Here is a 57,671-nt window from a genome sequence, read left to right as displayed (position 1 = left end):
CGAAAAACTCGTGGAAAGCGCAGTAGAGACGGACGACGAGATAATGGAGCGCTACTTAAACGGTGAAGATATATCGGAAGAAGAGATAGAGAAGTGCCTGAAGGAAGGCATATGGACCATGAAGATCGCTCCTGTTATCTGCGGCTCAGCCTCAAAAAACATCGGCATCCCCATGCTCCTTGACACGGTGGCGAAGTACTTCCCGCCGCCTGCTTACAAGGCCGAGGCGGAAGGAATTGATCCTAAAACCGGGGAAACCATAAAAAGAACGGTTGTAGCCGATCAGCCTTTCAGCGCTTATGTATTCAAGACAATTACCGATCCTTTTGCAGGTAAACTGACCCTCTTCAGGGTATATTCGGGTGAAGTCCATCCTGATATGACCATTCTCAACACCACGACGGACGAGAAGGAAAGGATCGGACAGATATTTTACCTCGTGGGCAAGAAGCAAAAGCCCGCCGGATTCGCTTCTGCAGGCGACATTGCGGTAGTGGCGAAGCTTAAAAGCACAGGCACGGGCGATACGCTCTGCGACGAGAAGACTCCCATAAAATACCCGGGCGTCGTAAGTCCTCCTCCGCTCATCTCCTTTTCCCTACAGCCAAAGGCAAAGGGCGACGAGGACAAACTCAACACCTCTCTCTCCAGATTGATGGAAGAGGATCAGACCGTCAAATACACGAGGGACGAGCAGACGAAGGAATTCATATTGTCTGGCATGGGACAGGTTCATATAGAAGTAATCGTCGAAAGAATGAAGAGAAAATTCGGCGTGGAAGTGGAACTCAAGGAACCGAAAGTACCTTACAAAGAGACCATCAGAGGGACCACGAAGGTCCAGGGAAAATATAAGAAGCAGTCGGGAGGGAAGGGACAGTACGGCGACACCTGGCTTGAGCTTGCGCCTCTCCAGAGGGGGTCGGGATTCGAGTTTGTTGACAAAATAGTGGGCGGCGCGATCCCAAGGCAGTACATACCGGCCGTGGAGAAGGGTGTTGTGGAAGCCATGAACCAGGGTATCCTTGCGGGTTACCCTGTTACTGATTTCAAGATTATCCTTTACGATGGATCATATCACGATGTCGATTCTTCGGAAATGGCGTTCAAGATCGCCGCGTCCATGGGTTTCAAAAAGGGGCTGGAAATGTGCAGTCCGACCCTTCTTGAGCCGATCACGAAAATAGAAGTAATTGTCCCAGACGAGCACATGGGCGATATCATGGGCGATCTTAACTCAAGGAGAGGTAAAATCATCGGCGTTGAATCAAAGGGGAACAACCAGGTGGTAAAAGCGGCGGTTCCCATGGCGGAGATCCTGAAATATGCACCGGACCTGAAATCCATGACCGGAGGCAGAGGCACCTTCACCATGGAATTCTCTCACTACGAAGAAGTTCCGGCCCACATTCTGCCCAAAATAGTCGAGGCGGCGAAGAAGGAAAAGGAACAGGAGAAGTAAGGAAGGCGCTCAAACAGTGATATGGCCGGCAGTCCTGTCCGGCAGCATTTGATCTGAAATTAAGGAGGTTGAGAGACGGCGGATATCTCTCAACCTCCTTTAGTATAGTCGGTATAGCCGGGGCGCCTAAATGGCCGTGAGTCGTGACTTGTATGGCCGTTGCGCGCGCTGCCCGGAAAGAAAGGGGGCTTTATACATGAGGGCGGTTCTGCAGCGCGTCAAAAGTGCGTCCGTTTCCGTGGGCGGAGAAATTGTAGGGAAGATCGGGCCGGGGATACTCGCGCTAATCGGTATACATAAAGACGACGCTCTCAGGGATATGGAGTGGATGGCTGATAAGATCGTCAACTTAAGGATCTTCGAAACCGATGAAGGCAGGCTCGACAAGTCTCTTCTCGACACCGGCGGAGAACTCCTTCTTGTGTCCCAGTTTACCCTTTACGGGAACTGTTCGAAAGGCAGGAGGCCATCCTTTTCAGACGCTATGGATGCGGCTCAGGCAAAGAAGTTTTTTGAGCTTTTCGTTGACAAGGTCCGCGGGAAAGTCGGGAGGGTGGAGACGGGTATCTTCCAGGCCTCCATGGAGATTGCCCTCGTCAATGATGGTCCAGTCACGCTGATTATAGACTCGCGGTTATAGATAGAGACGGCCTTAAACATGAGACGCCGGTCTTAAAAAAGACGACGGAGCGAACAGCTTAGGGCAGGCCGGAAAATGCCGGCATAGGCCGGACGTATCAGGTCATCTTTTCGATGAACTCATAAATGGGGATCGCGGCATGAGTTTCAACCTCTATGGTTCCCCTGGACCCGAGTTCGACGGATACTTTAGCGATTGCCTCGTTATTAGGCGCTTCAAGGATGGTCACAAAATCATAGGCCCCTATGACAGCATACTGGGCAATGATCTTGGCGCCCATTTTCTCCACTTCCTTGTCGACCTCTTTTATCCTTTCGGGGTTATTCTTAGTCGTTTTTCTGCCTTCATCAGTCAGGGTTGTAAACATTACATAAAGACCCATGGCATTACCCCCTTGTTCATCAATATCATATCTGTCAACCTTTTATATCATCAGGCGCTGATTGTCAACACTTATTCGCCGCACATCCTTCCTGCTGAACCGTTTCGATCACCCCGCCGGCAACCACTATGTCGTCTTGATAAAGCACGACGGACTGTCCGGGCGTGATCGCGTGTATGGGTTTATCGAATTCGACTTCCATGGCGCTGCCTGAGATGCGGTAAGCGCACGGCACATCCTCCTGTCTGTACCGGACCTTGCCGAAAGATTGCCCTGACTCGGGCCCGAACAGGTTTATCTCCCCGGCGACAAGCCGTCTCCCATTGAGATGCCCTTTTGTGCCCAGAATCAACGTGTTTTCCTCGCTCCTGATCTCCACGACGTATAGGGGTTCTCGAAACGGAATCCCTAATCCCTTCCGCTGCCCCAGGGTGTAGAGATGAGTGCCCTCATGATACCCAAGGAGCGTACCGTCTGTGAAATAGGCGGGTCCTTTCCTGAGCGGGATAAACCTATTCAAGAACTCCCTGTAGTCGTTCCCGGAGACGAAGCAGATATCCTGGCTTTCTTTTACCTTCCGGTAATCGGTGTGTACGAGGTGTGATTTTTCCTTCAGTTCGCCCTTAATCTCCTCTCCAAGGGGAAAGAGGACCGCTCTTAAGACATCCCTTTCAATGGGGTAAAGAAAATATGACTGGTCTTTGAGCCTGTCCCTGCTTTTCTTTAGAACCGGACCATCCGGCGTATCCTCAATGACGGCATAGTGCCCTGTGGCCACCTTTTCGCCTCCCATCGACATCGCCTTGCGGAAGAAGGAGGAAAATTTGATATACTTGTTACAGAGAACGCACGGGTTAGGCGTCCGGCCCGCCTTGTACTCCTCAATGAACCGCTCAATCACATATCGCTCGAAATCTTCCCTTAAGTCCATGACGAAGTGACGGATAGAAAGGTCTGCGGCCACCTTTCTCGCACGGTTGACCGTCTCCATGGCGCAGCACGCCTTTTGGCCGTTCGCGTCTTTCATGAAGTCCGGCAGGAGCTGATAGGTGATACCCACCACATCGTACCCCTTCTGCTTCAGGATATAGGCCGCAAAGGAGCTGTCCATCCCCCCGCTCATTGCCACAAATACCGTCTCCATAACCTGATATAAAGATACCACAGAGGTGAATGGATTGAAAGTTAGCGTCGTTTGTTGTACTCTTAATAAGAGTAGTCAGGAGGAAAATGAATGAATAAAAAGACCAAGGCATTTTTGAGTCTGGTATTTGTCTGTATTTTTATCCTTGGATTCTATTTTGGGGCCCAGGGAAGAAAGATCGCCATGGAAGGCGATGACGACAAGGAAATGTACGAGTATCTGAAGACATTCTCCGACGTCATTGATCTTATCAAAAAGAGTTACGTGGAACCGGTAAAAGACAAAGAAATGATCTATTCCGCGATAAAGGGTATTCTCGAATCCTTAGACCCCCATTCCTCTTTCCTGCCTCCGGACATGTACAAAGACATGCAGACGGAGACAAAAGGTGAATTCGGGGGCATTGGCATTGAGATCACCGTCAAGGACGGTTTCCCCACGGTTATTACGCCAATCGAAGACACCCCGGCGTACAAGGCGGGCCTGAAGGCGGGAGACCAGATCATCAGGATCGACAATAAGCCGGCCAAGAACATGAGTATAATGGATGTCGTCAAGATCATTAGAGGACAGAAAGGCAAACCGGTGGTGCTCACCATATTCAGGGAGGGTTTTCAGGCGCCTAAGGAATTTACCGTGGTGAGAGACGTGATCCAGGTGAAAAGCGTAAAATACCGGATGCTGGAAGATAACTACGGGTACATCAGAATTGTCCAGTTTCAGGAGAAGACCTCAAAAGACCTTGATGGGGCATTGAAGGATCTTGAGAAACAGGCAAAGACCCCCCTAAAAGGGATTGTGCTTGATCTAAGAAACGATCCCGGCGGCCTCCTTGAGCAGGCCGTAGAGGTTACGGACAGGTTCCTTGAGGACGGGCTGATTGTCTACATTGAGGGGAGGAAGAAAGAAGAGAACAAATTGAAATTCTTTGCCCATAAGACAAATACGGACTACAAGGGCGCTATGGTGATCCTCGTAAACGAGGGAAGCGCAAGCGCATCCGAAATTGTCGCCGCCGCCCTACAGGACTACAAGAGGGCCATTATCGTAGGAAAAAAGACCTTTGGAAAAGGCTCGGTTCAGACGATTTTCCCCTTTGCGGACGGCTCGGCGGTACGGCTCACCACAGCAAAGTACTACACGCCCAAGGGCAGGTCAATCCAAGGTGAGGGTGTGACCCCTGATATATTGGTTGACGCCAACATAACGAGGGGAAAGGACAAAATAACCCCTATTACTGAAAAGGATCTCTTCGAAAAAGCCGCTACGCCCGACAAGAATCTGAAGAAGAACCAGGAAGAGAAAGAAGGGAACGACAACGTGAAGCTGAACGATATCAAAAATTCAGATGAAGATGACTTCCAGCTTCATATGGGCCTTCAGATACTGAAGGGATGGGAGGCGCTCCGGGGAAAATAAGAGAGCGCAGAACGGATAGGGAGAAGGATGGGGCGGATTACGGCTGGCAATAGCGGCAGCGGCTCATCCTCTTGATAAGGTGTGATTTATATATGACCGGAAGGCCGGCTGATTTGTCCAAAGAACCTGCAACAGGCCGGTCAATTAATTTAATCTCTACGGGTATAATTTGGAGTCCCTTAAAACGCGCGCTTAGGCCCAATAGTCAGTCGTAAACCCCTTGATACCCCGCGCCGCTTGCGGTTGGGAGATTCATTTATAGATTCATTTATAAGTGCGGGACTGGGTTGATCGGCGAATTATCCGGCGATGGGGCGGGGGCGCTGCCAAGTGGAGGAGGTTCTTGAGAATCCGTGGTCTCTGTTTCCGGCATGGTTATTCCGAAATCGTCCGGGGCCCACCGTCTAAGGGCGGAACCCATAAAGTGCATCCATATGGGCAGGCAGACGCGCGCTCCGCTCTCTCCTTTACCCAGTGATGTCCTTGAGTCGAAACCAACCCACACGCCCGTGGCGATGTGTGGCGAGTAGCCTACGAACAGTGCGTCATAATAGTTGGTCGTGGTTCCCGTCTTTCCGGCTAAGGGGTAGCCGAGCCTTGACGCCACGCCTTTAGCGGTCCCGTACTCCACAGGCCCTTTCAGCAGCATGTTCATCTTAAGGGCGATCTCCTCAGATATCACCCGCTCCTTAACGACCCAGTTCTCTTCAAGCGCATTGCCTTTAGAATCCTCCACCCGTATTACAAAAAGAGGCTTTACCCTGCGGCCGCCGTTCGCAAAAACCGAAAAACCCTTCACAAGGTCAAGGAGCGTCAAGTTTGATGATCCCAAGGCCACGGAAAGGTTATTCGGCACATCCTCGTTTATACCTAAAGCCTTCAGGTTTTCCTTGAGCGCGCCTATCCCTACCTCCTCAAGGAGTCTCACCGTGGCCGCATTCTTGGAATAAGCCACTGCATCCCTGACCGTGATCTGCCCATCGTATCTGCCGTCGTAGTTTCGCGGCGTCCACGTTTTTCCGGCCCTTAAGGTGTATGCCTTGGGCGTATCCGGGATTATTGAGTCAAGCTCGTAGCCTTTTTTAAGAGCGGTAAGGTAGATGAATGGTTTGAAGGCGCTTCCCGCCTGAATTTTTGCCGAAATAGCCCTGTTGTAAGGACTCCTGTCGAAGTCTCTCCCCCCCACCATAGCCCGCACATAACCTGTCTCCACATCCATACAGAGAAGGGCCGCTTCCACATTCAGGCTCTTCACGGGTTGAAACGTATGACCCTTATGTTTGTCCGGTCCGGCATATACGCCCCTTATTATGTCTCCGGGCTTGAAAGGAAAGACATCTATGAACATGACGCCTTTGCTCCGGCCTGCGAAGACTGCGTAGCCGTCCTTTATCTTTTCCGACACGAGAATGTTGTAGGTTTTGCCCGTCTGAAGTCCTTCGAGTTTAAGGTCTCTGTCGCTCACCTTTTGGAAATCATCCCATTTTCTCTTAGCGAGGTGGTACTGGATTGCATAGTCGCCCTTTCTCTGTTCATACAGGTTGAGACCGCGCTTTACCGCCTCTTCGCCGAGTTTTTGAAGGCTGCCATCCACTGTGGTGTATATTTTGAGCTGCTTTCGGGACAATATACCTCTCCCGTATTTGTCTTCCAGATATTTATAGATATAATCCTTGAAATAGCTCTCACCGAAGACGCCATGGTCTTCTCTGATATGTATTTTCTCGGAGAGCATCTCATTCTTCCTTTTCTCATCAATGAAGCCTTTTGCGTACATCTGGCCGATCACGTATTCCTGCCTGATCCTCGCGCCTCCCGGGTGTTTCTTGGGCGAATATCTGGATGGTGCTGCCACCAAACCTGCCAGGAGCGCCGCCTCCGATTTTGTGAGGTTTCCCGCGTGTTTCCCGAAATATACCTGAGAGGCCGCTTCTATGCCATAAACCCCATGGCCCATGTAGATGTTGTTCAGATAAAGATTAAGAATTTCCTTTTTTGTACAATAATGCTCAAGCCGATGTGCCAGAATGGCTTCCCTGATCTTCCTGAATATGCTCTTCTCGGGGCCAAGAACGAGAGATTTGATGACCTGCTGAGTGATTGTGCTCCCGCCTTGGGCCATTCGCCCATATATGATGTCCTTTGCAAGGGCCCTCAATATCCCCTGGGGGTAAATTCCTCCGTGGCTGAAGAACTCGGCGTCTTCCGCCGCGAGAAAAGCGTCCTTCACGTATTTCGGCATTTTTTCATATTTTACGAATATCCTGTTATCGGGAACAAGAAGGTAGACGACCTCGTTGTTTGTTCCATAGACGGTACTTACGGGCCTGTTTCGGAGGTCCTTGAGCGCGGCGACCGTCGGGATGTCGTTTATGAGATAAAGATACGAGCCTACTATAAGGAAGAGAACGGAAAAGGCCAGAAGAAAGACAAGATAATGTAGCACCTTTCTTGTCTTATTCTTATTCTTCCTCTTTTTTTGGTTTTTCTTTTTCAAAATACGATTCTGCCTTTCCTTACGTCATAGATGCCAGAGACGGTAAGCCTGAGATCGATAATAGAGGGTGAAGTAATGTAGCTCATAGTGAGAAGCGGGTCGGCAAGAAGGCTTCCAAGGCGCGCCATCATCCTTTTCACTTTGGTCAGCTCCCGTGCAAGTTCTCCCACCTTCAAAGACGACATTGTGGCCCCTATAGGCAGAGACAGACTGCAGAGTATCTTTCCCTTGTCGGCAAGGACTATACCTCCGCCCATTGCAAGGGCCGTGTTTCCCGCAAGAGCCATATCGTCGTCGTCGAAACCGAGGATGAGGAGTCCATGGGTCTCATGGGCGACGGTGAGCGCAATCCCGCCGATGTCTGCCCCGATGCCCCTCACAAACCCCTTCCCCCAGTGTTTCTTGTCTCTCCTTGAGTAAAGGGCCTTTCTTATATCTTCCTCTCTGTGGGAAAGCAGAGAGTCCCCATCCCTGCGCATGACGTGATCAAACCTTCTCGTGACCGTCTTATCGACTAAATCTATTACAGGGACCAGTTCTTTGCCTCCGCCGGACTCTATCCTGAGCTCGTCTTTGTCCACACTGTCAAATACGTATGGGTTGTGTCTGTTCCCTGTGATGGGAAAGGGCGCTGATTCGACGACGAGCTTTCCCTCTTCGGAGACGACCCTGCCCCTCTCTATCACCTTAACCGGCGTGGGGCGGCTTATATCTTCAAGGAGCAGGATGTCGGCAATCCTTCCGGGGGCAATGCTCCCTATATCTGCCTCCTGTTTGAGGTAGCGAGCCGGATTCAACGTGGTCATCTTTATGGCGTCCACAGGATCAAGACCAAACCCTATTGCCTCTCGTATCACGAAGTCAAGGTAACCTTTTTCACACAGGTCGTCAGGTAAGATGCCATCCGATACTAACATGAGGGAATCTTTAGGCAGCGTACATGCGGCCCTTACCAGTTCCTCAAGGTCGCTCCTTATGGAACTGTGCCGGATCATGGCATAGAGGCCAAGCCTTACCCTGTTTCTCAAGTCGTCCCCTGTTACCGACTCGTGGCATGAGGTAATGCCAGCCGCCGCAAGGGCATTCAATTTGTCATAGGAGGCGCCCAGGGTATGGCCTTCGATATTTTTGCCGTAAAATTTCGCTAAGAGCATCTTTTCCAAGATACTGTCGTCACTCTTCAGTATCCTTGCGTATGAGGACACCTCGCTTATGGCGATACATTCCCTGTAGTCCGAAAAAAATTTGCATATATCGTCTATCGAATAGAGTTCCCCGCCTTCCACTTCCGGGTAGGAAGGATAGACAGCCGGAAAACTCCACAGGTATTTAAGGGCAAACCCGTCATTTGCCTTTAAGACCTCGACGAAACCGGAGACGCCTATGGAATTGACCATATCCACGGCATCGGAAAAGACGGTAGTGCCTCCCCTTGTTACGGCTGCATCCGCAAAGGCCGACGGATTATAGAAAAGGTCCGTATGTCCATGAGCATCCACATACCCCGGTACCGCTGTCTTTCCCCTTCCGTCCACAACGACCGTTTTGTCTCCCGTATATGGGGCCTTATCTCCCACAAAGGCTATCCAGCTTTTATAGACCTCAATGTGTCCCCTGAAAAATGTCCCGCTGAAGACGTCGAGTATACTCGCGTCTCTTATCACCAAATCAGGTGGACTTTCCCCCAGAGAGACTTGTATCAGCCCTTTCAAATCTTTGAGGTTCTTCTTTATCATTAAGACCAGTCAGTCCTTCGGTCCATGCCTCGCTCCCGTTGAATATCTTCGCTGCCCGCCCGTCTACTGGCAATTCAGCAATTCTATTGTACGCACACCTGTTGTTTTGAAATGGCTATTACGGGTTGCGGACAGACTAAATAAAATCTATCGTAACAGGAAGATTTAATCAAGAAAGATGAGGAGGGGCAGCGCAGCATAGCGCGAAACATACAAAGATATGGTGAAAAAGAGGACAGACAAAGGGCATGGCAGAGGGGCAGGGCAAAGAGGAAGGGGAGCGCACCTCTTCCTTTCTCTTTGCCCTGCCCCATACTTTACCCGTCTTTATTATCTTGTTTTACCTGTCCTTAAATTCCGGCTTTCTTTTTTCCTGGAACGCTTTGAATCCTTCCCTGCCGTCTTCCGACACGTAGCTGATGACGAAGCAGTCATTCTCGTAGGTGAGCGCTGAATGAAGGTCCATGTTTATGCCGGTATTCATGGCGTCTTTGAGCACGGCCATGGCGACTTTAGGTTTGGAGGCGAGCTTCTTTGCCCACGCCTTGGCTTCGCTTAGCAGCGCTTCCTTGGGTACCGCCTTGTTTACAAGGCCGATGCGGGCAGCTTCCTCGCCGCTTACCGTATCGCCCATCATGAGGAGTTCCTTGGCCTTCGCCATGCCCAGGAGTCTGGGAAGTCTCTGAGTTCCTCCGGAACCTGGTATGATGCCCAGATTGATCTCAGGGCAGCCTATGGACGCGTCGCTTGCCGCGATCCTTAAATCGCAGGCAAGGGCAAGCTCGCAACCGCCGCCGAAGGCAAACCCAAGAATGGCGGCAATTGTCGGTTTTTCAACGTCTGCGATTTTGTCGAGACACATTCTGCTGATTCTGCCGAAGGCAAAATAGTCCGGTATCGTTTTGCCCGCTACTTCTTTAACATCAAGGCCTGCGGCAAAGGCCTTGTCGCCCGCGCCGGTAAGGACGATGGCCTTTACCGACCCATCTTTTTCGAGCTCGCAGAACGCATCATAGATATCACCGTACGCCTTCACATTCAGGGAATTGACAGGGGGCCTGTTCAACTTCACTACTGCAATGTTTTCCTCTTTTTCCACCAACAGTGTTTCGTAACTCATGCGTACCTCCCAATGCGTTGATTTAAATCGGAATAGCCCTTTTGCCACGTAGTTATAATGTATATTATATGAAAATTATAACATAGTTTCAGGGACATATAAGTGTGAATTACAAAGAATTTCAAAATTATTCCTGACAGAAGAAAAAGCAATAAAATATTTCATCGTAACTTGGTTTTATGCTATTAACTTGTTTTTGAACTCTAAAAAGGTATTTCGAGTTATCTTCTTGAACAAGAAGTCTGCGTTACGCATAAAACAGCACGGGGAATGTTGCATAAAATTTGTGAAGCTATGGGTAATGCAGAGAATAAAGAATTTTATGCCATAATAGAAATGGGTGAAACATATTAGACGGAAAGCCTTGCAAGGGTAATGATACGCAATAGGGATGATGATCATGACAACCAGCCTGCTCCATCGGTAAATAAAAGAGGCAGAGGAACAAAAAATCCAGCAGCAGGAAGGAATTTGCTTATGGAGATAATAAACAGATGTATGCTATAGTTATGCCTCCTGTGACAAAGACGGTAAAGCATTGACTGGAAAACAATTGCCGGATGTTCTTGAACAAGCCTGTAAGATTGAAAGCATTATTATTGCAGATGAATTTATAAGGTTATAGTATTTTGAAACGTACTAATCATACACATTTTAAGGCAGACTGCTCTAATGTTTTTGCAGAGGATGATGTCCATACGAATAATATTGAAAGTTTATGGGCGGCCTTAAAAAGTATTCTTGTTATATACTATCAAGGCTCCATTAAGTACTTACAGGAAAAAGGAAGGACTCTCAGGCCAGAGTAGCAACAGCGCCTGCGATGCCGTGAGAGCGCATAAAGATATGCAGTGAACAAAAAAACCAATTTGCAGTGAACCTGAAAAGCCTCACGCAAGCGTCACAATCGGCACCAGTCGCCCTTGCCGCTGCCCAGGCAGGGAAAATCACTATCATAGGGAATGACGATCCAAATAGCTTATGCGCCTGCATGAGATCGTCGCCGCGAGCAATAGGGCGCAGACATCGTACTTTGCAGCGGAAGCGCAGAGGAGAGCGATGGCGGAAGCCAATATGAAAAGACAGTTTGACTTTGGCCCCCCGAGAAGACCCCTTGACGGTCCGGGGAAGGGTCCGGGAATACAACATTTTTAGGAGAATAAAATCATGAAAAAACTATTGCTTCTTGTTGCCATCGCTATGTTACTTCCGGCCTGCGGATCAAAAACCGCTGAATACTATGAAAAACACCCCGAAGAGATGAGAGCGAAGATAGAAGCATGCGGCAGGATGTCTCAAGCGGAAATAATGGCTGACAGGGAGTGCATGGCAGTCAGCCGTGCCAATATGAAAAGACAGTTTGACTTTGGCCCCCCGAGAAGACCCCTTGACGGTCCGGGCAAGGGTCCGGGAATAAAACATTTTTAGGATAGAAAAATGACACCCGATGCCGGTATACTTACCACACTCTTAAAAAGTTTTGGTAGTGCCTTTACAAACGGCATCGGTTTTATCCACGGTTGGCTATCTTTGGGTGAGCGCTATCAACAGGAATATGTAAAAGAGTTTTGTTTCAGATCTAATATATAGACAGGCGAATATGTTTGATAAGATGTTATGGCAGGCAATAGTTACCTGACGGAAGTTAAGGGACCGGCAGAGCAATGCTTAATACAAATGATTTCGAACCACTTTTTTTAGCAGGTGATTCGCATGAAGTTTTAGAATCTCTCCTTGGCAACTGTATAGATATGGTTATGACCAGCCCTCCCTGATTGGGGAAAAGGGAATATGAAAATACAGATAGTATAGGTTTAGAAAAAGGCTACAAAGATTATATTGACAACATGTTGAAAATATTAGAGAAATCATACAGGTGCTCAAATCGTCCGGGAGTTTTTTGGCTTACTCTCTCGGGTCTAATTTCTCGTCCCTTGAGGCACGCGCTTGCCTGATAGTAAGTCGTAAACCCCGGGATACCCCCCCGCTTGCGGCGGGGAGGTTCATTCCCATAATTACGATATTGGACCAGAAAGCAATTTGGCTGCGTGTTAAGAGGCTATTCCGTTCTATTTTACAGGCTTGTTGAGTATATGAGGGATGCCCAGGCCGCCTCATTTTTTTACAGGCGAGCTATTCGCTGCCTTTCCCTATAAGACTAATCCGCTGTACCATTGAGTTCGAACATGAAAGAGAAGTGCTTTCACAGCATCAAGGCTTTGCTTCACGAGGAAGGAAGCGGAGCCCTTTATTTGTCTGTCACTTAAGCATCTGATGCGAAATCAGGGGCATTTGAATCAGATTCTTTTCCGGTCCAGCATGGGTGGAGGACTTGAATGCCAGCCCTGGTATGTGTAAAATACTGTTTGTGCGTTATCCCCACACACTACTTATAAAGAAGTTATCAGGAGAACAATATGCAGAAACGAGATGGCATGGAGCTTTTAGACGAGATCACCCTGTCTGCCAATATGGATTCCATTCCGGCGCTGGTCGAATTTGTGAGGACGCGGGCCTGGGAGGGAGGATTTGAGGATGAAAGAGTAACAAACATAGAGCTTGCCGTGGCTGAAGCCCTTGAAAATATAGTACGGTTTGCCTGCCCTGGCGGTTCGGAAGAGATTACCATAAGATGCACGTTCTACGATGCGCCAGCCCTCGTGATTGATATTATCGATTCGGGCGAACAGTTCAACATGCTCATTTCCGATGCGTTTCCCGAGACTGAGGATTTTCTGAAGCCGGGGCCGAAGCCATCCCTCAAAATGCTGAAAAAAGGAGTAAAAAATATAGAGTATCGGCGGGATGCGAAGAATAAGAAGAATGTCCTCGCACTGGTAATACCGAAATAGCCGCGTAAGGTCAAGTTAGAAAGCCCATGTCAGGCTTCGGAGGGAGAGCGGCCGCCTTTGCGCTCTGCCGCGTCTAAAGCCGTTGCAATGGTTTCCGTTTTAAGTATATTCTATTCCTACTCAATGAAAGTTACTGCACATTGCTATGACTGCTTAAAAGGACTCGCGGAGAATACGGTTGCCCTGTCAGGCGGGGACAATACGGTTCTCTCCGATGCTGTCGGCTTGCTTGACCGCCTCTGGACAGGGCAAGGCTCGCCGCCTGCCATTGCAAACGCGCTCCTTGCCCGCATCAGAGAAGTGACGGGCGCTTATGACCCTTTCCGGCATATGAAGAAACTGGAGCTTGAACGGGCACGGGAGACGGCGGAGAAGTTGGAGGGGCTTTTCGGACCCACCCTTCAAGGAGCAATCATGTTCTCGGCTCTCGGGAATTCCACCGACTTCTTTGTGAAAGGAGACTTCAGCCCTGAGCCGTTCCCCTTTTTCGGTCCACTGGATAAAATAACCGGGGAGATTTATAATAATAAAGGAAACGAGATCCTCATACTGGGGGACAATGTGGGCGACTTCATCTTCGATGTCAGACTCATAAGGTTCCTTGAAGGGATTGGTAAACGCGTATCCTATGCGGTACGGGAGCATCCCGTACAAAATGATCTGTCGATGCAAGAGGTTGTAGCCTATGGTTTTCATGAGCTGTGCCGCAATATCATCTCCACCGGTTCGGACGAGGTGGGTCTGCGGGAGGCTCATATCCGGGGGGCGATCAGAGATTTCTGGGAGGGCGGCGCGGTGATCATTGCAAAGGGCATGGGTAATTACGAGACGATCTCTGAATTCAACACAAAGCGGCCCGTCATACATATAATGAAAGTAAAGTGCCCCGTTGTGGCGGACAACGTCAATCGCGCGGTTGGTACCTATATTGCTATTTCGGGTGGTGAGACAAATGCCAAATAAAAAGGATTATTACGATATTCTGGGAGTGGCAAAGGGTGCGTCGGATGACGATCTAAAGAAGGCATACAGAAAACTCGCCCTGAAATATCATCCGGACAAGAATCCGGGCGATAAGAGCGCCGAAGAAAAGTTCAAGGAGATAAGCGAGGCCTATGCGGTCCTCTCGGATAAAGAAAAAAGGGCCCAGTACGATCAGTTCGGCATGGGCGGTTTCCAGCAGAGATATTCGGAAGAGGATATCTTCAAAGGGTTCTCCATGGGCGACCTTTTCAAGGACCTCGGGTTTGGCGGCGGAGACATGTTCAACGTAATCTTCGGAGGGCGCGGCAGGGGTGCAGGCAGGCAGAGACATCAGCGCCAGCAGCCCGGATTTGACTTCCGCGATTTTATCACGAGAGAGCAGCCCGAAGGACCGGGCATGGGTCTGGATATTCACTATGAGCTGGAGATACCTTTTATGGACGCCGTGAAGGGGAGCCAGAAACAGGTATCCTTTACCACCCACTACGGGACCGAAGAGATGAGCGTGAAGATCCCCGCAGGCATCTCCACGGGCAAGAAACTCAGGCTAAATGGAAAAGGGAACGCGGATCCCGGCACAGGCCGGAGAGGCGACTTTTATATCACCGTGAAGGTGGGCGAACACCCCGTCTTCAGAAGGGTGGACAACGATCTCTACGTGACAAAGGAGATAAGATTGACCGATATGCTTTTAGGGGCCGAGGTGGAGGTTCCTTCCGCCGACGGCGCGAAACGGGTCAGGATTCCGGCGGGAATGAAGAGCCACGGGAAAGTGCGTCTCAAGGGTTTAGGCGTACCAGGCCTCGGAAAGGCGGCCCAGGGCGACCTCTATGTGGAAGTAGTGCCGGAAATACCTAAGAAATTGACGGACAAACAAAAAGAGCTGATTGAAGAGCTTAAAAGAGAAGGTCTCTGATGCTGCCCCGAAGGCATATCCTGGATGTATGCGAGTTCGTAAAAAACAAAGATGACCTCATCCCCATGTGCACGGTGATCCTCGCTATCGATGCGGTCAAGCACCTTGATCCGGAGTACAAGAATGACCATCTTGTGGGGGCCGTGGAACTCAACGAGTTCATATGCTACCTGTACCCGATACTAAGACCAAGGAACCGATCCCTTCTCATGCACGTCGTCTCGGACGTTCTTAGCCTTCTCCTGTATGGAGCGCCAGTAAGCACGCGGCCGTCCATCAAAAATCTGGAGATTATCGACTATTCCAAAAAGAACATGGAGATATATCCTGTCATTGAAGTCTGGAATACCCTGAAAGAAAAAGTGCCTGTGAAGAAGCACGACCCTCAGGCAATCATTAATGGGTTTATACAGAAAATCAGAGTCGAGATGGATGTGCTTGAGCGTTACCCGGCAGTGGAAAATATATTTGACCAGTCGAAGGCCCATCTCAAGGCTTGGCTCCCGTGCCTCGCCAACTATTATGACAAGCCCTCGAAAACCATAAAAAATTTGTACGGAGAATGGTGGAGTCTCTGGCATTGCGGCAAAGAGAAGGACAAGATCCTTGGCGCCATGCTTGACCGGCTCTCCGTCCAGGCGGAAACGGATTATAACATAGCGCTTAATAAGGACGAGATCTTCAACTTGATCATGAATGACAGGAAAAGCAACATGGCCGAAAACAGGCTATTTTCCCTGTGGTACAAGCAAGGCGTAAATTTGCTTATGAAAATTTAGCTTGTGGGGCTTGACAACAAGCCCCACTCGTTCGTATATTATTTTAGCAATCAATATATCCTATTGCCAACAAACAAAAATTTTTGGAAGGAGTGTGATACGATGAAAGTAAAACCGTTACAGGACAGAATCCTTGTCAAGAGGATTCAGGAGGAAGAAAAGACAAAGGGTGGCATTATCATTCCGGATGCAGCAAAAGAGAAGCCGCAGGAAGGCGTCGTCGTCGCAGTGGGGGACGGTAAGATCCTCGACAACGGCACGAAGGTTACCCTGTCTGTAAAAGCGGGAGACAAGATCCTTTTTGGAAAGTACTCCGGCACGGAGATCAAGGTTGACGGCGAGGAGCACCTCATCTTGAGAGAAGATGATATCCTCGGGATCGTAGAAGATTAAAAAAGGAGGAACACAGGATGGCTAAAGATATCATATATGATCAGAAGGTGCGGGAGGCCCTGCTCAAAGGCGTGAATACGCTCGCCGATGCAGTCAAGGTGACTCTTGGACCTAAAGGAAGAAACGTAATTCTTGAGAAGACTTTCGGTTCTCCGAACGTGACGAAAGACGGTGTTACCGTTGCAAAAGAAGTGGAACTTGAAGATAAGTTTGAGAACATGGGCGCCCAGATGGTAAAAGAAGTGGCAAGCAAGACGAGCGATGTTGCCGGTGATGGCACCACCACCGCTACAGTCCTTGCCCAGTCTATTTACAGGGAAGGCGCAAAGCTCGTTGCGGCAGGCCACAACCCCATGGAGCTCAAGAGGGGTATTGACAAGGCAGTAGAGGCCGTAATCTCCGAGCTCAAGAAGATTTCCAAGCCGACCAAGGATCAGAAAGAGATCGCCCAGGTAGGCACCATCTCCGCAAACAACGACGAGACCATTGGCAATATCATTGCCGAAGCCATGGCAAAAGTCGGTAAAGAAGGCGTCATCACCGTGGAAGAAGCGAAGAGCATGGAGACCACCCTTGAGATCGTCGAAGGTATGCAGTTCGACAAAGGATACATCTCACCTTACTTCGTGACCAATCCGGAGAAGATGGAAGCAGTCCTCGATGAGCCGGTGATTCTCATCAACGAGAAGAAAATAAGCAACATGAAAGATCTTCTGCCCGTCCTCGAGCAGGTTGCAAAGATGGGAAGGACCCTTCTTATCATATCCGAAGATGTTGAGGGCGAAGCCCTTGCCACCCTCGTGGTCAACAAACTGCGCGGCACGTTGAAGGTTGCGGCTGTGAAAGCCCCTGGCTTCGGCGACAGAAGGAAAGCAATGCTTGAAGATATCGCCATCCTCACCGGCGGCCAGATGATCTCCGAGGAACTCGGGATCAAACTCGAAAGCATTACCCTCACAGACCTCGGTTCTGCCAAGCGAGTCGTAATCGACAAAGACAATACGACACTTGTCGACGGCGCAGGAGACAAGAAAGAGATTGAGGCGAGAGTAAGACAGATCAGGACCCAGATTGATGAGACCACATCCGATTACGACCGCGAGAAACTCCAGGAAAGACTCGCAAAACTGGTCGGTGGCGTCGCTGTGATCAATGTAGGCGCCGCGACTGAGTCTGAGATGAAAGAAAAGAAAGCCCGCGTAGAAGACGCGCTCAACGCGACAAAGGCGGCAGTAGAAGAAGGTATAATCCCCGGCGGCGGCGTGGCCCTGATAAGATGTCTTGCCGCTCTTGATGCATTGAAACTTGAAGGCGAAAGAGGTTTTGGCGTTCAGATCGTGAAGAAGTCTCTTGAAGAGCCTCTGAGATGGATTACCCAGAATGCAGGCCATGACGGTTCCATCATTATTGAGAAGGTAAAGAACGGAAAGGGCGGTTTTGGTTTCGACGCCGCCAAGGAAGTATATGTGGACGATATGCAGAATGCAGGCATCATCGACCCGACGAAGGTCGCAAGGACTGCACTCCAGAATGCAGCGTCGGTCGCAGGTCTTCTCCTCACCACCGACTGTATGATCGCCGAGAAGCCGAAAGAGAAAGGCGCCGGCGGTATGCCCGGTATGCCTCCTGGCGGAATGGGCGGTATGGACGGTATGTACTAATACCCGGTATCAGTGTTCGGGGGGGTTGAAAACCCCTCCGAATTTTTTTGAGCAAAATGATTCATACCCTTACTTTCCTGACACTGGTTTAGGCTTGCGGCAAGGGTACCTGCGGCAAGATATTATGAACGGGATGGGAATAAGCGCGTGCCTCAAGGTGCGTGGAATTAGACCCGTAGAGTTAAATGCCTAGGACGGGAATCGAACCCGTACAGCCGCGAGGACCGAGGGATTTTAAGTCCCTTGCGTCTACCTGTTCCGCCACCCAGGCATTAGGGTTTGTTATAATCGTAAAATCGTATATTGTCAATGAAAATGCTCCCCCACCCAAGCGCTTGGACCCTATTTGGACCATATATAATAACTTGACTTCGCGCTCTCTGTATGCTATATGACTATTATTATGCTCAACGGAACAATTATCTCCAAATCAAACTGGTGGTGGTGGCAGAGAATATTATAGGTGTGAAACCGCGATCTCTGGCCATGGACGGTTTCACACCGTTCATGGCCGATTTTGTTTAAAGGCCATGATGTGTGACTCATGGCCTTTTCTATTTCGTGATAAGGAGGAAGATAATGGAGAAGAAGATCTTTTTGACTGAGAAGGATATGCCGAGGGCTTGGTACAATATTCAGGCGGATCTGCCCAACCCCCTTCCGCCGCCCCTCAACCCCGCAACCGGAGAACCAATCACTCCCGACATGCTCGCGCCCATTCTCCCCATGAACCTGATTGAGCAGGAGGTGAGTACCGAGAGATGGATCGACATTCCGGATGAAGTGATGGAAAGACTCCTCATGTACAGGCCCTCACCTCTTTGCCGCGCCTATGCTCTGGAACAGTTCCTGGGAACGCCCGCGCACATTTATTATAAGAACGAGGGGGTAAGCCCTGCCGGGAGCCATAAGCCGAATACGGCCATCGCACAAGCTTATTACAACAAGATTGCCGGCATCAAGAGACTCACGACCGAAACCGGCGCCGGCCAATGGGGGAGCGCCATCTCTTTCGCATGCAACCAGTTCGGCCTTGACATTAAGGTATACATGGTGCGGGTCAGCTACAACCAGAAGCCATACCGGAGGATCATGATGGAGACATGGGGAGGCAGGTGCGTGCCCAGTCCGAGTCCCGACACGAGCGTAGGAAGGAAATTCTTAGCCGAGAATCCCGAGCATTCAGGAAGCCTTGGCATTGCCATCAGCGAAGCTATCGAGGACTGCGTCACATCCAAAGATACGAAGTATTCGTTAGGGAGCGTACTCAACCACGTCATCATGCATCAGACCATCATCGGCCTTGAGGCAGAGAAACAATTAGCCATCGCGGGCGAGTATCCTGATGTGGTGATAGGATGTGCGGGCGGAGGCAGCAATTTTGGAGGTCTCACGTTCCCCTTCGTAAGGGACAAGATCCACGGAAAAGAAGTGAGAATCATCGCCTCCGAGCCCACTTCGTGCCCAACGCTTACCAAAGGGCCTTATACCTATGACTTCGGTGATACAGCGGGAACCACGCCGCTTCTGCCCATGCACTCCATCGGTCATGGATTCGTACCTGCCCCGATCCACGCGGGAGGACTCCGGTACCACGGCATGGCGCCCCTTGTGAGCAGGGTCCTCATGGACGGTCTCATTGAGGCCAAAGCCTACAACCAGGTTGAGACCTTCAGCGCGGGTCTTATTTTTGCGCGGACCGAGGGATTCATTCCAGCCCCCGAGACGAACCACGCCATCGCATGCGCCATTGAAGAAGCAAAACGGGCAAAGGAAGAGGGAAAAGAAAAGGTAATACTAATGAACTTCAGCGGCCACGGGATCATTGATCTGCCTTCCTACGACGCCTTTATGAGCGGAAAACTCGAAGATTACTCGCTCCCTGATGAAGATATCGCGGAACTGATAAAGGACTTGGAAAAATTTCCCAAACCGTGAAGATTGTATAACGGGAGATTTTATGGAAATATATTGTACCCAACTGGGTATGGTCACTGATTTTTCTTATTGTCTCTCCGCGAACGGGGAGGCGCCATGCCGGAGCATGATTGGTTGCTGGAGGGAAAGAGTCGATATTGTGAAGCTTCTCAGGCGGGTCTTTACGGAAGAAGAGCTACGGGAATGCTTCGGCGGGTTGCCCAAAACCCGTATTGAACGGATAATTGAATCGCTTAAAAGCGTACATAACGCTGATCCGTAATAAATCTGCCCGGGTAGCATGCTGCGGAGCGCATACTTCTTACCCATATCAACCATCGCTTGGGTGGAGGCGCCTCGCCTCTTACTCCTCCGGTAGAGACGGCAGAGGTATGGGTTCCCTGTAGCGGACTTAAGCGGGGAGAATGTGTTCAAGACGGATCGGTGAAGGAGGATTTTTGTGTTTCTCTCAGACAGAGTGAGTAGCGTAAGACCGTCTGGGGTGAGGAAGATATTCGACCTTGCAAACAAGGTGAAGGATCCCATTAACTTAAGCATTGGCGAGCCCCATTTCGACATACCTGATGAAATCAAGGAAGAGGGCATCAAATGGATCAGGGCAGGATTCAATAAATATACGCCGTCGGGTGGTATCCCGGAGTTGAGGGAGAAGGTCCTCCTTTACCTTAAAGGGAAGAATATTATCTGCGACGACGTGATCATTACTGCAGGGGTGACAGGCGGGCTCCTTCTTGCCCTCATGGTCACATTGAACCCGGGCGACGAAGTGATCATCCCTGATCCCTACTTCGTTCTTTATGAGTACCAGGTCCAGCTTCTTGGCGGCAAACCAGTTTTCATTGATACCTATCCCGATTTTACACTAAAGGAAGACGTGCTTAGGGCGGCCATTACGGATAAGACCAGGATAATCCTTGTAAACAGCCCGAATAACCCCACGGGAAAAGTAAATTCCAGGCAGGAGTTGGAAATGGTGGCCCGCGTCGCCAGGGAGAAGAATTTGTTGGTCTATTCGGATGACATCTACGACCGGTTCGTTTATGACAATGGATTCACGAAGGACTACTTGGGCCAGCTTTATGAGAATACCATCACTTTCGGCGGGTTTTCAAAGACGTGGGCCATGACCGGCTGGCGAGTCGGATTTGCGGCAGGCCCTGAGCAGATCATTCAGTGCATGGTCACCATGCAGCAGTACGTGTTCAGCAGCATTAATTCTTTTGCTCAGAAGGCGGCAATAGTCGCCCTTGATTACAATACAGACCCCCTTATCGAGGGTTACAGGCGGCGCAGAGACCTCATCTACGAAGGACTAAGGGATAAATTCCGGGTCGTGAAGCCGAACGGGGCTTACTTTATCTTTCCGGAAGTGCCGGACGGCGACGGCGATGCTTTCGTGGAGAGGGCATTGGATAAGAACCTGTTTATAATTCCGGGCAGTGTTTTTTCCGGAAAGAAGTCCAACGTCAGGATCTCCTTTGCTGCGAACGAAGAGAATCTCCTGAAGGGGATCGAGATACTAAGGAGCATGGTGTAAGAGTATGTACGAATTCGTTGTGAAGCTGCTCCTTGATGAAGGGGCGCGCCTTATCCATACCACCAACAGGATGCTCGGAAAGACCCTTAAAAGCCTTGAAGGGGATTATCCGTTCATGCACTCCGAAGTCTCCCTTGACGGGAAGACTGCCTTTGAGCTTGCCCTTACAGGGAGTTGTACGGCCAAGAGAGGGGCGTGTATCTTCTCCACTGAAGGCCTCTACGATGCCCTGGACCCTGTGATGAGCTCTGCATATATTGGCATTACGGGAGGTTTTCTCGTACTCTGTATGAGGGAGATAGAGGAAGAAGCCACGCCTGTCGGGCTGTTCTCCAAACTACCCGTCCTGGTAGCAGAAGGGGCAGAGGAGCTTGCGCGGGCCGTCCGTTTCGGATATGCCATATCGGAGAAGTATGAAATCCCCGTAGTGATTCAGTCCGCCATCCATCCTGGCGAGAGTATACGGGGCGTAGGCGGGCCGGACCGGAAGACGGGGACCCGTTCACACGAGATCCGTGAGGCGAATTTTATCAAGAACCCGGACCGGTGGGCGGCAACGCCGAAATTCAGATACGACCTGCACAGGCAGCTCAATGAAAAAATTGAAAAAATCAGGGAAGAGTTTGAGGCTTACGAAGGCAATGTGATCACGAAGAAAGGTGGGACCGGCATTATTACGTACACCAGGTCTGCGGCTGAATTTTTTGACGATGATGCGAGCATGCTCTGTCTCTCCACCGTATTTCCCCTCCCTTTGAAGCTTATAGAGGCGTTCTTGGCGGACATGGACGAGGTTTTCATAGCCGAGGGGTCTTACCCTATTATTGAGCTCCAGATAAGCGACCGCTCGAAGATAATACGGGGACCCGCCTTCGGTGCTAAGACAAAAACGAAGCCGGAGGAGATCATGTACGGTTTCAAAGTGATCCGGGACACGCTGGGAGCGGCGTCTTCGATCAATATGGCCCACGGGGTAAAGAAGAAAGAGCCTGGTATAAAGATACTCGCCGTTACCTTTGAGGACTATTTTTTTCAGGCCGGCATGCCTGCCCTCGTGAACACCATGTATAATGGCTCAGCTTACGTGCTCCTCATACTCGCTGCCACCAGAGAAAACGAGATGCAGCGCATTATGGAGGCGTGCGGGTGCAGGGTGTTTTTCCATATTGACAATCCGGCGGAGATAGAGCGTTTTAAAGACAGCAATGAAATGACCGTGCTCTTTTACAAGGGCATTGTGTAGGCTTAAAAGGGAGCAGGGGGTTTATGAATCTTGAAATCGTATGTGCGGGAATAGGAGGAAGGGGCGTGCTCATGGCTTCAACGATCCTCATGGAGACTGCCATAAAAGCAGGCCTAAGCGCCATGGCGTCGGATGAGTACGGCATGAGCCAGAGAGGCGGCTCGGTCGTTTCCCTTGTAAAGATCGGTAATTTCAGAAGTCCCCTCATAGGTGCGGAAAATGCCGGTATACTCCTTGCTTTTGAAGAGAGTGAATTTTACAGGAACCTCCGTTTCCTCGGGAAAGGAGCGCTTGTCGTTATCAACACGGATAAGAAAAAACTCCCTGATGCGGTTACCGAATTGCTCATGGGCCGGAAAACAATCTCGTACCTCATTGATGCCGACGCCCTGGCAAAACAGTTGGGAATGATCCAGGCCTCCAACATGGCGGTTCTCGGATTTTTCTCCCGTCTTGCAATAGCGCCCTATACAGAAGAGAACATCATGAAGACCATCGGAGAAAAGGTTCATAAGAGGGTGGCGGAAAAGAACCTGGAGGTATTCCGTGAGGGATGCGCCTGGGGTGACAACCTGAGACAATACCGGAAAACATAAGGAGCAGACCTTAAGTCATCTGCAAATCTTTATGTACTCCGCCTTTGAGCTCCGCATATCATAAGCATATCAAGCATGATGCTTTTTTTCTATCATAAAAACTGAAAATCCTATTTCAGGATAGAATACTATTCTTCAGGGCATCAAGATATCAAGACATCACCAAAATCATTTGCCGCAAAGATAAGGAACTTTAATCTCTACGGGTCTAATTCCCCGCCCCTTGAAAGAGCGCGCTGTCTGATAGTCAGTCGTAAACCCTGGGATACCCCGCTTGCGGCGGGAGGTTCATTTTTCTTTAGACTTGGCTTTAGAGACCTGATGCCGGTCGTATACACAAATGACACTAATTCTACACATTGGCCGCCAAATGTTGTATACTATGCAAATAGTCCCTGCAGAGGGGATATGCGAATGTTTAAGGGGGTTGTGCCGAAATGAGAAAGGAGAATGCCAAAGGCAGAAGTTGTGACGAAAAAGAAAAGAAGGAGGTTAACTACAGGAAAGAAGAAATTCCGAAAGTGGCCGAGTCAGTCAGAAAGCGGTCCACCGGAGAAATGATTTTCGACGCCCTCAAGAGCGCAATTGTCAGTGGACAGCTTAAACCTGGCGAGAGGGTCATTGAACAGGAACTGTCAGAGCAGTTCAAGACAAGCAGGATACCCGTAAGAGAGGCGATGATGACGCTGGAACATAGGGGCTTCCTGGAGAGACTTCCCTTGCGGGGATTCAGAGTCAGCATGACGTCCGGGGAGGAGGTGAGGGAGACCTTCGGGATCAGAGCCGCACTTGAAAGCTATGCTGTCTCAATGGCAACGGAATATGTCACACCTGAGTTTATCGCGGACATGGAGAAAAATGTGGAGTTATCCTACCAGGCGCTGGCGGAAAAAGATCTGGAAAGGTTTACCGAATTAAATGCGGAATTTCACGAGATGGTCTACAAGGCTACCCGTAGTCCGAAGCTCTGCAACATGATAGGTGCCCTCAGAGACTATATGGCGAGATACGGTAGACCGCTCTTCCACGCGAAAGGCAGACTCACATACATCCAAGACCACGGGAGAATGCTTGATGCGATAAAAAAAGGAGATAAAGGGCGGGCCGAAAAAATCGCAAAGAAGCATATTTTAAGGGGTTGCAACTACGTTGTCAAGACGATGGGGCCGAAAAAGAGGGCCGCGAAGTCTAATTAGAGTCTTTTCCATGAGAGATGCCTTGGCGGGGTGAGAAGCCCCAAGCTCCATGGAAAACTGCGTGTTGACAATCAGACGGGATGCTGTTATAAAATAGCCACTGGGGCTGTAGCTCAACTGGGAGAGCGCTTGACTGGCAGTCAAGAGGTTCGTGGGTTCGATCCCCATCAGCTCCACCATTTCAATGAGTTACGGGACAGGGGGTTTGATAGTTGTAACAACATGTCACAACATCAGCCCCTTTTCAACAACTTCTCTCTCGTGATCCTCCGATAATTGGGTATAGATTTTTTTTAATCTGAAGTTGGCATGTCCCATTGTTTCTCACAGGGCGTTTAAGTCGCCTGTCTCGTTGTAAATATGTGTGGCAAAAAAATGTCTCAAAAGATGCGGGCATATTCTTGCGGATAATTTCTGAAGCAGGCGAAGCCACCGAGCCGCTCTTGGATATTATCCCATTTCGCGGCAAATATCTGAAACTATTTGGTTTGTATCAAGGAGAAGGCCGGGCAGATAGTCGGCCAATAGGGCATGATCACAGGCGGACCGAAACAGGGTACGAAATATGATTGTAAAGCTTATAAGATACATAGTGCGGGATTGACAAAAGCAATCCCATAAAATCTAAGAATTCCTCCGTGGAATATGGTTTATCCTTTTCCCCCCCCTCCATTGCTTGCGTTTTGGTTGTTCATGTCAGTTTCAGGTCGTCTTAAATCCAATTCTTTGTTACAATAAAACGACAAGTCCGAGATCCTGTGCACCAGCAATCAATTTCCTTCGCCGTCCATTTTTCTTTTGTGAAGCAATCAAAGAGCGCGGATATAAATCCCTCGTCGTAAAGACATGCTTCGTAGTCAAGTTCAGGCAAACCAGAACAATCAAGGTCCTCATCCACGGTGAGTATGATTCTGCTTACGTTTACGTCCACTTCCTCAATACGTAAAACGCCGATCTTCTTTTCTATTAAAGCACTTTGAACCTTTGAGATAAATTCATCCAATGTTTCGGCGGGATGGACTAAATTTTTATAAAATTCATTTCCGGCAAGCCTCCCCGCGCCTCTGAACACTTCATCCGCTGCGTCGGAGCCGTATCTTTCTTCCAGAATATCGCGCAGGGTAAACTGCATCAATCGGTAAATTTCCACATCAATCTGAACGCCAAGATTAGGTCTGCCTAAGTTCACGTCGCCGATAAGTTCCCCTCTGAATTGGTACTTTCTCATAAAATCATCTCCTTTTTTGTGCGGTTGGTATCCATATGGCAGAGTGGTTTATGTATCCGTTATCTATAGATAACTCGAACTCTTTTACTATATTTTATGCTTAGCAGTCAATATGTAACGATGAAAAATTTGTAGAAAATTTGACATTTTATCAAAAAAGTTCGATAGAATTTAAAATATTATGAAACTCATTCCGTCAGGAAGCTGCGGGGTTGCAAAAGCAATCCCAGAAAAGCCAAGAATTCCTCCGTCGATACTATCTCCAGATTAAGAAAATTTTCATATTTTCTTAATCTGCCGCAAGCTGCCTGCCCTGGTCCTGAGCGTGTACATCTTTTATTTACCCGTTCTTGCTCATGCCGCCGCATAAAGGGCCGGAACGTTGCCGAGGATGACGAGGCGGCTTATATACTTAGACTGACAGGTTTGGATGCTTTCGTCAGCTCTGCCGGCAATGTGCGGCATGTTTCCCTCTATAATGTCAGGGGGCAGGGTTTGACTGGAATGGAACCATTATTCTGGTATATAGGGATACGGAAGCCCGGCGAATAAGTCCTATAATAATACTCTGCCGCTATGCCTGCAATTTTCTCCTGCAGTTTATCGAAAAGAGACTTAAGGTATAAATGAATCCATGCGTTCTGTTGTTCTTCCGCTGCCTTGAGGGTGGTTCTGCTGGGGGCCTATAGTCCTCAAAGCCCATCTGACTGTCAGCCGAAAACCGGATCTGTCCATGTTTTCTTCTTGAGCCTTAGGGAAATTTTTGTATATGATATGGATAGGAGGCGGAATATGAGACTTAGCGGCAAGGTAGCGCTGGTCACGGCAGCGGCGGGTGCGGGTATAGGTCAGGCTGTTGCCCGTGTATTGGCAAAAGAAGGGGCGCACGTGGTTATAACAGACGTCCATGAAGAGCGGTCCGTCAGCGTGGCCGAGGCCATTCTGGCGGAATACGGTGTGTCCACTTTGGGGCTTAAGTGCGACGTAACCAAAAAAGAGGAAGTGGAGGAGGCGGTCGTGAGAACTCTCGAAAGATTCGGCCGCGTGGATATACTTATAAATAACGCCGGAACCAACCGTCCGTCGCAGGTGGTGGATATGACGGACGAGATGTGGGATACGGTGATTAATACTTCCCTCAGAGGGACTTTTTATTTCTGCAGGGCGGTGATACCCTCCATGATCACGCAAAATGGGGGCCGTATAGTGAACATTACTTCCGTTGCGGGGTTCATGGGGCTCAAGGCTGGTCACGCCCATTATGCTGCGGCGAAGGCGGGAGTGATGGCCTTTACAAGGTGCCTCGCCATGGAGGCTGCGCCCAATTGTGTGACGGTGAACTCCATTGCGCCCAGCTTCATTTATAACGAATTCATCCCCCGCATCTATCCCGAGGAGGAAATCGAAAGGATGTACGAGAATATACCCTATCCCAGGAAAGGGACCCCGGAGGACGTGGCAAACACGGTCGTTTTTCTCGTATCCGATGAAGGCGAATATATAACTGGTCAGACGATCTGTGTTACCGGCGGGAGCTGGATGAGATAAGGAGTTTAAAAAGCGGATTCTTTACTCGAAAGATTTGGCTGCAGCGGGACAAGGTATTAAAACGAACCTCCCGCCCCCCCCTAAGCGGCTGGGTATCCCGCGGGGCTTACGACTGACTTTAGGCAAACGCATGCCTCACGGGGCGGGGAATTAGACCAGTAGAGATTAAATGAGGGACGCAAAGTGCTCGCACCTTAAATCGTATCTTAGCGCGGGACATGAAATAAGGAGACCTGTCAAATGATCACGAAACTTAATTCTAAAGATATATATCGGAAGTGCGACCCTGAGTTTTTTAAATTCAACACTACGCAGGATATTGTTGACTTCAGCGGTATGATCGGCCAGGAAAAGGCGTTGAAAGCCCTTGATTTCGGCCTCGGCATAAACAGTGACGGATTCAACATTTTTGCTCTGGGAGAGAGCGGCACAGGGAAGATGACCACCATTACCACGCTCCTCACCGAAAAGGCGGCAAGAGAAGCTACGCCTGAGGACTGGTGTTACGTCTATAATTTCAAGACTCCTGATGCCTCCAGTGCCATTTCTCTGGATCCGGGACATGGCGTTATTTTTCAGAAGGAGATGAGCGACTTCATAGGCGCTCTGAGGATCGAGATTCCCAAGGCATTTGAATCAAAAGAATTCGAGATACAAAGAAGCAAGATCGTTGATGATTTCCAGCAAAAGCAAAATGAGTACCTGTCGAGGCTCGACGAGGAGGCCAAATCAAGAGGCTTCAGCGTGAAGCGGGGGCCGAGCGGTGTCCTTATTACCCCCATCAGGGAAAACGGCGAAGCCCTCACAAAAGAAGAGTTTGATGTCCTGGATGAGCTGACCAGAAAGAAGATGGAAGAAACGGGGAAAATGTTCCAGGAGAAACTCAACGATGTGGTGAGAATCCTTCGGGACGCAGAAAAACTCGTGAGAGATATGCTTATCAGCCTTGAAAGAATGATCGGCCTTGAACTGGTGGGTCCCTTCATCGAAACCCTCAAGCTGAAATATAAAGACCGGCCGAAAATAGCCTCCTATCTTGAGGACGTAAAAGAGGAAATCATCTCCCACCTCGACGAGTTCAAGACGACTGAGGAGCAACCTTCGGCCCTCCCTCTTCTCAATATACCGAAACAGGAACCTTCGTTCATGAAATACTCGGTGAACGTCATGGTCAATAACGGCGAGAATAAAGGCGCTCCCGTGGTCTTTGAGAGCAATCCCACGTACCTCAATCTTTTCGGAAGGATTGAGCATAAAGTGACTTACGGGATGGCATCTACCGATTTTACCATGATCAAAGCCGGTTCGGTTCACAGGGCGAATGGCGGCTATCTCGTCGTCGACGCCACGGAGCTTTTCAAGAATGCTTTTTCATATGATGCCCTGAAGCGGGCCCTCAAGAACCGGGAAATCAAAATCGAGGATGTCCTGGAACAATATAGACTGATAAGCACCACCTCGCTGAAACCGGAATCGATCCCCCTCAATGTCAAGGTCATTCTCACCGGAAATCAGTACGTTTATTACCTCCTATATACATATGACGAGGAATCCAGGGAATTATTCAAAGTAAAGGCTGATTTTGACAGCCGAATGGACCGTACCTCTGAAAATATGGAGAAATACGCGGTTTTTGTCGCCCAATGCCAGAAGAAGGAAAATCTCCTGCCCGTCGACAGGAGCGGTGTCGCCAGGATCATAGAGGTGAGCTCGCGGTATGCGGACAGTCAAGACAAGCTTTCGACCAAAATGAGCGCCATCCGTGACCTTATACGTGAGTCGCACTATTGGGCAAAGAAAGCGGATTCGGATGTGATAAGCGCTTTGCACGTGACGAAGGCAATCGACGAAAAGGTATTCCGCGTGAACAGGGTGGAAGAGAGAATCAGAGAGATGATCCTTGAAGATACGCTGATAATCGACACGACAGATAAGAAAGTGGGCCAGATCAACGGCCTTGCTGTTCTCGATATGGGTGATTACAGTTTCGGGAAACCATCGCGGATAACGGCTCGGACTTATATCGGAAAGGCCGGAATTGTCAACATTGAGCGCGAGACCAAAATGAGCGGCAAGATCCACGAGAAGGCGATATTCATTATTTCGAGCTACCTTGGAGCCAAGTATGCGATAAAAGGGCCTATCAGTCTCTCCGCGTTTATTACTTTTGAACAGCTTTATGAAATGATTGAAGGCGACAGCGCCACATGCGCCGAGTTGTACGCGCTCCTCTCCAGCATCTCCGGCGTGCCTGTGAAGCAAGGTTTTGCGGTAACAGGCTCCATGGACCAGAATGGGGATGTCCAACCCATAGGCGGGGTGAATCAGAAGATAGAGGGTTTTTTCGATCTTTGCAAGATGCGGGGGCTTGACGGGAGCAATGGTGTGATCATACCGAAGCGAAACGTGAAGAATCTCATGCTTCGGGGAGACATATGTGAGGCGGTAGAAACCGGACGGTTCTCCGTATATGCCATTGATGAGATGGAAGAAGGTCTGGAGATACTGACCGGCATGTCTGCGGGGGAATTGAGGGAAGACGGTACGTATCCCGAAGGAACGATCAATAACCTTGTAATGAAGAGGCTTGCTGAAATTTCGGCGGCCCTTGAGAGAAAGAAAGAGAAGAAGGGTAAGGGCCTTGTCTCCAAACCGCCCGCCGAGGATCAAAAATCATGATGTTAAAATTTGACAAGCCTCTTCATGGTGATATTTTTCTAACGCGGCAGCCGGTCAAATGATGACACGAGACATATCCGCAGATGGATATGTCTTGGCGCTGTGATTATTTTTATGCGTCTTATATTAACGTTTCCCTGCCATATACAAGCGCATTGAATTTGCTAATCATTGGTTCCTTCAAGAAACAGGATGTCTTTGCTCAGTTTTTCAGTGCCCTTAAGAACTCAATTAAAAAGGCCTGGGATGTAATCACGGCAGTTTTTCCAAGCGGATTCATGTGATTATGTTCATAACGATTATAATTCCTATATTTAAAAACATTCAGATAAAGTGATATCGAAAGATGAAATGAACCTCCCCGCCCCCAAGCGGCGGGGTATCCCGGGGTTTTTACGACTGACTATTAGGTAAGCGCGTGCGCTTTAAAGGGCGGGGAATTAGACCAGCAGAGATTAAAGGGCAGACATTTTCGCAATTGTCATTTCAACCAATTCCAGAAATGTTCAATATGATTGAGAGCTGTGGAGAATAGGGCGATAGGAGGGCGCTATGCGCCGTGCCTTTTCCGCACAAGTGGCGTTATCAATCATAATGAGGGGTGATTCGGGGGCAGGAGGAGCGGTATTGCCTCAAAGTTCCATCATGCTGCAATGGAGCAAGTTTCTATTTGTGATACCCGCGTCGCTGGTCACTCCGAGAGTCTTAAGGAGAGCTTACAAGAGAAGGCGGAATTTTTGTCCGCCCCTGTTTTTTACTTGACAAGACGCAAAGCGTCTGTATAAAATAAAAACATCCTTTTGTTGTTGTTGTGTGTTGTGTGTTTTGTTTAGAGGGAGGCCCAAAGCCTCCCTCTTTTTTAGTTGCGCTTGGGTCCCTTCTTGGCCCTGTCATATCCGCGATATAGATATTGATCTATGTCAGTTTCATCATTTGGTACACAGGAATGCAGGCTTTAAAAACGTTTCGTCTTTTTTACCCGTGACGCCCGGCGCTTTCCGAATAGCGACTCTCCGCAGGAAAACCTGTCTGCCGTTTAGATAGATATATGTCTCTTGGAGGTCTATTTTCTTATAGCGGCGGGGCAGCTTTGTTTTTCAAAACTGCCAATCTCTTATAGTGCAGCTCCTGTCATTATCGCCTATCGCTTCCATGGACGCCTGCAAATCTGGCTGGTATTCTTCAAGTGCGGTCCTGACTCGCCATACTCCGCACCATCCTTTGGCGGGTATTGATCATTGTAACTTATCTTTTTAGTTTGCACTCCCTTATATTGATGTGATTGTCATGTGCCATGACTATACATATCAGGCTTGATTGAAGGGCCAAGGCCGATAGGTCGCACCGCCACGGTGAATGAATCTCCTCGCTCTGCGGAAAACCGATGCACTTGCAAAAAGAAAAAAGACCAGAAAAGGTTAGAGAAAACGACCGTGAACGATATGGGACAGAAAAACAGGTGAGACAGCAATGAGTGGTACGTTTCCATCACTCATGACCTTATAACCTCGCCTGTTTTCAGGGATTGGGAGCCTGAGGCGGCGGAGCCGGTGTTTGCGCTTCGGGAGCACTTTCCGGCATCCGAGGCGTTTCGTTTTCCCCGGTCCTCTCCGGTTCGTTGAGAGGTATGAATACATCGGGTATGAATAAGTCAGTCTGGTAGGGCATTTCCGTTGCTACCGCATCTCCAAGCCCACTCCTGAGTTGGACGCCGCCCTTAAGCATCTCTTCTTTATGCAGTCCACCCTTTACCGATGTGCCTGTTATATTATCGATATAATCATTCGTGACGCCTCTTGCTTCCCTCTGATCTCTGACCACGCGCGGGGTAAGGAGGATAATAAGCTCCGTCCGATCCGCCATCCTGTGCTTGTTGCCGAACAGATACCCAAGAATCGGTATGTTTTTAAGAAAAGGGATGCCGAGTCCATCTCTCGTATTATTTTCCTGGATGAGGCCGCCTATGATTATGGTCTGACCGTCCTGGACCACCAAGTTTGAAACCGCCTCCGTCTTGTTGATAATGATCTGGGTCTCATTGGCATAAAGGGCGAGCGTCTCGAAAGTCGAAACCTCTTGAGACACTTCCATAGCTACCAGACCGCTTGCGTTGATCTGTGGTTTTACCTTTAAGATGATACCGATGTCCTTATACTGGATAGTCCTTTGGGACGAGACCATCGTGGAACCGTAAGTCTCCCCCGTGATGACGGGGACCTGCTTACCCACCTGAATACGCGCTTCCCGGTTGTCGGAAACGAGTATGTGGGGGGATGCGAGCAGCTTTGCCTTGGAGTCCGTGGCCAGGGCGTTGAGGTAAGCCCTCACAATGCCTTTGTCGTCCGTGCCCACAAAAGTGAAACCTGAGTTCGAATCCCCCGGCTTGATAATCTCACCGTCCGAATTTTTAGAAGACAGGAGTTGTGCGCTGTTAAGGGTCATTGGGCCGCCAAGGTTGAGATTCCCCGAATTGATCTGCAGATTCAATGAATAGGCAAGGCCCAAGTTCAGCTCATCCTTCATAATAACTTGCGCGATCATCCCCTCAATTACCACCTGCCTTGGGGTAATATCAATCTTGGTGATACTCTCTTTTATAGTCTCATAATCTTCCGGGGTAGCGAGGACTATCACGGAATTTATAGTTTCGTCCGCGAATATTCTCGTGATGGGTGAGACGAGAGTTTCGGTTACCGCTCCGAGAGGCGCCATGGACGGCTGTGCGATGGAGGGAGTGGGAAGGGTACTTGTACTTGTTGTTGTTGCTCCGGTTGCTCCGGTGGCAGGCGTGGTGCCGGCGGGTCTTGTCCCGGAACCGGTCGTACTCGTCGTTGCCGGGGCCATAGAACCTGTAGTGGTGCTCCCAGAGGTAATCCCCGGTCTTGCTCCAAGATAAATCTGGTTCAGGAGGTTGGCAATGTCCTTTGCCTTCCCGTTCTGAACGTGATAGACGAATACGGTGGCTCTTTTCTTTTTCTGCACTTCATTGTCGAAGGCATTGATGATCTGGAGCGCTCTGCGCACGCTCGCATCCGTATCGACCACTATGATCTGATTGCTCTTTGGTATATCAAGCATCACCGCGTTGGCAGACAGGAAGGGCGCGACGAGCTTTGACACCTCAGTTGACTGAAGGTGCGTAATGGGTATTATCTGGATGATCGACTTACCGGTAACGGGGATCTGGTCTGCATCTCTTCCTGAATAAACGGAAGAGGGTTCCCTCGATACATCGGAGAGAGGAACCATTCTATAAATGCCGCTGTCTTCCACAATTCCAATGGCGTTGAGCCGGAGGATCACTTCCATGACGGGGAGTACCTGGTCCTTCGGGACGGGGGCCACTGACCTGAAAGTGACGCGGCCCTTGACGCGTGAATCGACCACGTAGTTGACCTTTAATATATCGCCGAACACGGTCTGAATAACCGAAAAAACGTCTGCATCATCAAAGTTTAGGCTTATCATGCCCCCAGGTGCCGCAATGCCGGCAGGACCTTGTCTTCTGACGCCTCCAGACATCCCTCCAGGCATCCTGGCCGGGAATGTCTGTGACGGCATCTGTGTCGTTCGAGATTGCTCGGCTTTTTGCGGTCCTCCATTTTGTATTGGGTAGGCGGGCCTGAAAGGACTGGCGGGTGGGATGGTTGAAGGACCTGTCTGCGGTATTGGCTGTTTGACCTGCTGTGCCTGAGGATATGGCGGTGATGGCGGAATATTTACGGTCTGAGGAACCTGAGCAGGTTCGGGTTTCATCGCCTGTGGAGTAGGCGTTCCCAGAGCAGGCTGTGCTGACGCTGGAACCTGAGCGTTCATTTGCACCGCTCCCTGGCCGCGCTGTGGTTCCCCCTGTGGAGTTGCAACCCCAGAGGAAGGAATAGTTTCCGCTTGCGCAAGCAGTATAAGGGGCGAGCTGTTTTCTAAAGAAAGACGGTCCTGACCGGCGCTCGCCGGTGTCGCCGCGCCAAAAATGGTAAGAAGGACAGGGAAAGCCCCGACAAGGATGAAACCACGCAGGTTGGTGAGACGACTTTCATATAGACCGTGCAAGCCCATTATATGTTGTATACGTCCTTTGTCCAGGTTGACCCCCTATAAAATGTTAAAATAATACATCTGGCCGGGTATGTCAATCCAAGTGAGTATTTTATTATATGCAGGACAGAAACCGCTGCGTGTCATAGTAGGCGCCGCTCTATCGGCGGCCTGTGCTGACCGGGAATAATCCTGAATATCGGTTTTAAATGATCTCCCATAATCGGGCCGCAACGTTTTGCCCATCCGTTCTATCATCATTCCCAACTGGCTACGTCTTTATCTTCGCCTTCCCCTCCGGGTGCGCCGTCCCTCCCGTAGGAGTATATATCAAACTCCCCGTGTGTTCCCGGGCACTGATACCCGTATGGTTTCCCCCAAGGATCGTTCGGTAAGGCTTTTTTGAGGTAAGACCCGTCCCAATTATCCACCCCTCCTGGATTGGTGATCAGGGCGGCGAGACCTTCCTGGGTTGTCGGGTATCGTCCCACATCAAGGCGGAACTGATCCAATGCCTGGCTTAGCAGCTCAATTTGAGCCTTTGCTGCCGACTGCTTGCCTTTTCCCAGCTTCGGGAAAAGCTTAGGACCTACGAGGGCGGCAAGCAGGCCGATGATTACCATAACGACAAGGAGCTCAACGAGCGTAAAACCTCTTTGGTTGGATCTTTTTAATCTCTTAGTAAGCATGGCTGACCTCCATCCTGAATATGTATAATGAAATACAGGCTATTTGTCAACAAATGTGTAAAATACATACCATGGGTAACCCCAAATGATCAGGGTAGTCCTGCGTTTGCTCCTGCCCTTTGTTCCTCTGCCTGAAACGTGAAATCCTCATTAGGGTACGAGGTAAGGGCCTTTGACATGAAATCTATCCATATTGGAAGGGCGGCGGTAGCGCCGGATTCCCTGTTTCCCAGGTAAGTCTTCTTGTCGAAACCGATCCAGACCGCACATAGCAGGTTGGGGGAGAACCCGATGAACCAGGCGTCTCTGAACTCGTCGGTCGTTCCTGTTTTGCCTGCGAGAGAGTAAGGCATTCCCGCGGCGGCGCGGCCTGTGCCTTTTTTTATGACGCCTTTCATAATGTCCACCAGGGTCATTGCGACTTCCGGAGAGATGATCGTTTCGCCGTGGATTTCCTCAGAATACTTTTCCTCGCCTTCAGTGGTGGTCACGTTTTTCACGGCCAGAGGCCGCATGTAGATCCCTCCTCTGGCAAACACGGCGTATGCGTTGGCAAGATCAAGAGGGGCAACCTCCGTGGTACCGAGGGCAAGCGACAGGTTCGACTGGAAATTTGCATCGATATGGAGCCTCTTTGCGAGGTCTACTACGTGATCAATGCCCGTCCTTTCGAGAAGCCGCACGGTGGCGGTGTTGAGCGAGTTCTCAAGGGCTTTCCGCATCGTCACACTCCCCATATACTCGTGCCTGTAGTTTTTAGGACTCCAGACCTTGTGGGTGTACGGGTTAGTGAATGAGATGGGTGCGTCTAAGAGCATGGTGTCGGCCTTAAACCCCCTCTCCAGGGCAGCGAGATATATAATCGGCTTGAAGGAGGACCCGGGCTGCCTCTTGGCCTGAACCGCCCTGTTGAAAGGAGAGCTCAGGAAGTCCTTTCCGCCGATCAGGACCTTCAGGTCGCCGGTTTTCACCTCGATCGCGATAAGGGCTACCTCGGGAGTCGAGGATACGTTCGGGTTCCTCTTTTTGTAGGCCTCGACGCCTTTCTGTATGGCTTCATAGGCGATGTTGGTCATGTTGAGATTTACCGCCGTCTTTACGTTGAGTCCTGTTGTGTATATCTGTAACGGCTCGGTAACTACCTCTTCAAGGGTCTGCTTCACGTATTCTATGAAATAGCCGGTCTTTTTTTCATAAGCCCTGAAGGGGGCCAGGGTTATTGGTGTTTTCACTGCTCTAGCGTAAATGCTCTTCGGAATAAACCCCGCGGCGGCCATCTTCTGGAGGACGATGTTTCTCCTCTCAAGGGCTCTTGTCATATTTTTGAAAGGGGAAAGCCTTGAAGGCGATTTCGTGAGGGCTGCGAGGGTTGCGCATTCCTCCAAGGTCAGTTCTTTTGCTTTCTTGTGGAAGTAAGTGTAGCTTGCCGCCTCGACTCCATGGGCGCCTTCGCCTAAATAAATGAGATTGAGATACATGTTGAGTATCTCGTCTTTCGAGTAAGTCCTTTCGATCTGTATTGCGAGGACTGCCTCCTCAATCTTTCTCTTGTAGGTCTTCTGCTGGCTGAGATAGAGATTGCGCGCCAACTGCTGTGTTATGGTAGAAGCCCCTTCGCTGATGCCGCCTTTCACGATGTTTTTGAAAGCCGCCCTCCCTATACCCTTCACATCGACGCCGAAATGGCTGTAGAACCTCACATCTTCAATGGCGACGAACGCATACTTCAGGTTGTACGGCATGTCTGTGATGGGTATGGGGATCCTCTTTTCTACAAAGAGTTCGGCAAAAAGGGTTCCGTCGTCCGCATAAAGCCTGGTGGCTGACTTGGGTTTATAGCTCTCGAGCTGTTTCACATCGGGAATCTCCAGGTAATTAACGAGAGCGTACCCGAAGCCTGCGCCGAACATAGCAGGAAGGAGAAGGAAGAGTATAGCCAGTTTTATAGCCCTTGCATACATAACCAATATATTATACTTTATATGCACCTATGTTATCAAACAATAGGAATGTCATCGCGATAGTAGGCCCCACGTGTACCGGTAAGTCGGCCCTTTCACTCGACATGGCCGAATTGCTGGGCGGAGAAATCATAAATGCTGATTCCATGCAGGTCTACAGGCATTTCAATATCGGGACCGCGAAGCCCGATGTCGCCTCTTTCGAGAAATGCGGCCACCACCTGATCGACATAGTCGATGCCCACGAGGAATTTAATGCGGCGATCTTCAAGGAAAGAGCAGATGAGGCCATCCGCCAAATAAAGATCCGCGGCAACCTGCCCATCCTCGTCGGCGGAACGGGTCTTTATCTCAGGGCTTTGGCCTACGGCCTGTTTGCCGCTCCCACGGATAAGACCTTGCGCGAGGAACTGAGGGACGTCTATGAGAAGGACCCGATCTTTCTCTATGATGAGTTGAAGCGCGTCGACCACGCATATGCCATGCGGATAAGCGTTAGGGATAAGGTAAGGGTCGTAAGGGCCGTGGAAGTCTTTCGTCTCACCGGGAAACCCATGTCGGAACTTGAGCGGGATCACGGTTTCGGGGAGGCCCGATATAGTATGCTCAAAATCGGCCTTAAAAGGGAGAGAGATGAGCTTTACCGGAGGATAAACAGAAGGGTTGACGAAATGTTCGTGAGAGGATGGGTTGGGGAGGTTGAAAAGCTCCTCTCCATGGGACTTGACGAGACAGCAAAACCTTTCTCAGGTATCGGTTACAGGGAGATCATTCTCTACATAAAAGGTTTAATTCATTATGACGATATGGTAGAAGAGATAAAGAAGCACACGAGACATTATGCGAAGCGTCAGTTTACCTGGTTCGCAAAAGAGAGAGATGTGAGCTGGTTCAGGTATCCCGAGGATAACGAGGATATCAGGGTCAAAACCGCAGAGTTTTTGGAGAGATGGAACTAAAGAGGATTATCGAGGCAGTCCTTTTCTCGTCGGCACGGTCAATCACCGCAAAACAGATGATAAAAAAGTTGGATGATTTCCCTCCTGAAGAGGTGCTGGAGGCGTTGAGCCGCTTGATCGCCGAGTACAACTCGGCGGACAGAGCTTTCTTGATCGCCGAAGTCTCGGGAGGCTTCCAGATGCAGACGAAGGCGGAGTACGGGGATTGGGTAAAGCGGTTCGTCAGGGAAAAAGAGATGGGACTCACAAGGTCCGTAATGGAGACCCTGTCGATTATCGCTTATAAACAGCCTGTGCCAAAGAAGGAGATAGACCGTCTGAGGGGCGTGGATTCGTCACGTGCCGTCAAACAGCTTTTGGAAAGAAAGCTGATCGAACTCGGGGGAAGACTTGAAGACGCAGGCAAGCCGATGGTATTCCGGACAACAAAGCTATTTCTTGAAACATTTTGCCTGAAGAATACGGCAGATTTGCCGACTCTTAAAGAAATAGCAAGTTTAGACGCCTGAAGTGAGCCAATATAGATATTTCCGAATTACTAATCTTCCAATAGAGAGCCATGATCAGGCCTTCATATCAGTTCCCGAAAACGGCCTTATATCAGGATTCTCAAGGAGAGATGAGAAAAGCGAAACTATCCAACAATCTCAGAGACTGATACCCACCGTTGACGGGAAGAGGGCGGCTATGGAGATACCCCTCAATACCCCCAAGGTCAAGGACCTCACCATTCAAAGGCGAGATTGACCTGCCGGAAGGAAGTGGTGACTATTGCGTACAATGAAGGCATTTTAGGCCTTTGGCCAGCGTATCTTCGGTATCTATATGGCGGAAGGATAAGTTATGAAAGCGCCATCCATCGCACGCTCTGACAGCCCGAATGACGTATAAGCTTAAAAATCAAGATGGCTGAAGCGAGGAAGGACGACACGGATCAAGGAAAGAGCCGTATTTTCAGGCTCAAAACTGACGACGAACCGGACGAACCGTTTGAAAAACCGTTTATTTATTAGGTAATAGCCCGCCTCTATACTTCTGTCAACCCCCGCAGTCGCTCTGGTCGCCCTTGATTTTTGAGAGGGCGTGAGGAATGGCGCCGAGGACGAAGGTGAGACATTCAGTAGCGGCTTTCGGGCTGCCAGGCAGGTTTATAATGATGCTTTCCCTGCGGATTCCGCATATGGCTCTTGAAATGATGCTGTGGGGCGTGATCTTATAACTCTCCATGCGCATGACCTCGGCAAAGCCTGGAAGCTCGCGGTCAATGACCGACCTTGTGGCTTCGGGCGTCACGTCCCGTTTACTCACCCCCGTGCCGCCGGTGGTGACGACCACATCGACACCCTTTTCGTCAATCTGCTCGATAATCGTTTGGGCAATAACTGATACTTCGTCCGGTATTATGGTGATGCCCGTTACCTCAAATGTTTTCTCAAGAATTTTTCTGATCTCCGGCCCGCTTCTGTCGACTCTATGGCCTGCTGAACCTTTGTCGCTTACTGTAATAATGTGCGCTCTTAAGCCCATCACTACCTCTATCTCGTCTCCCACGGATACGGTCCCGTCATTTAGCACCTCGACGAATATCCCCTCCCGCGGCATCACGCAGTCGCCCACCTGTTGGAATATGGCGCACCGGCTGTGACATTCTTTGCCTATCTGAGTTACTCTGACAAAAAGGCTCTCTCCGATCCGAAGGGTTGTTCCTATGGGAAGGGCCGGGAGGTCAATCCCTTCAACAGTAAGGTTTTCGGCGAAATCACCGGCGCCTACATGAACCCCTTTTGTTCGCATCTTCTCGATGCTTTCCGCTGAGAGCAGGCTGATCTGCCGGTGCATAAAGCCTCCGTGGGCATCGTTCTCAAGACCGAACGCCCTGATAACCTTGCACTGTCCGATATTGTGTTTCTTCTCACCCTTGTTGTCGCTTACATTTACCGATACCACTTTTCCTTTTGTCATATTCCCTTATTTATCAATCAATTATTTATTTTTTTGTAACTTGTGCTGCTCCGGTTTTTATTTATTCGCTTCTTTATAAACGGCTGAATTTGCTTTACCTCCGTGAAACTTTCCTTATCCCTTCAAGCGCCTGCTGTTGACGGCTATGATATCAACCCTCGGCAGCATCAGACTTTTCCTTGCACGCACATCAAGCGTCTGCTGCTGATGGCCATTAACCGGTGGCTATCGTTTATAGTTTCCGCTTTTCCCCCCGCTTTTCTCAAGGAGAAAAAACGGACCCAATTCTATGCTTTTGTCCACGGCCTTGCACATGTCGTATATGGTAAGGGCTGTGATCATTGCGCAGGTAATGGCCTCCATTTCAACGCCTGTCTGCCCTCTCGTCTTGACGAAAGAGGTGATTGTCACACTTCCTTCGTTATCATCAAAGGTAAAACCCACGTCTATGTAGGTGATGGGTAGCGGATGGCAAAGCGGGATAAGGTCGTGGGTCTTCTTTGCCCCAGTAATGCCCGCTATTTTAGCCACAGTAAAGATGTCGCCCTTGGGACCCTGGCCCGTTCTTACCAGATCGTAGGTCGCCCTCGCCATCTTCACCTTTCCTGTAGCTCGAGCTTCCCGCTCCGTCTCCTGCTTCCCGGATACATCTACCATGCGGGCCTTGCCGTCTTCGTCAACGTGGGTCAGCTTCATAAATCCTCCGTAAGGAAACCTCTGACTTTAGTCAGAGAAAGTCTGCGATTTTAATCAGGGGTTATTTACGAGACTTCCATGTTCGTCAATCATCCTCCGATGTGCCGCAAGTTTCTCTGACATTTTTTTATCTGGTTTATCTCCTCTTTCCGCTCCGGCTTCGCTTTCACAGCTTCTTTGATAAAGGCGCGTATCTCGTCGTCCGGCGTATCTGATCTGAGCATGGATTTCACGTCGTACTCTTCGTCCGCAAATAGGCACGGTTTGATGGTACCCTTGGCAGTGAGGCGGATCCTGTTACACTGATGGCATATGTGGGTGGAAACTGGGCTTATGAAGCCCACTCTCCCCACGCCCCCCTTGATATGGAAGACCCTCGCCGGCCCTGATGGCCCTGCTTGAGACTTCGGAATGGGTGTAATGACGTACTTTGTCCGTATGATTTCTTCTATCTCGGTGGAAGTGATGATGTGGGCGCTGTGCCAGAGATCCGAATTGCCGAAAGGCATGTACTCTATGAACCGGACCTCAACATTACGGGTCTTTGCCAGCTTCGCAAAATCGAGGATTTCGTCATCGTTGAAGTCTTGGATGATTACTGTATTAATCTTCACCGGGTTTAGGCCGGATTTTACCGACGCCCTGATGCTCTTTAACACCTCGTCGAAGGCGTCTACCCCCGTGATATAGGCGAATCTATCTCTCTTCATGGTGTCGAGGCTTATGTTGACCCGCCTCAGGCCTGCCTCCTGGAGTTCGGGGAGCATCCTGCCGAGTAAGACGCCGTTGGTGGTAATCGCAACGTCCTCTATGCCGGGAATGGACTCAATCTCCTTGATGAGAAACGGTATGCCCCTCTTCACCAGGGGTTCGCCCCCTGTGAGGCGGATTTTCCTTACCCCCAACCCCGCCGCGATGCGGACGAAACGTATAATCTCCTCGTATCTCAGGATCTGTTCATGAGGAATGAAGGGAAATTGACCGTCTACGCAGTACTTGCATCTGAGATTGCACCTGTCAGTAACGGAAATCCTTAGATAATCGGTCACCCTGTCGAACCGGTCCGTCAACGTTCCGGTTTCTTTCAGGTTACTTATTGACATACTTTATTGTGCCAGTCTCCTTTGTGTTGTAGCCGCCCATCTCTTCAAGCCTCGCCCTGAATTCCGGGGACCGGATCAGGTCCATGAGGTATGCGAATCTTTCGTCCTTCATAAATTCTTCTGAGACGAGAAGATCGTAATCCTCTTCCATCAGGGGGATACAATCAAGGGAAAAAAGCTTCGATACCCCGTAGATGCCGATACCTGCGTCAGCTATGCCTTCCTTGACCAGTATGCCTACCGCAGTGTGGGACGACTCTTCTCTGTCATACCCGCGGATAGATCCTTTCTTTATGCCCTTATCCTTTAAGAGTGTATCGAAAAGAATCCTGGTGCCCGAGCCGGACTGCCTATTGACAAATAGTATATCATTTCTTGCGAGGTCTGTCACATCATTGATTTTCGCGGGGTTTCCCTGCTTTACGAGGAGCCCTTGCATCCGTTTGGCGATGTGTACGAGGGTCCATTTTTTTTCTGGAATGTACTTAAGTAATGCCGGAATGTTATAGATCCTCTCTTCTTCGTCCAGGATGTGCGTGGTGCAAAGCGAGGTAATGCCTTTCCCAAACGCCATGATGCCGCTCATACTTCCAACATGAGTCGAAATGAGGTCGCTGTCGGGATATCGTTTCTTCCCCATGTCCCGAATGGCGTCAAGCGACAGATCGTGACTGCCCACCACATGGATCCGCTTCGAAAGCGTATCTTTCTGAACCATGAGTTCGCAGTTTAGCTCCTCGCCTTCATCATAGCCTTCCACGTGCCCAGGGATGGTGATGAGGCCGTCGGCCCTTGCCATAGAAGAAAATATGGACGCTCCTCTCGGAAGGGGAAACGCGTGGTATACTTCTTTTTCTTTCACGAGGCTAACCCTCAAAATCTCTTCAACCCCGATCCTTGACGGGATTTTGTAAGGGGTTACGCATTTGATCAGCCTTCTTGAGAGCCTGGTGTTTGAAATCTTTTCGTAGAGCGGTTCGAGGAAGGCCTTGAAACTTACGACAGCGGAGACGGGATAACCTGGGATGCCGAACACGGGGGCGCCCTTCACCATGCCGAACATGACGGGTTTGCCGGGCATCATGGAGACCCCGTGAAACACGATCTCCCCGAGCCTGCTGATCACGTCTTCCGTGAAGTCCTCGCTTCCCGCGCTTGATCCGGCATTAACGAGGATCACGTCATAATTTTCGGCAGCGTTCGACAGGAGATTAGCGAGATCTTCTCTGCTCAAAATGATGCCGGACTGGGTTGCTTTAAATCCCAACTCTTCGGCAAGGACGAGCAGGGTATAAGAATTGAAATCAATAAGCCGATGAGGGAGTTCCTTAGCCGTCTTATCGTAAGGGTCCACCAGTTCCCTGCCTGTGGGGATAATAAGGCAGGTCGGCTTTCTCTTTACGGAGACGGTATTTACCCCTCCGGACAGAAACATGCCCACATCAAAGGCTCTGATACGGTGATTGGCGGGCGCCAGCATATCACCTTCAATGATGTCTTCTCCTGTCATTCTCACATTCTGCCACAGGTAGACAGGCCTTCTGATGGTGATATGGGTATCAGATTCCTCAATATCCTCCCTCATGATAACAGCATCGGTCCCGAAAGGCATGGGATCGCCAGTATTAACCCGAAAGGCCTTGATCTCTTTGGCAAGAACCACGGGCCTTGTCACGTCAGCCTCCACTGTCTCCTCAAATGGCGCGGCATACCCGTCCATGGCGGAGCATATGAAGGGCGGGTTCGACGACGCGGCATAGACAGGCTGGGCGGTGACCCTGTCCCTGCACTGATGGGCCGGCAGATACTCCTCTTCTTCAATGGGGAAGAGGCGCTCAAGGACCATCTTTACCGCCTCTTCTCTCTTTATCGTATGCAGGTATCTTTTAGTCAAAGAGATACACCTTCACTTCTTCGCCGGTCTCAAGACCCTCCCTGCCGTCTGGAACTATCACATATCCTGACGCCATGGCGAGAGAGGAGATGACTGCTGATTTGGAAAAGACCGGCGCTGCTTCGAGACGCCCTTCCGTATTTTCGAGTCTCACCCTCACGAACTCCTCAATTCCATAGGAAGACGGGATATTGGTGGATAAACGGGCGTTGGCCGTGAGTGGCCGGTAGTCTCTCTCGCCTGCAAGCCTTGCAAGCAGGGGGAGGACAAACCTGACCGTGGCCAAAACACATGAGGCCGGATGCCCCGGCAGACCGAAAAGGGATTTCCCCTCGAATTCTCCGAATATGGTGGGTTTTCCTGGTTTAATGTTGACCCCGTGGAACAGGATACTCCCTCCTATCGCTTCGACGGCGGCAACGACAAAGTCTCTCGCCCCCTTGGAGCTGCCCGCGGAGACGAGGATTAGGTCGGAATCCTTTGATAAGCGAAGCATCGAGGCGATATCTTTCATGTTGTCGGCGGCGATGCCTTGGAACGTGACGGCGGCCCCCCTTCTTCCGAGAAGTCCGGTAAGAGTATAACGGTTGATATCCCTGATTTTTCCCGGAGGGGGCATAACGTTGATATCGACTATCTCGTCGCCTGAAGATATGATGCTCACCGACGGCTTCACAAAGACGGGTACACGGGATATGCCGAGGGCGGCAAGTATCCCTGTGTGAAAAGGCCCGAGGCGGGTGCCTGAGGTGAGTACCACGGCTCCATTATGTATATCCTCACCCTTAAAGCAGATGTTTTCACCTCTAAACACACCCTTTGTGACTTCCACCGCATCGTCCATCTTGCGGACGAACTCCTGCATGACCACGCCGTCTGCTCCCCCCGGCACCATGGACCCGGTGCTGACGTATATGGAGGACCCTTCGGCAAGACTCAGGTCTGTTTCCTCTCCGATCTTTATCTCGCCGGTTACGGCGAGAAGCGCGGGGCTTGTCTCTTTGGCGCCGTATGTCTCTTTGGCCATCACCGCATATCCATCCACAAGAGACCGTGGAAATTGCGGGATATCCTCTCTAGATACAATGTCCTCGGCGAGTACCCTTCCGCAGGCCTCCTCAATAAGGACGGCCTCGGTCTTGGGAGAGACGGCAAACGATCCGATCATACCGAGCGCTTCCGTCGAATTGATGGATTTCAGGAATTCCATGAGATAAAACGACTCCTATCCGAAACGGCCAGTGATATAATCTTCAGTCCTATTATCCTCGGGAGACGTGAAAATATGCGATGTATTGCCGAACTCCACAAGCTCACCCAGGAGCATGAACCCCGTGTAGTCGGAGACACGCGCTGCCTGCTGCATGTTGTGGGTCACAATGAGGATCGTGTAATCCTTCTTCAGCTCCAGCATAAGCTCTTCAATCCTGAGCGTCGCTATAGGGTCAAGGGCAGAACATGGTTCATCAAGAAGGATGATCTCAGGCTCCACTGTGAGGAGCCTTGCAATGCAGAGCCGCTGTTTGATCTCTTCGGACAGGCCGAGGGCGGCGGCTGTCAATTTGTCTTTCAAATCGTCCCACAAACCCACTGCCCGCAGGCACCGCTCAACGACTTCCTGTTTCTGTCTCCTGTTTCCAATACCGTGAATCTTAAGGCCGTAAATCAGATTTTCATAGACGGAAAAAGGAAACGGGTTGGGCCTTTGAAAGACCATACCCACTCTCTTGCGGAGATCAATAATGTCCACCTCCCGGATGTCCTGCCCTTCCACCCGTATGGTCCCGTCGATCCTTACATCATCAATGAGGTCGTTCATGCGGTTAAAGCATCTTAAGAGCGTCGATTTGCCGCACCCGGACGGCCCGATAAGGGAGGTGATTGATCGGGGGTACGCATGAAAGTCCACATCAATGAGACCATGAAAGCTTCCATAATAGAGATTAAGTTTCTCTGTATTGAGTGCGTATACGTCCATTATCCGAATTTCCCCTGGATATAGTCTTCGGTCTGCTGCACGGATGGATTCGTGAATACCTTTTCGGTAGGGCCGTATTCCACCAGGTCGCCCATGTAAAAGAAGGAGGCGTAATCCGTGATGCGGGCGATCTGCTTCGTGTTGTTTGAGACAAGGATGATGGTGTAATCCTTCTTCAGCTCGTCTAAGGCTTCTTCAATTTTTGCCGTCGAAATGGGGTCAAGGCCGGAACATGGCTCGTCAAGGAGGATTATCTCGGGTTTTAGCGCCAGCGTCCTCGCGAGGCAGAGCCGCTGCTGCTGGCCGCCGGAGAGTTTCAGAGCGGAGGAGCCAAGCCTGTCCTTCACTTCGTCCCAGAGTACCGCCTGCCTAAGACTCTCCTCCACGATTCGTTTTAGTTTCGCCTTATCGCCTATGCCCTGAAGTCTCGGGCCATAGGCGATATTCTCAAATATTGAGCGTGGAAGCGGTATGGGAACCGCAAATACAGTACCCACCCTTCGCCTTAATTGGACGTCATCAATCTCCTGGCCCAGGATGTCCGTATTGTCAATGCATACGTTACCTTCTATTTTGACCCCGTCTTCAAACCCGATCATCTTGTTGATGATTGATATGAGTGTTGATTTGCCGCTTCCCGCAGGCCCCATGAACCCGGTTATTCTGTTCTTGAATACGTCGGCGCTTATTCCTTTTAGAACTTCGTTCTGCCCGAAGGACACCTTTAGTTTTTCTATCCGTATCTTAATCTCCATGGCCGCTCACGAATACTTCGATATCACCCTGTTCATGATGTAATACGCAACGATATTAATGCACAATATGCTGAGGATAAGGATCAGCGCGGTAGCATAGGCCTTCTCCATGGAGATACCTTCCCTGGCCAAAATATAGAAGTGGACGGCCATTGTCCTCCCTGAATCCATGAGTGACGTGGGGACCCGGAGCGAACTGCCCATGGTGAAGATGACGGCTGCCGTCTCGCCCACGGCCCTTCCTACGCTCAGCATTATACCGGTCAATATACCCGGAGTGGCCGAAGGTATCACAACCTTTGTCACCGTCTCCCACCGGGTGGCGGACAGAGAGTAGCTTACGATTCGGAGGTTCCTTGGCACGGCTTTTATTGCCTCTTCGCTTGTTCTTATGATGGTGGGAAGAATCATTATGGTCATGGTCAGAACTCCCGCGAGGACCGACCATCCCATCTTGAGCTTGATGACGAAGAAGATAAAGCCGAAGAGACCGTAAAGAATGGAAGGGATGCCGGCTAATGACTCAACGCCGAACCGGATCATCTTCGTGAGTACCGACTCCTTGGTATATTCCGTCAGAAATATCGCTGTGCCGACTCCGAGCGGAGTGGCGAAGACTATGGAGATAAGGGCAAGAAGGACGGTTCCGATGATGGTAGAAAATATCCCGCCGTGTCTTCCCATGTCTTCCGGGGAAGAAAGGATGAATTCGAGATTCACATAGGGGGCGCCTTTCACGAAAATCACGGCGACGATGACCACCAGGATACTTACGGTGAAATAGGTCTGGACGTTTAGACCTATTTTCATAATAGTATCGGTTATGCGCGGCTTAATCCTCATTTAAGAACCTTCCGCTTAATCCCGAAATTAGCGATATAATTAAGAATCATGATAATAACAAGGAGCACGACCCCGGTGGAAAAGAGGCTTTGACGGTGGTCCCCGGTAGCGTATGCAAGCTCCAGGGCAATGTTACCCGTAAGCGTCCTCAGGGGGTCCAATATGCTTACCGGGATTTTAAGGGCGTTCCCGGCAACCATGATCACCGCCATTGTCTCGCCTATGGCTCGGCCCATACCCAGAATAAAGCTTGCGAGGATACCGGACTTGGCGGAAGGGATGACGACTTTGTAGATCGTCTGCCACTTTGTGGCCCCCATGGCGAAAGAACCCTCCCTGTATGTCCGGGGAACGCTCACCAGGGCGTCAAAGGAGATACTGATCACAGTGGGGAGGATCATTATCCCGAGGATAATTGATGTGGCGAGAAGTGAAAAACCGGAGCTGCCGAGGTAATTTCTAACCATAGGGACAATGTAGATCACGCCTAAAAAACCGTAAACCACCGAAGGAATTCCAGCAAGGAGCTCCAAGGCTGGCTTGAGGAACATCTTCATTTTCTTCCCCGAATATTCCGAGAGGTAAATGGCGCACGAGAGTCCCATGGGCGCGCCGATCACCAAGGCGCCGAAGGTGACTAAAAAAGAGGATATGATCATGGGGAATATGCCGAAATGACCCTTTGTGGGAGCCCATTTGAATCCTAGGATAATCTTATTCAGACCCACCTTCAGGAATAGCGGCAGGCCTTCGACCAAAATGAAAGCGAAGATAAGAAAAAGAAAGAGGAGGGATGAAAAGGCAAAGGCCGTTAGCACCCAACTGACAAAACGCTCTTTCGCAAAAAGTTTCTTAGTCATTGACTGAAATGAGCCCCTCTTTCCTCAGAATGCGCTGTCCATCTTTATTAAGCACGTAATCTATAAACGTTTTTACATTTGCCGTTGAATCCTCGTTTGTAAGGTAGAGAAAGGGGCGTACGATCCGGTACCTCTTTGCTTTGATGTTATCGACTGTGGGCAGGATTCCGTCAACGGCCAGAACCTTAACCCGCTTATCTACGAGTCCCATGGATATGTATCCTAGGGCATATGGGTCTGTGGCCACGATCTCCCTGACGGAGCCATTCGAATCCTGAACCATTATGCTGTCGTCGATGTCCAATTTTTTCATCACCAGATCTTCAAAGGACCCGCGGGTCCCAGAACCTTCCTCCCTCGTGATAATGTCAATTTTCCTGTCCACCCAGCCGAGTTCGCTCCATCTGGTTATCCGGCCCGCATAAATATCGGCCACCTGCGTGAGCGTAAGTTGGCCAACGGGGTTTTTGGGGTGCACTACAATTGATATCCCGTCGAAGCAGATGACAGTTTCCTTCAGGACCATTTCGTCTTCTTTTAGTTGTCTCGAAGACATGCCTATATTGACGGTCCGGTTCATGCATGCCTGGATGCCGGCGGTAGAACCACCGCCCTGCACATCTATCACGAACTGGGGATGGTCGACCATGAAATGCTCGGCCAGTTTTTCAGTAAATGGCATTACGGATGTGGAGCCTGCGACGGTAATGGTCTGTTTCTTCTCCCTCTGCCCGTCCATGAACGACCCGTAACAACCAGACAGAAACAAAATCACGGCAAGGGAGAAAATACCAAAGGCTCGCGTCACTATGTTATTCTCCGGCGTTATCCTTCAGATGCCTTATAATTTTTCCTTCAACCATGAATATTACAAGCTCGGCGATATTTACCGCGTGATCCGCCATTCTTTCAAGGTATTTGGAAATGAAAAGAAGTCTTGTGGCCCTGGATATGGTCTTCAAATCCTGCATCATATAGGTGAGCAGTTCACGGAATACCTGTTCGAGAAGCTGATCCACCTTTTCGTCTTCTTTTGTTACTTGTCTGGCCAGATTGACGTCTTCCTTCACGAAAGCGTCGAGGCTTTTCTTTACCATGAGCTGGACGGATTCCGCCATTGTGGGGAGGTCTATGTAGGGCTTTAGTTGCGGTTCCTGGTTGAGTTCCAACACCCGTTCGGAAATATTCACCGCCATGTCACCGATCCGTTCAAGGTCGTAATTAATCTTGATGGCCGTGGTGATGAACCTCAGGTCCCGTGCTGCCGGCTGGCGAAGGGCAAGGAGCTTGAGACAGAATTCATCAATCTCCACCTCCTTGGCGTTAACGAGATGGTCGTCGTCAATGACCTTCTCGGCTAACTTTGGGTCCCGCTCAAGAAGCGCCGTGGTGGCGTCTCTGATTGCCTGTTCCACCAAGCCGCCCTCGTAGAGCAGTTTTTCCTTGAGTTCCTTCAATTCCAAGTCAAAGGCCTTATAAATATGTCCGTCCAACTTGTATCCTCCTAAGGGGATTTATCGCGCAGATTATAGTAAGTTTTTCAAGGTAATGCAACATAATACGAAAAGTGCTGGCGGTATGAGCTTCTTAAGCCGCCTGTCCTCAATCTTGCAATCCATCGTGCATATAAACGCAATAAAAAAGCGGCCTTATAGCTTTTGGCAGATATAGTCCGCCGGGACTACCAGGATAAGTCGGATAAGTCCGGTAATGGAGAATAAATTGCATGATAAGTACAGCGCCGCCTACGGGGAGGGCGAACGTATCCATATAAGAAGCGACATAACGGCGGTACCTTGAATTGGCTGAGGGGCGCTGGCATGGGCTGGCCGCGATAACCAAGAAACAGCATGAACCGTGCGACGAAAAACATCTCTGTATATACACATATCTCCGTGCGTTCGGTTGAATTTAAAACAGCACGATTACATTCTCTTTCACCATAAAAATTACGGGAAATGGATGGCGGTTCGGGGATGAGCATAAGATAAGATGAGCATAAATTGGATGAGCGAGCCGGTCGGCCGTTGCCGGTCAAAGAAAAGATACTTTTTTCTTGACAAAAATTATGGACGTGATAATATCATTCTACGAACAAGCATTGCATTAGACGGAATAGTTAGCTTATATTCTCTCTGGTGCCGTTGTGAATGAGATGTTGCTTAAGAAGCTTACAGTTTCGAGTATCAGGGACAGGCCCCGCCTCTTCGCCATCGGCACAAAGCAGGGGTAAGGCCGGTAGGCAGGTAGAGTCGTGAAATAACGGAGGGGGATCCACCGGGGTTCAAAAAAGGGCATGGGAACGTTCCTAAAACAGATAAAGAAATGCTCTGCAGCCTAAAAGTACTGTTGACTCCGAGGACATTCTGTTGCAGATTAATCAAACTTAATTTCACTTAACGGAACATATGATCCAAGAAAAAGAAGAAGGCTTTTACAACAGATCTCTGGAAAGAGCCCTGCAAATATTGAATACATTCGATACGGAAAAGGAGAATCTCACCCTGGCGCAGATTTCCTCCATTCTGACCCTGCCCAGAGCCACAGTGCTCAGGCTTTGCTCGACACTGGTAAAATACAGTTTCTTAAAACAAGACCCGGAAACCAAGAGATATTCTCTCGGTATCCGGTTATTCGAACTCGGGAGTATTGTGTATAATTCTTTTTCCCTGAGAAGGATCGCGTCTCCCCATCTTTCCCAGCTAAAAATGAAAGTGGGCACCACGGTGTTCCTCGGCACGCTCAATAACGACGAACTGCTTTATATGGACAAAAAGGAGGATCCCAAGAACCCTGTCAGATTTACGTCGGCGATAGGCCGCCGCCGTCCGCCCTACTGGGGCATGCTGGGACCCGCCATATTGGCGCACCAGTCGGACAGCGAGATAGACCGGATTCTCGATAAGCACCGTCTTGAGCCCACGGCAAAAAAGTCTTTTGTAAATAAAGAGGAATTTGTGGCATGGCTTCGCCAGATTCGGGAGCAGGGATTCGCCATCGATGATGAGAGGGCCATGGACGGCATCAGCGGAGTCGCCGCCCCGATCCGTGACGCCTCGGGAAGAGTCTTTGCAGCCGTCGGTATCGCTTTTATTTCCTCGTCTCTCGATTCAAAGGGCGTAGACAGGATAGTAAAGGAAGCCACGGCCACAGCCAATAACATCTCACGGGAATTAGGCTGCACGGAGATAAAGGAATGAGACCTTGAAGCCGTCGGCCAAGGCGTTACTCTTTCGCCGTCTGCTTATTCGCAGGATAACATAAGACAAGAGGAAATGGCTTAAGCGAGAAATCTTTTTATTGGCACGGTTTGCAACCCCTCCGCGTTCTCTCCTTGCTGGCCGAACTTTTCCACCTCCGGTCTTCCTGAAGCGAATGCCGGAAACTGGCGCCTGACGCCCGCCATGTCAAAACCGGAGACATCATTCTTATTTTTTTGCCGGCCTTCGAAACTTAAAGCGAGGCGTCCGGCTATGAAATTTTGGGACATCTGGCATGTATATGGCGTGCCTTGAAAAAGCTCAACAAAATTGAGATCACGTGCTTTGTCAGGTAATGGGCGAGATTAAGAGAAAAGATCGGAAACCTTACAGATAAGGAACCGAAGGAAAGATAAGAATTTAGCTGACCCCGAAGAGTCAGGCTTAAATAGGATACACCAGATACACCAGGAGATGGTCATTATAAATTTAAAATAAAGGAGGTTTCATATGTCATTAGCAGGAAAACTGGCATTGGTAACGGGCGCTTCAATGCCGAGAGGTATCGGCAAAGCTGCGGCACTTGCCCTGGCCAGGGATGGAGCGGACGTGGTGGTCACCGGTTACAACAACATGGACGGCGTGAAAGTTGCCGCTGAAGAGATCAGGGCCATGGGCCGGAAATCAATGGCCCTTAAAGTAAACGGTCGGGACTATGCGGACGTGCAGAAAGCTTTCGCCGAGATCAAAGGGGAGCTTGGCCCGGTCAGCATTCTCGTGAACAATATGGCTCAGATGCGTCACTTCGTGCCCATGTCCAAAATTACCATAGAGGATTGGAAAGCCGATATTTCTCTCTGCCTTAACTCCGCTTTTTACTGCACCAAAGAGGCGTGGGCAGACATGGTGGCAAATAAATATGGGCGCATTATCAATCTGACTTCGGTTGCCGGCGTAATGGGCGGATCAGGACAGGCAGGCTACGCTGCGGCAAAATCAGGCCTCATCGGATTCACCAAATCTCTCGCCCTTGAAGGCTCGAGATCCAATATCACCGCAAACTGCGTCCTCATAGGCACGGCAAACACGGAAGCTTATTATGAGCCGATCCCCCAGGAAACAAGAGAAAGATTCGAGAAAAGGATTGCCATGAGAAGACCGGCCGAACCCGAAGAGATCGCCGATGCCATCGCTTTCGCCGTCTCCGACAAAGCAAAATATATGACCGGTGCCATCGTAAACATGATGGGCGGTCTCGATCTGTTCGTATTTTAAAGTAAAGAGGCAGTGGAGCGAAGCCCCGTGCCACGGCGCGCTATTCGCTCCACGCTCAAATATCAAAAAGGGAAGAGGCTTATGAAAAGCTATACCAAGGCATATCTCCCTTTCAAAGAATATTGCATAACCCCATTTTCCCCCTTGGCCCAAGGAAGTATGCAGAGAGATCTTTCCTGCTAAAGTCAAAGTCATAAAAACCTGCTGCAATCCGTTCGCTGTAGATACCCTCGCATTTGTTAAGTATTTTAAATACGACGCGATGAAGATGAACAATTTGTGGAAGATTTACTCGTCTATGTCGTCCCCAAGGACCGACCGCAGGCAGAGCCGTCGTCGATATGATCAAAGAACGCACCCTTCTTGGCGGAGGATGCGTTCTCTCCACCGGTTGCTCCGCTCTCCTGCTTTTATGCGGGTACGCCGTAGTCTTAGCACCGTACAATGCGACGCACCGGTATTTCAGCATGGCCCGGACATACTACATGACGCCGGCAGAACTTTTTTGAGCTCTTGGAGGCAAGGTTTCCGTATATCATTAGCAGACAGCCCGGAAGCATTTCGCCTCGCCCTCCAGACGGACCCTGTTATAAAAATTCCAGTGGATGCATAAGGACAAGGAGGTATCATGGAAAGCAACATGCTCGATAAGTTTCTTACAGCAGTGACCAAGGTCTTAAACGTCATCGGGGGTTCGGCCCTTACATTTATGATGTTCCTGACGGTCGCTGACGTCCTCATGCGTGCAGGCGGTCGCCCTATTCTCGGTACTTATGAGATTGTGGGGCTAGCCCTTGCCATCGTCATCGGTTTTGGCATCCCCAGTGTCTCCATGGACCGCAGCCACGTCTACATGGAGTTCCTTTTAGATAAGATGCCTGGGAACTGGAGGCAGATATTCAACACCTTTACCCGACTGCTCTGCATATTTCTTTTTATCATCATAGGCTACAACCTATTTAGCGTTGGAAACGAGTTCCACACCTCAGGCGAAGTCTCGCCTACCCTGGAACTTCCGTTTTTCCCCGTAGCCTACGGGGTAGGGGTTTGTTGCTTCATTGAAGTACTCGTTTTTGTGAACGACATCATCAAGATATGGAGGGGCCAATATGAATGAAATGATGGTAGGAATTATTGCTCTTCTATTTCTCCTCATTCTCTTTGGCACGGGCATTGAACTCGGCTTTTGCATGGCCCTTGTCGGTTTCATCGGGTTTGCGTATCTTAACGGCGTCTCGTCTGCCATGAACCTCATTGGCAGAGACATCTATGATGTTTTTACCAACTACGGTTATACGGTCTTCCCTCTTTTCATCCTCATGGGGCAGATCGGCTTCAACGCTGGGATCGCGGTGCGGCTCTACGGGGCGGCCAACAAGTTCGTTGGTCATATCCCCGGAGGCCTTGCCATGGCCACCGTGCTTGGCGCTACCGCCTTTAAAGCTATCTGCGGCTCCTCCGCCGCCACCTCCGCTACCTTCGCGAGTGTGGCAATCCCTGAGATGGACCGCTACGGCTACGACAGGAGGCTCTCTACCGGCATCGTGGCGACGGTCGGCACCTTGGGCTGCATCATCCCGCCGAGCGTGGTCCTCATTATCTTCGGAATCTTGACAGAGCAGTCCATAGGACAGCTCTTTATGGCAGGTATGATCCCGGGACTCATGATTGCCCTTTTCTTCCTGGGTATCATCTACGGGTGGGCAAAGATGAACCCGGCCATTGCCCCCAAATCTATCAAGGCCACCTGGAGCGCCAGAATGAAGTCCCTCCCTGAAGTCGTCTGGATCGGTATTGTCTTTATCATCGTGGTTGGCGGAATCATGGAAGGCTACTTTACCCCGACCGAGGCAGGGGCCGTCGGCACCTTCACTGTTCTTCTCCTTGCCGTCGTCAAGAGGGACTTAAAATTCCGCGGATACACGAAATCGGTGACCGAGGCGCTCAGAACCGCAGGTATGCTTCTCATGCTTATCGCAGGGTCCACGGTCTTAGGCCATTTCATCGCGGTGACCAATATTCCCCAGAAAGCGGCTGACTGGATTGTCGCTTTACCTCTCAACCGTTATGTCATAATGTTCCTCATCTGCCTCGTCTACGAGTTCGGCGGGTCTTTCATTGACGACATGGCTTTCATGATCCTCGCGACCCCAATCTTCTACCCTGCCGTCCTGAAATTGGGCTTCTCGCCTCTCTGGTTCGGCATAGTCATAGGCGTGGTCGTCATGATAGGGGTGGTGATCCCTCCCGTGGCAGTCTGTGTCTTTGTGGTAAAGAACATTACGAAAGAGCCTATGGGTAGAATCTATGCAGGCGTGGCCCCTTTTCTCATCTCTCTTTGCGTCATGTGGGGCCTTCTCTTCGCTTTCCCTCAACTCGCCCTGTGGTTGCCTTCGGTGCTTTATAAGTGAGGGTGCATAATAGCATATGAGAACGAAATGAATAAGGAGGTGAGACGGAGAAAAAACCACTAAACAGACATGAGGCGCACCAGATGTATGGAAAATACATGGTAAAAGGGTTGATGAATAGCTTAGAAACATAATCCGAAAAGAAAGATCTTTCATGCTGTATACGAAATTGGCTTGACAGTAGCAGATATTGTGATAATAAACCATATGTATACAAAGTAAAAACGGAGGTGACAAGATGGGAAGGAAGGTTACAGCTCTGTTGTTTGCAATTGCATTGGTCTTATCCGTTTCTTCAATGGCTGGCGCAGATGTCATTAAACTCAAGTTCGCCAACTATTTCCCGCCTACCCACATGAATTCCGTAATGATGGGCAAGTATTGCGAGGAAATAAACAAAAAACTGGCGGGCAAAGCCGAAGTAACACAGTATACGGGCGGGACGCTCCTCACCGCGACGAAGATGGCGGCAGGCGTGTCGAGCGGGATCGCTGATATAGGCCTTTCGCATCTGTCTTACTCGCGGGGCCGCTTCCCGGTAATGGAGATTATGGAACTTCCTCTCGGGTTCCCGAGCAGTTGGATCGCCACCCATGTTGGTATGGATTTTTATGAGAAGGTAAAACCGAAAGAATGGGACGCCTATCATCCTCTCATGTTCTCCACCAGTCCCCCGAACGTGATCCAGACATTGAAGAAACCTGTAAAGACACTTGATGAGTTGAAGGGGCTTAAAATCAGGGGTTCCGGAAGGATCGGAGATATCGTGAAAGCCTTAGGCGCAATACCGATGCCCATTGAGACGGTCGATCTCTATGAAGCGTTAAGAAGGGGTGTGGTCGATGGCACCTATACGCCTCTTGAGACATTGAAGGGTTTCAAGCTGGGAGAGGTGGAGAAATACAGCTCCGCCACATGGAAGGTGGGAAGCGTCTTTCAGTTCTATGTTGTCTTCAACAAGCGCAAATGGGACAGCTTGCCTCCAGATGTGAAAGATATTTTTACGGAATTCTCAAAGGAATTCGTTGAGAGATGGGCAGTGGAGTGGAATAAGATAGACTTCGAAGGCAAGGAATATTTTATGAAGCTTGGCGGGCAGATTGTTCCCGTATCCGACGCCGAGCAGGCGAAAATGGTGAAAGCCGTGGAGCCGGTGGTCAGCGATTACAAGAAAGATTTAATTGCCAAAGGGTTCAAGGCTGCCGAAGTTGACGGCTGGGTAAACTTCGTAAAAGAGCGTATCGAATACTGGAAGGGCCAGGAAAAGGAGCAGAAAGTGCCGACTGTGTATTCCTATTAAGATAAGAATAGAACAAATATTGAAGAGGGGCTTTATAAGGCGCAAGCCTTAAAGCCCCTCATTTATTTGGAGGAGGGTGTTTGTTTGTTTCGATCCGTGCTTAATCGGGTGTGGACGGCCCCTTGCCCTTTATCCTGTGGGGTGGGGACTGCCCTTGTGCTAGCTCACCCCACGCACTTGATTCAAATTCCGCCTGTAAGTTCCGTTATTTCAGGGTTTGGCCCGCAGAGGATGCAATTGGGGTTTTTGCTTGTCTCCACGAACCGGGAGGTCAATGTAAGGGCGTTATAGACATAGAATTTATTGATCATGGGTGTACCGATACCGAGAATCAGCTTCAGCGCTTCGGTCGCCTGGACCAGGCCGATCTGTCCCGGGATGACCCCCAGGACCCCCGCCTCACTTCAGGTAGGAGTGAGACTGCGGGGCGGCGGCTCACGAAAAAGGCACCTCAGGCATGGCCCTTCCTTTTTGGGCCAGAACACCCCCGCCTGGCCGTCAAATTGTACCGCCCCTCCGAAAACGTAGGGTTTATTTAAGAAATAGCTCGCATCGTTGAGAAGAAATTTCGTGTCCAGGTTATCGGTGGCATCCATTACGACGTCGAAGCCGTCTATAATATGGACGGCATTTTTTGAGGTAAGGCGCGAGTTATAAGATATGACTTTCACATCTGGATTTATTCTTTCAATCGTTTCTTTCAGGGAATCAACTTTGAGCCTGCCCACGTCCCCTGCGCTGTGTACCACTTGCCTGTTGAGGTTTGAGAGGTCAACCCTGTCGAAATCGACGATGCCCATGGTTCCCACACCTGCGGCGGCAAAATAAGGGACGGCGGAAGATGCGAGTCCGCCGGCTCCGACTATGAGGACCTTTGCATCTAAAAGCTTTAGCTGACCTTCTTTGCCGATCTCCTCAAGGAGCATATTTCTGCTGTAGCGATTAAGCTGGTGAACGGTGAGCCTGCTGTCGGAGACAACATCTCCCCCTCCGCCGAGCCAGGCGTCGTATCCTCCCCGCAGGGAGCGGGCATTACTGAATCCCATATCCTTAAGTTTGCGGGCGGCGGCTACTGAACGGTCGCCCACCGCGCAGTAGACGATAATGGGACCGCTCCGGTCGCTTGAGAGTTTGTTTAACTCCCCTTCAATGAGGCCCGGAGGAACGAACCGGGCGCCTCTGATATAACCCAAATATATCTCCCTGCTGCCACGTATGTCGATGGGTATGGTCCGGTTGTCAGACACGAGAAGCTCTTTCGCTTCTTCAACGGATATTTCAAGATCGGTTGGTATGTCTTTAGTTTGGTCTGTCATAAGCGTCTATTTGGAAATTGGTTTAAGGCCAAAATCCTTGTGTCATCTTGATGCTGGGGGAAGGGGTTCTCTCCGGTGTGGTCAGATAGTCGTGGATTATATATGTATATGATGGAGTCGAAGATACAGTAATAATCTGACCGGGCGCAGTGCCTGATATTCTCGGTGTGAAGCCTGGGTTCGCTGGTATTGGCGGGCATATATCGTTCTTCCTTAATCCTGTGTTCCTATTTTCTTGCTGCTTATGCTGTCCAAAATAACCGGCGGTGGTTCCTCGCCAGGATAGTTAAAGTCCATTATTGATTTGTTTAGTTCGACAGCTTCCTTTAACTGTTCTATTGACTTAACACCGAACAGTGGAAAAAGCGGCTTAAACATCAAACATTCTTTGAAACCAGTCCTCAAACAATTCCTTACGATCAGTGTTGAGATATGCGGCCTTCATATTTTCTTTCACAACTTTTGTGTTTGGGTGCGTATCTCC

At 49.9% G+C, this 57,671-nt stretch carries 47 protein-coding genes and 2 tRNA genes (1 of these 49 running past the window's edge); 27 read left to right on the top strand and 22 right to left on the bottom strand.

All coding sequences use genetic code 11. The features are described 5' to 3' along the window. Together fusA and dtd are read left to right on the top strand one after the other, a co-directional pair. A protein-coding gene (gene fusA / locus LBQ00_08140) for an elongation factor G (protein MDR2018815.1) crosses the window boundary here: on the top strand, nt 1–1,462 show its 3' portion. It extends 632 nt beyond the left edge of the window; 1,462 of the gene's 2,094 nt are visible here — the last part of the coding sequence; its start codon lies beyond the left edge, outside the window; the stop codon is at nt 1,460–1,462. 196 nt (nt 1,463–1,658) lie between these two features. Further along, nucleotides 1,659–2,102, top strand: a complete 444-nt coding sequence (gene dtd / locus LBQ00_08135; protein ID MDR2018814.1) for a D-tyrosyl-tRNA(Tyr) deacylase — start codon at nt 1,659–1,661, stop codon at nt 2,100–2,102. Nucleotides 2,103–2,199: 97 nt separating this feature from the next. Here the strand turns inward: dtd and LBQ00_08130 are convergent, their stop codons facing one another. Together LBQ00_08130 and mnmA are read right to left on the bottom strand one after the other, a co-directional pair. Further along, entirely contained in the window at nt 2,200–2,484 is a 285-nt protein-coding gene (locus LBQ00_08130) for a GYD domain-containing protein (protein MDR2018813.1), read from the bottom strand. A gap of 64 nt (nt 2,485–2,548) precedes the next feature. Continuing rightward, nucleotides 2,549–3,628, bottom strand: a complete 1,080-nt coding sequence (gene mnmA / locus LBQ00_08125) for a tRNA 2-thiouridine(34) synthase MnmA (protein ID MDR2018812.1) — start codon at nt 3,626–3,628, stop codon at nt 2,549–2,551. A gap of 90 nt (nt 3,629–3,718) precedes the next feature. On the opposite strand from mnmA, the gene LBQ00_08120 reads away from it, so the two are divergent. Continuing rightward, nucleotides 3,719–5,047 carry a S41 family peptidase gene (locus LBQ00_08120; protein ID MDR2018811.1) on the top strand — a complete coding sequence of 443 codons (1,329 nt, stop codon included), beginning with the start codon at nt 3,719–3,721 and terminating at the stop codon, nt 5,045–5,047. Between the two features lie 268 nt (nt 5,048–5,315). On the opposite strand, the gene LBQ00_08115 is transcribed toward LBQ00_08120, so the two are convergent. The 3 genes from LBQ00_08115 to LBQ00_08105 form a co-directional block, all read right to left on the bottom strand. Continuing rightward, on the bottom strand, nt 5,316–7,544 hold the full coding sequence (locus LBQ00_08115) for a PBP1A family penicillin-binding protein (protein MDR2018810.1): 2,229 nt from the start codon (nt 7,542–7,544) through the stop codon (nt 5,316–5,318). Continuing rightward, entirely contained in the window at nt 7,541–9,280 is a 1,740-nt protein-coding gene (locus LBQ00_08110) for an amidohydrolase family protein (GenBank protein MDR2018809.1), read from the bottom strand. Before LBQ00_08110 ends, LBQ00_08115 begins: the two co-directional genes overlap by 4 nt. A gap of 340 nt (nt 9,281–9,620) precedes the next feature. Further along, the gene (locus LBQ00_08105; protein ID MDR2018808.1) at nt 9,621–10,400 is read right to left on the bottom strand and encodes an enoyl-CoA hydratase/isomerase family protein; all 780 of its coding nucleotides are present in this window, start codon (nt 10,398–10,400) and stop codon (nt 9,621–9,623) included. Nucleotides 10,401–11,567: 1,167 nt separating this feature from the next. On the opposite strand from LBQ00_08105, the gene LBQ00_08100 reads away from it, so the two are divergent. The 7 genes from LBQ00_08100 (at nt 11,568) to groL (ending at nt 17,985) form a co-directional block, all read left to right on the top strand. Further along, complete coding sequence (locus LBQ00_08100; protein MDR2018807.1) at nt 11,568–11,828, top strand: EexN family lipoprotein; 261 nt, start codon at nt 11,568–11,570, stop codon at nt 11,826–11,828. Nucleotides 11,829–12,817: 989 nt separating this feature from the next. Continuing rightward, nucleotides 12,818–13,252 (top strand): ATP-binding protein, encoded by a 435-nt coding sequence (locus LBQ00_08095; GenBank protein ID MDR2018806.1) that lies wholly within the window; start codon nt 12,818–12,820, stop codon nt 13,250–13,252. 87 nt (nt 13,253–13,339) lie between these two features. Then, nucleotides 13,340–14,215, top strand: coding sequence for an ARMT1-like domain-containing protein (locus tag LBQ00_08090; protein ID MDR2018805.1), 876 nt, complete (start codon nt 13,340–13,342; stop codon nt 14,213–14,215). Further along, nucleotides 14,205–15,152 (top strand): DnaJ domain-containing protein, encoded by a 948-nt coding sequence (locus LBQ00_08085; protein MDR2018804.1) that lies wholly within the window; start codon nt 14,205–14,207, stop codon nt 15,150–15,152. The genes LBQ00_08090 and LBQ00_08085 overlap by 11 nt, the downstream gene beginning before the upstream one ends. Continuing rightward, on the top strand, nt 15,152–15,931 hold the full coding sequence (locus tag LBQ00_08080) for a hypothetical protein (GenBank protein ID MDR2018803.1): 780 nt from the start codon (nt 15,152–15,154) through the stop codon (nt 15,929–15,931). The genes LBQ00_08085 and LBQ00_08080 overlap by 1 nt, the downstream gene beginning before the upstream one ends. 102 nt (nt 15,932–16,033) lie before the next feature. After that, nucleotides 16,034–16,324, top strand: coding sequence for a co-chaperone GroES (gene groES, locus LBQ00_08075; GenBank protein ID MDR2018802.1), 291 nt, complete (start codon nt 16,034–16,036; stop codon nt 16,322–16,324). 17 nt (nt 16,325–16,341) lie between these two features. After that, on the top strand, nt 16,342–17,985 hold the full coding sequence (groL, locus tag LBQ00_08070; protein MDR2018801.1) for a chaperonin GroEL: 1,644 nt from the start codon (nt 16,342–16,344) through the stop codon (nt 17,983–17,985). 186 nt (nt 17,986–18,171) lie between these two features. On the opposite strand, the gene LBQ00_08065 is transcribed toward groL, so the two are convergent. After that, nucleotides 18,172–18,256 (bottom strand) — tRNA-Leu (locus LBQ00_08065). Nucleotides 18,257–18,564: 308 nt separating this feature from the next. Here LBQ00_08065 and LBQ00_08060 point away from each other — a divergent pair. The 7 genes from LBQ00_08060 to LBQ00_08030 all read left to right on the top strand — a co-directional run bounded on the left by LBQ00_08060 (nt 18,565) and on the right by LBQ00_08030 (nt 24,674). Beyond that, the gene (locus tag LBQ00_08060; protein ID MDR2018800.1) at nt 18,565–19,923 is read left to right on the top strand and encodes a TrpB-like pyridoxal phosphate-dependent enzyme; all 1,359 of its coding nucleotides are present in this window, start codon (nt 18,565–18,567) and stop codon (nt 19,921–19,923) included. Between the two features lie 22 nt (nt 19,924–19,945). Beyond that, the gene (locus tag LBQ00_08055) at nt 19,946–20,185 is read left to right on the top strand and encodes a hypothetical protein (GenBank protein ID MDR2018799.1); all 240 of its coding nucleotides are present in this window, start codon (nt 19,946–19,948) and stop codon (nt 20,183–20,185) included. A 177-nt stretch (nt 20,186–20,362) separates the two neighbouring features. Further along, complete coding sequence (locus LBQ00_08050) at nt 20,363–21,460, top strand: pyridoxal phosphate-dependent aminotransferase (GenBank protein MDR2018798.1); 1,098 nt, start codon at nt 20,363–20,365, stop codon at nt 21,458–21,460. 4 nt (nt 21,461–21,464) lie between these two features. Then, nucleotides 21,465–22,703 (top strand): hypothetical protein, encoded by a 1,239-nt coding sequence (locus LBQ00_08045; protein ID MDR2018797.1) that lies wholly within the window; start codon nt 21,465–21,467, stop codon nt 22,701–22,703. Between the two features lie 23 nt (nt 22,704–22,726). Beyond that, on the top strand, nt 22,727–23,299 hold the full coding sequence (locus LBQ00_08040) for a 2-oxoacid:acceptor oxidoreductase family protein (GenBank protein ID MDR2018796.1): 573 nt from the start codon (nt 22,727–22,729) through the stop codon (nt 23,297–23,299). 437 nt (nt 23,300–23,736) lie between these two features. Continuing rightward, nucleotides 23,737–24,495 (top strand): GntR family transcriptional regulator, encoded by a 759-nt coding sequence (locus LBQ00_08035; GenBank protein MDR2018795.1) that lies wholly within the window; start codon nt 23,737–23,739, stop codon nt 24,493–24,495. A 102-nt stretch (nt 24,496–24,597) separates the two neighbouring features. After that, a tRNA-Ala gene (locus LBQ00_08030) sits at nt 24,598–24,674 on the top strand. A 533-nt stretch (nt 24,675–25,207) separates the two neighbouring features. Here the strand turns inward: LBQ00_08030 and LBQ00_08025 are convergent. Beyond that, nucleotides 25,208–25,723 (bottom strand): 4-vinyl reductase, encoded by a 516-nt coding sequence (locus tag LBQ00_08025; protein MDR2018794.1) that lies wholly within the window; start codon nt 25,721–25,723, stop codon nt 25,208–25,210. 792 nt (nt 25,724–26,515) lie between these two features. On the opposite strand from LBQ00_08025, the gene LBQ00_08020 reads away from it, so the two are divergent. Together LBQ00_08020 and LBQ00_08015 are read left to right on the top strand one after the other, a co-directional pair. Beyond that, nucleotides 26,516–27,271, top strand: coding sequence for an SDR family oxidoreductase (locus LBQ00_08020; GenBank protein MDR2018793.1), 756 nt, complete (start codon nt 26,516–26,518; stop codon nt 27,269–27,271). A gap of 240 nt (nt 27,272–27,511) precedes the next feature. After that, entirely contained in the window at nt 27,512–29,950 is a 2,439-nt protein-coding gene (locus LBQ00_08015) for an AAA family ATPase (protein MDR2018792.1), read from the top strand. Between the two features lie 1,518 nt (nt 29,951–31,468). Here the strand turns inward: LBQ00_08015 and LBQ00_08010 are convergent. The 3 genes from LBQ00_08010 to LBQ00_08000 form a co-directional block, all read right to left on the bottom strand. Then, a complete protein-coding gene (locus LBQ00_08010; protein MDR2018791.1) occupies nt 31,469–33,418 on the bottom strand; it encodes a hypothetical protein in 1,950 nt (649 codons plus the stop codon). An 824-nt stretch (nt 33,419–34,242) separates the two neighbouring features. Further along, nucleotides 34,243–34,674 (bottom strand): type II secretion system major pseudopilin GspG, encoded by a 432-nt coding sequence (gene gspG / locus LBQ00_08005; protein ID MDR2018790.1) that lies wholly within the window; start codon nt 34,672–34,674, stop codon nt 34,243–34,245. Between the two features lie 89 nt (nt 34,675–34,763). Then, nucleotides 34,764–36,635: a PBP1A family penicillin-binding protein gene (locus tag LBQ00_08000; GenBank protein ID MDR2018789.1), complete on the bottom strand. Its 1,872-nt coding sequence runs from the start codon at nt 36,633–36,635 to the stop codon at nt 34,764–34,766. Between the two features lie 29 nt (nt 36,636–36,664). Between LBQ00_08000 and miaA the strand changes: the two genes are divergently transcribed. Genes miaA through LBQ00_07985 form a run of 3 tightly spaced genes read left to right on the top strand, consistent with a single transcriptional unit; the run spans nt 36,665 to nt 38,341 of the window. Further along, nucleotides 36,665–37,594: a tRNA (adenosine(37)-N6)-dimethylallyltransferase MiaA gene (miaA, locus tag LBQ00_07995; GenBank protein MDR2018788.1), complete on the top strand. Its 930-nt coding sequence runs from the start codon at nt 36,665–36,667 to the stop codon at nt 37,592–37,594. Then, the gene (gene scpB, locus LBQ00_07990) at nt 37,585–38,103 is read left to right on the top strand and encodes an SMC-Scp complex subunit ScpB (protein MDR2018787.1); all 519 of its coding nucleotides are present in this window, start codon (nt 37,585–37,587) and stop codon (nt 38,101–38,103) included. The genes miaA and scpB overlap by 10 nt, the downstream gene beginning before the upstream one ends. A 1-nt stretch (nt 38,104) precedes the next feature. Next, nucleotides 38,105–38,341 carry a hypothetical protein gene (locus tag LBQ00_07985; protein MDR2018786.1) on the top strand — a complete coding sequence of 79 codons (237 nt, stop codon included), beginning with the start codon at nt 38,105–38,107 and terminating at the stop codon, nt 38,339–38,341. Nucleotides 38,342–38,632: 291 nt separating this feature from the next. Here LBQ00_07985 and LBQ00_07980 read toward each other — a convergent pair whose 3' ends face one another. From LBQ00_07980 to phoU, 11 genes are all read right to left on the bottom strand, one after another. Beyond that, nucleotides 38,633–39,556 (bottom strand): MOSC domain-containing protein, encoded by a 924-nt coding sequence (locus LBQ00_07980; GenBank protein ID MDR2018785.1) that lies wholly within the window; start codon nt 39,554–39,556, stop codon nt 38,633–38,635. Between the two features lie 225 nt (nt 39,557–39,781). Continuing rightward, the gene (gene moaC / locus LBQ00_07975) at nt 39,782–40,252 is read right to left on the bottom strand and encodes a cyclic pyranopterin monophosphate synthase MoaC (protein MDR2018784.1); all 471 of its coding nucleotides are present in this window, start codon (nt 40,250–40,252) and stop codon (nt 39,782–39,784) included. Between the two features lie 89 nt (nt 40,253–40,341). Further along, nucleotides 40,342–41,355 carry a GTP 3',8-cyclase MoaA gene (gene moaA, locus LBQ00_07970; GenBank protein MDR2018783.1) on the bottom strand — a complete coding sequence of 338 codons (1,014 nt, stop codon included), beginning with the start codon at nt 41,353–41,355 and terminating at the stop codon, nt 40,342–40,344. Then, nucleotides 41,342–43,249, bottom strand: a complete 1,908-nt coding sequence (locus LBQ00_07965; GenBank protein MDR2018782.1) for a molybdopterin biosynthesis protein — start codon at nt 43,247–43,249, stop codon at nt 41,342–41,344. Before LBQ00_07965 ends, moaA begins: the two co-directional genes overlap by 14 nt. After that, on the bottom strand, nt 43,242–44,459 hold the full coding sequence (locus LBQ00_07960; GenBank protein MDR2018781.1) for a molybdopterin molybdotransferase MoeA: 1,218 nt from the start codon (nt 44,457–44,459) through the stop codon (nt 43,242–43,244). The genes LBQ00_07965 and LBQ00_07960 overlap by 8 nt, the downstream gene beginning before the upstream one ends. 15 nt (nt 44,460–44,474) lie before the next feature. Further along, complete coding sequence (gene pstB, locus LBQ00_07955) at nt 44,475–45,227, bottom strand: phosphate ABC transporter ATP-binding protein PstB (protein MDR2018780.1); 753 nt, start codon at nt 45,225–45,227, stop codon at nt 44,475–44,477. Continuing rightward, a complete protein-coding gene (locus LBQ00_07950; protein MDR2018779.1) occupies nt 45,227–45,982 on the bottom strand; it encodes a phosphate ABC transporter ATP-binding protein in 756 nt (251 codons plus the stop codon). The genes pstB and LBQ00_07950 overlap by 1 nt, the downstream gene beginning before the upstream one ends. Nucleotides 45,983–45,988: 6 nt before the next feature. Continuing rightward, the gene (pstA, locus tag LBQ00_07945; protein MDR2018778.1) at nt 45,989–46,825 is read right to left on the bottom strand and encodes a phosphate ABC transporter permease PstA; all 837 of its coding nucleotides are present in this window, start codon (nt 46,823–46,825) and stop codon (nt 45,989–45,991) included. Continuing rightward, nucleotides 46,822–47,685, bottom strand: coding sequence for a phosphate ABC transporter permease subunit PstC (gene pstC / locus LBQ00_07940; protein ID MDR2018777.1), 864 nt, complete (start codon nt 47,683–47,685; stop codon nt 46,822–46,824). The genes pstA and pstC overlap by 4 nt, the downstream gene beginning before the upstream one ends. After that, the gene (locus tag LBQ00_07935; protein MDR2018776.1) at nt 47,678–48,493 is read right to left on the bottom strand and encodes a phosphate ABC transporter substrate-binding protein; all 816 of its coding nucleotides are present in this window, start codon (nt 48,491–48,493) and stop codon (nt 47,678–47,680) included. Before LBQ00_07935 ends, pstC begins: the two co-directional genes overlap by 8 nt. 4 nt (nt 48,494–48,497) lie before the next feature. Then, the gene (gene phoU / locus LBQ00_07930; GenBank protein MDR2018775.1) at nt 48,498–49,178 is read right to left on the bottom strand and encodes a phosphate signaling complex protein PhoU; all 681 of its coding nucleotides are present in this window, start codon (nt 49,176–49,178) and stop codon (nt 48,498–48,500) included. Between the two features lie 915 nt (nt 49,179–50,093). On the opposite strand from phoU, the gene LBQ00_07925 reads away from it, so the two are divergent. The 5 genes from LBQ00_07925 to LBQ00_07905 all read left to right on the top strand — a co-directional run bounded on the left by LBQ00_07925 (nt 50,094) and on the right by LBQ00_07905 (nt 55,871). After that, nucleotides 50,094–50,885: an IclR family transcriptional regulator gene (locus LBQ00_07925; protein MDR2018774.1), complete on the top strand. Its 792-nt coding sequence runs from the start codon at nt 50,094–50,096 to the stop codon at nt 50,883–50,885. Between the two features lie 510 nt (nt 50,886–51,395). Continuing rightward, nucleotides 51,396–52,160 carry an SDR family oxidoreductase gene (locus LBQ00_07920; GenBank protein ID MDR2018773.1) on the top strand — a complete coding sequence of 255 codons (765 nt, stop codon included), beginning with the start codon at nt 51,396–51,398 and terminating at the stop codon, nt 52,158–52,160. Nucleotides 52,161–52,788: 628 nt separating this feature from the next. Further along, nucleotides 52,789–53,277 carry a TRAP transporter small permease gene (locus LBQ00_07915; GenBank protein ID MDR2018772.1) on the top strand — a complete coding sequence of 163 codons (489 nt, stop codon included), beginning with the start codon at nt 52,789–52,791 and terminating at the stop codon, nt 53,275–53,277. Then, complete coding sequence (locus LBQ00_07910) at nt 53,270–54,571, top strand: TRAP transporter large permease (GenBank protein MDR2018771.1); 1,302 nt, start codon at nt 53,270–53,272, stop codon at nt 54,569–54,571. The genes LBQ00_07915 and LBQ00_07910 overlap by 8 nt, the downstream gene beginning before the upstream one ends. A gap of 238 nt (nt 54,572–54,809) precedes the next feature. Next, complete coding sequence (locus tag LBQ00_07905) at nt 54,810–55,871, top strand: TRAP transporter substrate-binding protein (GenBank protein MDR2018770.1); 1,062 nt, start codon at nt 54,810–54,812, stop codon at nt 55,869–55,871. Nucleotides 55,872–56,275: 404 nt separating this feature from the next. Here the strand turns inward: LBQ00_07905 and LBQ00_07900 are convergent, their stop codons facing one another. Then, entirely contained in the window at nt 56,276–57,187 is a 912-nt protein-coding gene (locus LBQ00_07900; protein ID MDR2018769.1) for a ThiF family adenylyltransferase, read from the bottom strand. Nucleotides 57,188–57,671: the final 484 nt, after the last annotated feature.

This window comes from Syntrophobacterales bacterium (genome assembly GCA_031274925.1).
In the GTDB taxonomy this organism is placed as follows: Bacteria; Desulfobacterota; Syntrophorhabdia; order Syntrophorhabdales; family Syntrophorhabdaceae; genus PNOM01.
Note: the sequence above shows the minus strand (reverse complement) of the source record. Positions and strands in the feature narration are given on the sequence as shown.

Coding starts and splice junctions, on each gene's coding strand:
- LBQ00_08000 (MDR2018789.1), bottom strand. CDS start 36,635: ATGTATGCAAGGGCTATAAAACTGGCTATACTCTTCCTTCTCCTTCCT.
- LBQ00_08130 (MDR2018813.1), bottom strand. CDS start 2,484: ATGGGTCTTTATGTAATGTTTACAACCCTGACTGATGAAGGCAGAAAA.
- LBQ00_08060 (MDR2018800.1), top strand. CDS start 18,565: ATGGAGAAGAAGATCTTTTTGACTGAGAAGGATATGCCGAGGGCTTGG.
- LBQ00_07980 (MDR2018785.1), bottom strand. CDS start 39,556: ATGACAAAAGGAAAAGTGGTATCGGTAAATGTAAGCGACAACAAGGGT.
- LBQ00_07910 (MDR2018771.1), top strand. CDS start 53,270: ATGAATGAAATGATGGTAGGAATTATTGCTCTTCTATTTCTCCTCATT.
- LBQ00_07960 (MDR2018781.1), bottom strand. CDS start 44,459: ATGGAATTCCTGAAATCCATCAATTCGACGGAAGCGCTCGGTATGATC.
- groES (MDR2018802.1), top strand. CDS start 16,034: ATGAAAGTAAAACCGTTACAGGACAGAATCCTTGTCAAGAGGATTCAG.
- LBQ00_08110 (MDR2018809.1), bottom strand. CDS start 9,280: ATGATAAAGAAGAACCTCAAAGATTTGAAAGGGCTGATACAAGTCTCT.
- LBQ00_08105 (MDR2018808.1), bottom strand. CDS start 10,400: ATGAGTTACGAAACACTGTTGGTGGAAAAAGAGGAAAACATTGCAGTA.
- LBQ00_08010 (MDR2018791.1), bottom strand. CDS start 33,418: ATGATAAGCCTAAACTTTGATGATGCAGACGTTTTTTCGGTTATTCAG.
- moaC (MDR2018784.1), bottom strand. CDS start 40,252: ATGAAGCTGACCCACGTTGACGAAGACGGCAAGGCCCGCATGGTAGAT.
- LBQ00_07925 (MDR2018774.1), top strand. CDS start 50,094: ATGATCCAAGAAAAAGAAGAAGGCTTTTACAACAGATCTCTGGAAAGA.
- moaA (MDR2018783.1), bottom strand. CDS start 41,355: ATGTCAATAAGTAACCTGAAAGAAACCGGAACGTTGACGGACCGGTTC.
- LBQ00_07905 (MDR2018770.1), top strand. CDS start 54,810: ATGGGAAGGAAGGTTACAGCTCTGTTGTTTGCAATTGCATTGGTCTTA.
- pstC (MDR2018777.1), bottom strand. CDS start 47,685: ATGACTAAGAAACTTTTTGCGAAAGAGCGTTTTGTCAGTTGGGTGCTA.
- scpB (MDR2018787.1), top strand. CDS start 37,585: ATGGAACTAAAGAGGATTATCGAGGCAGTCCTTTTCTCGTCGGCACGG.
- LBQ00_08095 (MDR2018806.1), top strand. CDS start 12,818: ATGCAGAAACGAGATGGCATGGAGCTTTTAGACGAGATCACCCTGTCT.
- groL (MDR2018801.1), top strand. CDS start 16,342: ATGGCTAAAGATATCATATATGATCAGAAGGTGCGGGAGGCCCTGCTC.
- mnmA (MDR2018812.1), bottom strand. CDS start 3,628: ATGGAGACGGTATTTGTGGCAATGAGCGGGGGGATGGACAGCTCCTTT.
- LBQ00_08015 (MDR2018792.1), top strand. CDS start 27,512: ATGATCACGAAACTTAATTCTAAAGATATATATCGGAAGTGCGACCCT.
- LBQ00_07915 (MDR2018772.1), top strand. CDS start 52,789: ATGGAAAGCAACATGCTCGATAAGTTTCTTACAGCAGTGACCAAGGTC.
- pstA (MDR2018778.1), bottom strand. CDS start 46,825: ATGAGGATTAAGCCGCGCATAACCGATACTATTATGAAAATAGGTCTA.
- LBQ00_08020 (MDR2018793.1), top strand. CDS start 26,516: ATGAGACTTAGCGGCAAGGTAGCGCTGGTCACGGCAGCGGCGGGTGCG.
- LBQ00_08045 (MDR2018797.1), top strand. CDS start 21,465: ATGTACGAATTCGTTGTGAAGCTGCTCCTTGATGAAGGGGCGCGCCTT.
- gspG (MDR2018790.1), bottom strand. CDS start 34,674: ATGCTTACTAAGAGATTAAAAAGATCCAACCAAAGAGGTTTTACGCTC.
- LBQ00_07950 (MDR2018779.1), bottom strand. CDS start 45,982: ATGGAGATTAAGATACGGATAGAAAAACTAAAGGTGTCCTTCGGGCAG.
- LBQ00_08055 (MDR2018799.1), top strand. CDS start 19,946: ATGGAAATATATTGTACCCAACTGGGTATGGTCACTGATTTTTCTTAT.
- pstB (MDR2018780.1), bottom strand. CDS start 45,227: ATGGACGTATACGCACTCAATACAGAGAAACTTAATCTCTATTATGGA.
- LBQ00_08080 (MDR2018803.1), top strand. CDS start 15,152: ATGCTGCCCCGAAGGCATATCCTGGATGTATGCGAGTTCGTAAAAAAC.
- LBQ00_08090 (MDR2018805.1), top strand. CDS start 13,340: ATGGTTTCCGTTTTAAGTATATTCTATTCCTACTCAATGAAAGTTACT.
- dtd (MDR2018814.1), top strand. CDS start 1,659: ATGAGGGCGGTTCTGCAGCGCGTCAAAAGTGCGTCCGTTTCCGTGGGC.
- LBQ00_08085 (MDR2018804.1), top strand. CDS start 14,205: ATGCCAAATAAAAAGGATTATTACGATATTCTGGGAGTGGCAAAGGGT.
- LBQ00_08040 (MDR2018796.1), top strand. CDS start 22,727: ATGAATCTTGAAATCGTATGTGCGGGAATAGGAGGAAGGGGCGTGCTC.
- LBQ00_08120 (MDR2018811.1), top strand. CDS start 3,719: ATGAATAAAAAGACCAAGGCATTTTTGAGTCTGGTATTTGTCTGTATT.
- LBQ00_07920 (MDR2018773.1), top strand. CDS start 51,396: ATGTCATTAGCAGGAAAACTGGCATTGGTAACGGGCGCTTCAATGCCG.
- LBQ00_08025 (MDR2018794.1), bottom strand. CDS start 25,723: ATGAGAAAGTACCAATTCAGAGGGGAACTTATCGGCGACGTGAACTTA.
- LBQ00_08100 (MDR2018807.1), top strand. CDS start 11,568: ATGAAAAAACTATTGCTTCTTGTTGCCATCGCTATGTTACTTCCGGCC.
- miaA (MDR2018788.1), top strand. CDS start 36,665: ATGTTATCAAACAATAGGAATGTCATCGCGATAGTAGGCCCCACGTGT.
- LBQ00_07900 (MDR2018769.1), bottom strand. CDS start 57,187: ATGACAGACCAAACTAAAGACATACCAACCGATCTTGAAATATCCGTT.
- LBQ00_08035 (MDR2018795.1), top strand. CDS start 23,737: ATGAGAAAGGAGAATGCCAAAGGCAGAAGTTGTGACGAAAAAGAAAAG.